Genomic DNA, 42,557 nt, shown 5'->3' with positions numbered 1-42,557 from the left:
TGTCTTCAAAGTAGCGCCGTCCGCCCGTAGGGCGAGGCCCGCGGCGGCTGGTGCGGTGCATCGCAAGGCGGAGGACCGGCCTCGTACCGGGCGTACTCGGCCGGGTCCGACAACGCGGCGAGGTGCCGTACCAGCCGCCGCGGGCCAGGCGGGACTTTGAAGACAGGCCCTAGGCCGGGTCCAACACACCTGTACCGCCCGGCAGTCGGGAGGAACCACCCCTCACGCCGCCCCGGTGGCAGGCCGATACGCAGCCGATACAACTCCGCGCGCAGGTCGACACCTTCCTTCGCCCTGACGAAGATCTTCGGCGCCGAGGATCACGCCATGCGTATGCGTATCCGTCGCCTCCTCACCTGGCGCAAGGCCCTGGCCGCCTGCGTCACCGTGTGCCTCCTGCTCATCGCGGCGTTCACCGTGATGTACCTGGTCATCGACATCCCGGGAGCCAATGAGCAGGCGAAGGCACAGAGCAATGTCTATCTGTTCGCGGACGGCACCAGACTCGCCCGGACCGGGGAGGTCAACCGCGAGTCCGTACCGCTCGACGCGGTCCCCGAGGATGTGCGGCGGGCCTTCGTCGCCGCCGAGAACAAGGACTTCTACAGCGACTCCGGTGTCTCGCTCTCCGGCACGGCGCGCGGCATCTTCAGCACGGTGACCGGCGGCGGCAAGCAGGGCGGCTCGACCATCACCCAGCAGTACGTGAAGAACTACTACCTCAGCCAGGAGCAGACGGTCACCCGCAAGGTGAAGGAGCTGTTCATCTCCCTCAAGGTCGACCGGCACAACTCGAAGGACGACATCCTGGCCGGATATCTCAACAGCAGCTACTACGGCCGGCTCGCGTACGGCGTCCAGGCGGCGGCCCGTTCGTACTACGACAAGGAGGTCGACGACCTCACGGTCGAGGAGGGCGCGTATCTCGCCGCGCTGCTCCAGGCGCCCAGCCGCTACGACTGGGCCGTCGCCTCCCCCGCCGACAAGAGGAACGCCAAGGCGCGCTGGGGCTATGTGCTGGACAACATGGTCGGCGAGGGGTGGCTCGACGAGGACGACCGGCGGGAGATGCGCTTCCCGGTGCCCCTGGACCCGAAGGCCTCGGCGGAGCTGGCCGGACAGGCCGGGTACCTGGTGGACACCGCCCGGCGTGAGCTGATCGCCGCGGGCGTCGGTGAGCAGGAACTGGCGGGCGGTGGCTGGCGGATCACGCTGAACATCGAGCCCAAGAGGCAGGAGGCGCTGCGCGAGGCGGTGTCCGCGGGGCTCGGCGCGTCGGTGCCCGTCCCGCGGTCGAAGGCACCGAAGGGACCGGACACGCCGAAGCCGGATCCGGACCGGCAGGTGGGCGCCGCGTCCGTCGATCCGAGGTCCGGGCGCATCGTGGCCCTGTACGGCGGCGACGACTACCTGCGGCACTACCTGAACAACGCGACACGCGCCGACTACCAGGCGGGGCCGACCTTCGCACCCGTGGTTCTCGCCGCGCGGATGGAGGCCGAGAAGGACCGTGGAGCGGTGGACACGCGTGCGATCAGGCGGACCGCGAAGCGGCTGGGGATGACCGCGGAACCGGCCGGCTTCGCCGCGCCGCAGGCGACGTCCCTCGGGCTGATGGGCGCGAGTCCGCTGGAGATGGCCGGGGTCCACGCCACCCTGGCGAACGACGGCAGGAAGGTCACCCCGTCGATCGTGAAGTCCGCGCGGCGCGGCGACCGGACCGTGGAGTTGCCCGACGCGACCGGCGACCGGGTGATCGGCAGCGTGGCGGCGCGGTTCGCTCACGCCTCTCTGTCGGGGAAGGGCCCGGCGGGCGCGACGCGTTGGCCTGACGGGTCCGTGCCGCCTCTGTCGGACGCGGCGGACGTCGGTGTCGGTACGGGGGCTTCGGGCCACACCGACGACAGGAAAGCGGAGTGGTTCGTCGGTTCCGCTCCGGACCTGGTGACGTCGATCGGGCTGTTCGGCGAGAGCGCGAAGACGGGGAAGCAGGTGGTGCTGGAGAACGGCGGGGACGACCCGGCGGCGCTGATCTGGAGCGCCTATCTGGTGACCTCGGCGGCCGAACCGGTTGCCCGGGGCGGTTCCTGACGATACGTCAGACAGACCGTGCGCCGTCCCGCCCCACCCCCGTCGGGGCGGGGCGGCGCACTCGATCCCCGGTGTCCCGGACGTCAGTCACCGGCTCCGGGCCGCTCGTCCAGTTCGTCGGGAAACTCCCGGTCGCCCGCCCGGGGGGTCTGCGGCCCGTGACTCGTCATGATGACCGTCTGCTCGACCCGTACCATCCGGAAGACGTCCTCCGCGATGATCACCTGGTCCTCACCACGTTCCACCGCGTCGGCCGCCCGGCCGAAGCGGCCGGCGAACTCCCCCGCGTGCGCGCCCCGTGCGCGCAGCACGGCGCCGAGATCGAGCCGCGCCTCCTCCTCGAAGGGCACGGCGGGGAACAACTGCCGCCAGCCGCCCTCCTCGTGGATCATCGCGGCGTAGGCCGTGTAGTGGGAGACGGACATCCGCTCCCACTCGGGGCCGTCCACCCGGAACTCCTCGCGGAGTTCCTCCTCACGCTTCCCGACCTCCAGCAGCCGCCGGGCCGCCGCGTCGTCGAATGCATCGTCTGAGCTCGCTTCCATACCCCCAGCGTGCCGCACCCCGCGCCACCCGGCGCGCGGAATCATCGATATGACGGGGTCAGGGCCGCCAGACGCCGGTGCGCGCGACGTCCGCGGCGAAGTCGGTGAAGTCCCTGGGCCTGCGGCCGAGGACCTCCTCGACGCCGTTCACGACATGGGCGTTGCGCCCGTCGTTGATCAGCTCGAACAGGTCGGCGAAGTCGGCGGGGGCGCCCACCGAGAGGAGAAAGTCGCGGTACTCCTCAAGCGTGACCGGTGCGTAGGTGATCTCCCGGCCGGTGGCCCTGGACAGTTCGCCGGCGATCTCCGCGAAGCCGATCAGCCGGGGTCCGGACAGTTCGTAGGTCCTGCCGATGTGCCGGTCGTCGGTGAGCGCCGCGACGGCGACGTCCGCGACGTCGTCGACGTCGACGAAGGGCTCGACCGCGTCTCCGGTCGGCAGGGCCAGCTCCCCCGCGAGAACGGGCTCGAGGAAGAAGCCCTCGTCGAAGTTCTGGTTGAACCAGCTCGCCCGGACGACGGTCACGTCGGCGCCGCTGCTTCGCACCTTCCCCTCGGAGATCAGGGCGCCCTCCTCACCTCGCCCGGAAAGCAGCACCAGGCGGTGTACGCCCTTGGCGACGGCGCGCTCGGCGAACGCTCCGACGGTCTCGGCCGCGCCGGGGAAGGCGAGGTCCGGGTAGTAGCTGAGGTAGACGGCTCCGACACCGTCCAGTGCGCCGTCCCAGGTGTCGGGCTCCTCCCACACGAAGGGGGTCCCGCCGCCGCGTGAGGCGATGCGAACCGGCAGTCCGCGCTCCGTGAGCCGGGCGGCCACGCGCCGTCCGGTCTTGCCCGTACCACCGGTGACCAGGGTCGTCCGCGCCTCGGCGGCCGGTGTGTTCGCTGTGCTGTGCGTGTGGTGCGTGCTCGGTGTCATGCGTTCAGTCAAGTACGGGGCGGCCCCGCCGGACATGGCCGTGACGCTCACTGGCATAAGCGTGCGTCTACGCCGGTGGTAGCACTCTCGTCCCCGCACTCCCCCGCTACTCCCCGCGCAGTAGTCGCGGGCCATCCGGCGAGCCGATGCGCCGTCAGCCGTACCGGTGGAGTCTGGGGCGACGACGGAGCACTCGTGGCGTGGCGGACGGGGAGAGAGCGGATGGACAGGGATCTGGCCGAGTTCGGCCGGCGGTGGGCGAAGGCCGAACTCAACGGCGACATCGACATGTTGGACCGGCTGCTCGCGGACGACTTCCGCGGGGTCGGTCCGCGCGGACTGATCCTCGACAAGGCCCGGTGGCTGGAGCGGTACGCCACGGGCGACCTCATCCATGACTCGTTCGACTGGACGGAGGTCGAGGTACGCCGGCACGGCGACGCGGCGGTGGCCATCGGTGTGCAGTGTCAGCAGAGCATCGTCGACGGCAGGGACGCCGACGGGCGCTTCCGCGCGACCCAGTTCCTGGCGAAGGGCGGGGACGGGAGCGGGAACGGAGACGGGGAAGAGGGAGACGGATACGGGTGGCGGCTCGTCGGCATCCATCTGAGCGCCATGGCCGAACCGCTGCCCTGATCCCCCGCCCGGCGGCCGGTTCGCCGTCGATCGCCGGACGGGCCGCGTTCACGGTCCGTCCGGCGATCGAGGAGAAGCCTCCGCGGCGGTCCGGTCTCAGACCTTCTCGCCCGCGCCCGCGCCACCCCCCGCCGCGACCTTGATGCCGCCGGTGATCTCGTCCATCACGGGCAGCTTGGGCGCCTTGTCGTTGATGTCGAATCCGGAGCGCACGATGATCAGCATGCCCTGTGCGCCGGGGGCGGGAGACGGGAAGGCGAGCGACTGCACGTACCCGTCGTCGCCCTTGCCGGTGACGACCTTCCACCGCACGAGGTAGCCCTTCTTGCCGGCGACGGTCACCGCCTCGGACTTCAGCTCCTCGTGGGAGGAGATCTCTCCGTAGCTCTCGCCGCCGTAGGACTCCTCGGCGTTCTTCTTGATGTCGGCCTCGGCCGCCGCCTTGGCGGTGGTGGCCTTGATCTCCAGGGCGATCGCCGGGACGGAGTTCACCCCGCCGCGTACGCAGGACTCGCCCGGGTCGCCCGGGCACGGGTGCTCCCCGGTGCTCACTCCGGCGCCGACCGGGCCCGACTGGCCGCTCCAGCCCTCCGGCACCGGAATGCTGATGCCGCTGGCCAGGTCGGTGGCGTAACCCTCCTCGGTCGGGACCTCCTGCTGGGGTCCGCCGTCCTCGCCGCCCCCGTCGGGCGCGTCGGGGCCGCCGGGCGGCTGCGAGTCGTCGGGTGCCGGTCGCTCCTGGCCCGGCTTGCTGGGCGCTGTCGACGGCGTCGAACTCGCGCTGTCCGCCGAGCTGTCGCCGTCGTCCCCGAGGAGGAGGAAGCCTCCCACGACGGCCAGCACCACCACGGCCGCGGTGACGGCGAGGGCGATCCGGCGGCCGCGCCCGCCGGCGCCCGGTGGCGGCGCCGCCGGGTAGGGCGGCATGCCTGGCGCGCCGGGGCCGGAGGGCGCGCCAGGACCGGAAGGCGCGCTCCAGGCCGTCGCCGAGTCGGAACGGACCATGTCGGTCCAGGCCGACCCGTCCCACCACCGTTCCTGAGGCGGGCCTTCACCGTCATGTCCTGGGTCCGGATACCAGCCGGGCGGAGTCGTCTGCGTCACCCACTCACCATAGGCATATGGTCCGACAAACCTGGTGAGAGGCCCATGAGAAATCGGCGGACTTCACTTCCCCGCGGCTGGGACGATCCCCCGGATCACCCCCAGCGACAGCAGGTCCTGGGGACGCAGCTTCAGTTCGCCGGCCGTCGCGCGGGCCTCCTCGGGAGGCCGCTTGAGGATGGCCGTCGCCAGTTCGGGCGCGATGACGGAGAAGTAACTGTCCGGTGTGGCCCAGGTGTTGCCCGGCGCCGCCAGTGCCAGGGCTCCGCCGGAACCGCCTTCGCCGATCAGCAGGGTGGTGACGGGTACGCGGGCGGTGGACACGGCGGCGAAGAGATCAGCGATCGCGCCTCCCGCTCCGGAGCGCTCGGCCTCGGCGTCGTTGGCGGCGCCGGGGGTGTCGACGAGCGTGAGGACGGGCAGTCCCAGCCGGTCCGCGAGCCTGATCAGCCTGGCCGCGGTGCGATAGCCGGCGGGGAGGGTCGCGGTGCCGCACTGGGCGGCGTACGCGACCGTACGGCCGTCGCGCACGCCGAACCCGCACAGCATTCCGGGGTCGGTGCCACCGCTCCGGTCCCCGTTGATGGACGCGCGGCCGGTGAAGTACGCGGCCAGGTACGCCTCGGCGCGGGGACGCCGGGGGTCGCGCGCCAGACTCACCGCCTCCCAGCCGGTGGCGGGCGGCGCCGCGTGGCCGAGTCCGGCGGGGGGCTCGGCGGCCGTCACGGGAGGGGCCCCCGGTCCGGTGGCACCGCCCGTCAGCAGCGCCAGCCAGCGGCCGACGGTGCCCCGCAGGTCCTCCTGCCGTACCACCGCGTCGATATGACCGGCCGTCAGCTGTGCTTCGGCGGTGTACGCGTACGGGTCCGCGTCCGGCGGCCGTACCCGCGAACCCGCGAACCCGATCTGGGCGCCCGGCAGGGCCAGGATCACATCGGCGCCGGCGCCGAGGGTGGCCCAGCCACCGCCCGCCGTCGGGTCGCGCACCACCGCGATCTGGGGCAGCCCCGCCGCCCGGGTCAGGGCCGACTGCCGTGCCACGCGCTGGAGTTGGAGCAGTGCGAGCATGCCCTCCTGCATACGGCTGCCGCCGGTGGCGATCAACGAGACGACGGGCAGCCGCCGTTCACGGGCGTGGGTGTACGCGGCCTCCAGCCGGTCTCCGGTGCGCTCCCCCAGCGATCCGCCGAGGAAGCCGAACTCGAAGGAGATCAGGACCGTTTCGGTGTCACCGACGCGCGCGGTGCCGCAGACGACCGACTCGTCCTCGCCGGTGCGTGCCGCCGCGCGGGCGCGGGACTCGTCGTAACCCCGCCAGGCGAGGGGACCGTCAGGGGCGGAGGTGTCCTTCGGCGTGGGCAGTTCGGTGAAGCCTGCGGGAGCGCCCCGCGAGGTCGCTCCGGTGAGGGAGGCGATCGCCTGCCGGGCGCTCATCCGCTCAGCCATGGAGGGCCCGCTTCATGATCTTGCCCATGTCGTTGCGGGGCAGCGCCTCCAGATACCGCACGGTGCGCGGCCTCTTGTGCGAGGCGAGCTGAGCCCCGACGTGCGCCGCCAGCTCCTCCGCCGACGGCGGGGCGTCGGCCTGCGCGGGGACGATCCAGGCGACGATCCGCTCCCCGAGGTCCTCGTCGGGCTCCCCGGTGACGGCCGCTTCCCTCACCCCCGGGTGCTCCAGGAGCACGTTCTCGATCTCACCGGCGCCGATCTTGTAGCCGCCGCTCTTGATCAGGTCGGTGGCCTTGCGCCCGACGATCCGTACATAGCCGTCGGGGTCCCGGATCGCCATGTCGCCCGTGCGGAACCAGCCGTCGTCGAAGGCGGCCTCGGTGGCGTCGGGGCGGTTCAGATACTCGGTGAAGAGGTTCGGGCCGCGTACCTGGATCTCGCCGACGGTGTCACCGTCGTACGCGGCGATCGCGGCGCCGCTCTCGTCGACCAGCCGCAACGCCACCCCGGCCAGCGGGACGCCGACGGTGCCGGCGCGCGGTTCGCCGTCCGCGCGCACGCTCGTGTTCATCAGGGTCTCGGTCATGCCGTACCGCTCGATGACGCGACGTCCGGTGGCCGCCGCGATGCGCTCGTGGTCATGGACGGGCAGCGCGGCCGATCCCGACACCAGCAGACGAGCGCCGGTGAGCGCCTTCGCGAGCGCGGGATCGTCGGCGAGCGCCTCGGCGATGCGGTGGTACATCGTCGGTACGCCGAAGAGCATCGTGGCTCCCGAGGACAGCTCGCGTGCGACACCGTCCGTACCGAATCTGCCGAGATGGCGCACCGAGCCGCCGCGCCCGGGTCACCGGTGGGGTGGGTGACCTCGGCAACCTCGGTGACGTCGGTGTCCAGGCGCGCCAACCCGGCCAGGATCGGGGGCAGTTCGACTCCTCGTTCGGCGAGCACGAGGGTGGGTGAACTGTCCGTCACGATGTGCGTCAGCTCCCGTTCGCCGGTCTTGGGGTTCACCGGCACGACGGGCACTCCCGCCAGCAGCGCGGCCACCACGCCCACGGCCGTACCGAGGGTGGGTGTGGCCCAGACGGCGACCCGTGGCGCACCGGCGATGCGGTCGGCCAGGGCGCCCGCCACCGTGGCCAGTTCGGCGTGGCTCAGGGCCTGGTCGCCGAATTGGAGTGCGGGCCGGGTGGAACCCGCCGCGAGGGCCGGGAAGAGAGGGGACACGCGTCGTTCTCCTTGCTGTCGACGAGTCTGACCGGTCGTCCGGGTGACCTGATCATCCGAAGCCTGGCACCACCAGTGCCAGCCATACGGCGGCGGGTACCACTGCCACCACGATGCCTCCGTACACCATCAACTGCCGGAAGAAACGCTCCCGGTCGACGTCGGGGGCGGCGGCCAGTACGAGAGCGCCGTTGGTGGAGAAGGGGCTGACGTCCACGACGGTCGCCGAGACGGCGAGGGCGGCGATCATGCCGACGGCGCCGATCTCGCCCTGGGCGAGGAAGGGCACGGCGAGCGGGATGAGCGCGCCCATGATGCCGACGGAGGAGGCGAACGCGGAGATGATGGCGGCGATGTAGCAGAGCAGGACGGCGGCGAGCAGGGGGACGCCGATGTCGCCGACCGCGTTGCCCGCGTAGTCGATGGTGCCCATCTCCTCCAGGACGCCGACGTAGGTGAGGACACCGCAGATGAGCAGCACGGTCGGCCAGGCGACCTCGCTGACGGCCCTGCGGCTCGCGTCCGGCCAGAAGGTGCTGAGGACGACGGCGAGGGTGATGGAGGAGAGTCCGGCGTCGAGGTCGAACACGAGGACGGCGACGACGAGTGCCGCGAGGGCGGTCAGGGTGGCGATACGGGCGGGGCTGAGCTGCGCCGAGTCGGCCGCCAGGGCTCCGTCTCCGTCCTTGGCCGCACCGTCCTTGCCTTCCGCCCTGGCCTCGGTCGCGAGGTCACGGCCTTTCAGTTTCAGACCGCCGAACAGGACGAACACGACACTCGCGATGATCAGGTTGACGACGAGCGAGGCGAAGAAGAGGACGAGTTCGTTGCCGGGCAGGTTCTCGCGCTCCACCACCCCGTTGACGATCGAGCCGTAGATGCTGATCGGTGAGAAGCCGCCGGCCTGGGCGCCGTGCACGACGAGCGCGCCCATCAGCAGGGGGCTGATCCCGTACCGCGCGGCGAAGCTCAGCGCGATGGGCGCGACGATCGCGACGGCCGCCGGGCTGACGGCGCCTATCGCGGTCAGTGCTCCGGTGATCGCGAACATCACCCAGGGGATCAGCACTATTCGGCCGCGTACGAGCCGGATCGCGGCGTGCACCAGCCAGTCCGTGGTGCCGTTGGCCCGTGCGATGGCGAAGAGGTACGTGACACCGACGAGCACGACGAACAGGTCACCGGGGAAACCGGCGAAGATGCCGTCCGCGTCCAGGTCGGCGACGAGTTCGCCGACCCCGAAGGCGGCGGCGAAGGCGAGCGCGCCCATGTTGATCGAGCGGGTCGTGGCGATCACGAAGACGACCACAAGTACAAGGATCGAGATCAGTTCGGCGGACATCGGGGCTCCCGTCCCTGGGGCCGTTGATTACTGGCCAAGCGGTATTGGCCAAGTGGCTGGACCACTTTGAACACCGGCCCACCGAGGCGTCAAGGGATTCGACAGGAATTGGCTCAGCCACTTGGCCGCCCGGTGTTAGGCTGCGAACGACCAGTTATGGGGGGTTCGTGTGTCCGACGCACTGCGGCCGATGACCCGGCCACGACTGTACGAACAGGTCCTCGACAGGCTCCGCCACCATGTGGCGGAAGGCGGTCTGGGGGCCGGGGACCGGCTGCCGCCCGAGCGCGAACTAGCGGGGCGCCTCGGCGTCAGCCGCGCGTCGGTGAAGCAGGCGATCGTCGTCCTCGAAGTGCAGGGACTCGTCGAGGTACGGCACGGCGGCGGCACGTATCTCGTCCGCGACAGCCTCGACGCCGAACCGGTCGAACGGCTCGTGGAACGCAAGCGCCGGCTGCCCGACGTCCTTGAGGCGCGCGAGGCGCTGGAGACCAAACTCGCCGAACTGGCCGCCGAGCGCCGCACCGAGGACGATCTGACCGCGATGCGGGACGCGCTCGATCACATGGCCGGCGAGATCGGGGCGGGCGGCCCCGGCGTGGAGGGTGACCGGCTCTTCCACGCCGCGGTGACGGCGGCGGCCCACAGCGGCCTGCTGGCCGAGTTCATGCGCTCCATCGCCGAGCAGATCACCGAGAGCCGCAACGAGTCGCTGCGCCAGCCGGGCCGCCCCCACCGCTCACTCACCCAGCACCGGGCGATCCTCGAAGCGATCGAGGCGCGGCACGGGAAGGCGGCGGCGACGGCGATGCGCCGTCATGTGCGCACGGTGGCGAAGGTGCGGCTGCTGGACTGGGATCCGGGCGACGACGTCTGAGCCCTTAAGGGCTGTCCCGTCGTGCGCCCGCCAGGGGTTACGGGACAGCCCTTAGGGTCCGTCCGGTCCCCGGCCGGGACAGGGAGAGCCCCGGCTGGTTCGGGGGATGGACCAGCCGGGGCTCGTTCGGGGTGGTCGCGGAGCCGTCACTTCTCCCCCGCGACCACGTATGGATGAACGCTCACCCACGGTGCGGTGTTCCCCTCCGCCCGGCGGGGGCGCCTGTGAGTCGCACCACGGGCACGCGCTCCCGCGCCGGGCGCGCCCCCGGGCGTACGGACCCCGGCGTGATGGGATCGTGGAGCCGGACCGGCCGGAGGGCGGCGTCGCCCCGCGCGGGCCCCGCACACCAGAGCTCCCAGTACGCCCCAGTACGAACGAACGGACAGCACCCATGGGCGAGTTGATCCTCATCAGACACGGCGAGACCGAGTGGTCGCTCTCCGGGCAGCACACCAGCCACACGGATCTGCCACTGACCGACCACGGCGAGAACCAGGCCCGCGCCCTGGTCCCCCTGCTGGCCGACCGGCGGATCGGCGTGACGCTGGTCAGCCCCCTCGCGCGGGCCCGTCGCACCGCCGAACTCGCCGGGCTGCGATCCACCCGCATCAATCCCGATCTGCACGAGTGGAACTACGGCGGGTACGAGGGCGTGACCACCGAGGAGATCCGCCGCACGCTCCCCGACTGGAACCTGTGGACGGACGGGACCACACCGGGCCCCGGCGACCAGCCGGGCGAGAGCCCGTCGGACGTCAGCGACCGGGCCGACCGGGTACTCGCCGACGTCCGCGCCGCCGCCGAGCGCGCGGGCGACGAGGACGTCGCGCTCGTGGCCCACTCCCACTTCCTGCGAGTGCTCACCGCCCGCTATCTGGGGCTCACCGCGACCGAGGGCGCGCTGTTCCAGCTGGAGACCGGAACGGTGTCCAGGCTCGGTACGGAACACGGCAACCCGGTCATCACCGCATGGAACCTGGCACTCCCCGAGACTCTGCTGCGCACCGTCCAGGACCTGCCCCACAGCGTCTGACAACGGGCCCCACCCCGGAACACTCGTTCACATACATAGCCCCGCCGGTCGCACATGACCGGCGGGGCACTGCCATATACCCCTTTCACGCCCATTGCCCTTTCATGGTCGTGAACCTCGTGAAGTTCCGCTGAATCTCTTGTTGCTTGACGTGGACACTTCTACTCTGATGCGACTCCAGCGCGATGCCCCCACCGAAACGGAGAGATGAGACGTGCCCAGACTCAGGCGCACCGTCACTGTTCTCATCGCCGCCGCGGCGATGCCGCTGACGGCGCCGAACGCGTACGCGGAAGTCGAACCCGGAGGGTGGACCTCGACGTCACCCTCCTTCACCGTCCAGGAGAGGGGCTGCGGCCAGGTCGACAACCTGACCTTCACGCTCACCTGCTCGACCGGCAGCGGCGACCAGCGCGCCGAGCGGCGGTACGCCACCTACACGGGAGGGACCCGGCAGTTCGAGGGCTACTTCCGGATCGCGAGCATGGGCGGCACCCGTATCAGCCTCAAGCAGACCTTCAACGAATCGGCCGCCGGTCCGTTCTTCATGCTGGCCGGCGAGCGCGGCGGACGGCTGTACGCGGTCCACGGCGGCGCCACACTGTCCAACGCGGGCACGGTCGGCGCCACCGTACGGGTGAACACCGTGCACCAGGTCGGCAGCGAGCACCGCACGTACATCAACGGCTCCCTGAAGCACAGTTACGCGAGCCCCGGCGGGAGCTTCTACGACAAGTTCGGCGCCTACCGCACCAACAGCGGCAGCGGGCCCGCCACCGTGGTGTGGAGCGGCGTCAAGTTCTGGCGCAAGTAGGGCGGTCGAGGCGCCTCCCGGTCCGGTGACCGCGCGACGCGCCGCGCCGCGAGCGCATGCCACGCGCGGTCACCGCGCACTCCCCCCCACGCCCCACAGCCCGGAAGGACGAACACCGTGCCGCTTCGACCGCGCGCCACCATCGCCGCGGCCCTCGCCGTTCTGACGCTGGCGGGCTGTTCCTCGTCACCGGAGGTGAGGAAGGCGCCGGCGGAGACCTCGGCGCGGCTCGCGGCGACGCTCGACTCCCCCATCGACATCACGCTGCGCTGGACGGGAGACGAGCCCGGCGTGGCGGGGCGGACGGTGGAGTTCGCGACGGAGAAGGCGGGCCCGTACACGGTGCTGGAGTTCATGCCGCCGGGCCGCACCACGTACCGGCATCCGGATCTGATGCCCGAGACGCCCTTCTACTACCGGCTGCGCCCCTACTTCGGCCCGGCGTCCCCGGCGGTCGAGGTCGCCCTGCCGCCCGGCGAGCCCTCGGAGCGGGAACTGACCGGCAACGAGAAGTGGCTGACGCCTCGTACCGTCAGAGGTCCGAAGGTGCGGACGGTGCCGCTGACGGCGCGGGGCGCGGGCGGCGCCGACACGGACGCGGCGGCCGCCCCGGCGGACTTCGAAGCGACCGTCAAGCACGCGACCGGCATCCATTTCACCTGGACGGACCGCGCCGCCGGCGAGGACGGTCACCTGCTGGAAGTACGACAGGCCGGCAGCGAGGGCTACCGGCCTGTGGCACTGCTGAATCCGGACATCAACTCGTTCGGACTGATCACCCTGCCCGAGGAGAAGCGGGCGTCGTACCGCGTACGCGCCTTCGTCTACGGCGAGCGGTCCAACGTCGTTCATCTCACGACGGGTTCGGACCCGGCGTCCTAGGCATCGACCTTGGCGTCGGTCTTCGTCCCCGGCTTGGTCCCGGATTCGGTGCCGGCCTCGGTGTCCGCCTTGGCCGCCACCGACTCCCTGATCGGGGCACCAGCGTGGTGCAGGCTCCGCAGGGCCTGGCTGTACGAGGTGATCAGGCTGGTCTCCAGATAGCTGATGCCCAGCTCCTCGCAGTGCTGCCGGACGATCGGCTGCGCCTCGCGCAGCTGCGGCGACGGCATGTTCGGGAACAGGTGGTGCTCGATCTGGTAGTTGAGCCCGCCGAGCGCGATGTCGGTGAACCAGCCGCCGCGCACGTTGCGGGAGGTGAGCACCTGTCGCCGCAGGAAGTCCGGCCGGTCGTTGCCGGACAGGGTGGGCATGCCCTTGTGGTTGGGCGCGAAGATCGAGCCCAGGTAGAGACCGAACAGGCACTGGTGGACGGCGAGGAAGGCGACGGCCTTGCCGGGCGGCAGCACCACGAACAGCGCGCCGAGGTAGAGCGCGAAGTGCGTGAAGAGCAGAACACCCTCCGAAGTCCGCTGCTTCAGCGAGCGGTTGGCCAGCGCGCGCACACCGGCGACATGCAGATTGAAGCCCTCGAGCGTGAGGAGCGGGAAGAACAGGAACGCCTGCGAGCGGCCGATCAGACGGGGAAGCCCCTTGGCGGCCCTGGCCTGACCCTGCGTCCAGACGAGGATGTCGGGGATGACGTCGGGGTCCAACTCCTCGTGGTTCGGGTTGGCGTGGTGCCTGGAGTGCTTGTCCTGCCACCATCCGTAGCCCATGCCGATGCCGAGGTTTCCGGCGATCTTCCCGGCGCGCACACTGGCCTTGCGCAGCCGGAACACCTGACGGTGACCCACATCGTGGGCGACGAGCGCGACTTGGCCGAAGACCACGGCGAGGAACGCGGCGACGGCGAGCGTCCACCAGCTGTCGCCGACGAGCGCGAAGGCGGTCCAACCGGCGGCGAAGAGAGCGGTGATGACGCCGATGCGCAGGGTGTAGTACCAGGGCCGGCGCCGCATCAGACCGGCGGCGACGATCTTCTTGGAGAGTCGCGCGAAATCGCTGCCCGTCTCCTTGCACGCCTGTTCCGCGGCCTCACCCGCGAGATCGGCGCCTGGTACCGGCGCCGCGGAATCCTCCACGGTACCGGCGGTGTTGACTGACATACGGCCACGCCTTTCGAAATGGGTCACGACCGTGTGCCGGTGTATGACGGCGCGGCAGGCAGGTTGGCAGGTGGGGACACAAGCCAGGGGGGACGGCGCTGCCGGTCGTGGACGGGTGGGCGACTGCATCACACAGCTCGGTTCGCTGCGTGCGGTTGGACGTGGACCACTCCGCCGACGCGACAACTGGGTATGGCCGCTGCGAATGCCGCTGACATCCTCACCGAGGACCAGTACTGCTGCCCACACTCATGGGGCAGCGGGAAGTCAGGGCCTGGGGGCCTCCTGATCTCCAGTGTAGCCTGCGCGGGAATTGTGATTCTTACACCGTGCGGACAATGCGCCGCAAACGGTTTCTGAGCAGCGTGAATACCATTCCGAGGGCCCTTCGGTACTACCGCGCCCCCAATTAATTTTGCAGAGACTGCACATTTGCATACCATGCAAAGTGTGACGACAAAGGGTGCCGGAGCGGGTCTCCGGGAGCGCAAGAAACAGGCCACGCGCGCGGCGCTGAGCGAGGCGGCCGTACGGCTCGCCGCCGAGCACGGCGCGGAGAACGTCACCGTCGAGGCCATCAGCAACGCCGCCGGTGTCTCCCCGCGGACGTTCTTCAACTACTTCGACAGCCACGACGACGCGTTCGTCATGATGGACACGCAGATCGGCGAACGGATCCGGCGCGCCGTACGGGACGCCCCCGCCGAGCTGTCCCCGCTCGAAGCGGTACGCGAGGCCATGGCCGCCGAACTGGCCGACGTCGAGCAGCGGCACGAGGTGTGGAGCCTGCGCGCCAAGGTCCTCCAGAAGTCCCCGCATCTGCTGGCCCGCGGTCTCGGCCTGCACATGGCCGAGGAACGCGACCTGGCACGGACCATCGCGCACCGGCTCGACCCCGGCGGCGGTTCGCGGAGCGGCCCCGGCGCCGTCGGCGACACCGCGGAGTCCGGCGACTCCTGCCCCGACGCCGACATCGGGCTGTACCCGCGGCTGCTCGCCGCCGTCGCCGGCACGGCCGTACGAGTCTCCGTCGAGCACTGGTACGCGCAGTCTCCGACGGCCGCGTTCCCCGACATCTTCCGGGACGTCTTCACGCACCTGTCCGCAGGGCTGCGTCGACCGTCCGCACAGACCGACGACGGTCCGTCCGACCGTCGTTCCACGGAATCATAAGAAGGCCACCTTGACCGCAATCGAGGCGCCCGACCAGGCGCCCACCTCCATGACCAACCGGCAGATACTCCAGGCCATGTCCGGGCTCATGGCCGGCATGTTCGTCGCCATCCTGGCGGGCACCGTGGTGGCGAACGCGCTGCCGCGGATCATCGCCGACCTGGGCGCCAGCCAGTCCGCGTACACCTGGGTCGTCACGTCCGAACTGCTCGCGATGACCGCGACGGTGCCCCTGTGGGGCAAGCTCTCCGACCTCTACAACAAGAAGCTGCTGCTCCAGCTCTCGCTCGGCATGTTCGTCGTCGGCTCCCTGCTGGCCGGGTTCTCCCAGGGCGTCGAACTGCTCATCTTCAGCCGCGTGATGCAGGGCATCGGTGCCGGCGGTCTGACCGCGCTCGCGCAGGTGGTGATGGCGGCCGTGATCCCGCCGCGCAGGCTGGGCAAGTACGCGGGCATGTTCGGCGCGGTGTTCGCCGTCGGCACCGTCGCGGGACCGCTGGTCGGTGGTGTCATGGTCGACACCTCGTGGCTGGGCTGGCGCTGGTGCTTCTTCATCGGTGTGCCCTTCGCGCTGATCGCGATCGCGCTGCTCCAGCGCACACTGCACCTGCCCACCGTCCGCAGGGACGTGAAGATCGACTACCTGGGCGCGTTCCTGATCGTCGCGGGTGTCTCCGCGATCCTCATCTGGACCTCCCTGGCGGGCAACCAGTTCGACTGGGCGTCCTGGCAGACCGCCGTGCTGACCGGCGGTGGTGTGCTGCTGCTCGTCGCCGCGGTCTACGTGGAAGCGCGGGTCCCGGAACCCGTCATCCCGCTCACCATCTTCCGCAACCGCACCGTCACGCTCACCACGATCGCGAGCCTGCTCGTCGGTGTCGCCATGTTCGGCGGCACGGTCTTCCTCTCGCAGTACTTCCAGATCGCGCTCGGCAAGTCTCCGACCGTGGCGGGGCTGATGGGCCTGCCGATGATCCTGGGTCTGCTCGTCTCGTCCACCGCCGCGGGCCACATCATCAGCGCCACCGGCAGGTGGAAGGTCTATCTGATCGCGGGTGGCGTCATCATGACCGCCGGTCTGGCCATGCTGTCGACGATCGACGCCGACACCGGCTTCGGACTGCTCAGCCTCTACATGGCCGTTCTCGGCGCCGGCGTCGGCCTGCTGATGCAGAACCTGGTCCTCGCCGCCCAGAACGACGTCCCCGCCTCCGAGTTGGGCGCCGCCACCTCCGTACTGTCGTTCTTCCGCAGCATGGGCGGCACGATCGGCACCAGCGTCCTCGGCGCGATCCTCGCCAACCGGGTCGCCTCGGAGCTGGCCAAGAGCCTGGGAACGGGCGACGGAGCGGCGGCCGGCGGATCGGGCGACGCCGTACCGGACATGACGAAACTCCCCGCGCCCATGCGGGAGATCGTGGAGAACGCGTACGGTCTGGCGACCGCGGACCTGTTCCTGGTGGCCGCCCCGTTCGCCGCGCTCGCGCTGGTGGCCGTGGTGTTCATCAAGGAGAAGCCGCTCAAGACGACCAGCGGCATGGAACGGCTCGCCGAGGAGGCCAAGCAGGCGGCGGCCGACGGCGACAAGCCGGTCTCGCGGACGCCGGTGGGCTGAGCCGGGGCCGGGCCGACCGGAGCCGAAGTACCGTTCCCCCCATCGCCGTTCGGCGGTGGGGGGACTTCCGTGTCCCGTCCTGATGCCCGCCCGGTCCGCCCGCCGAATTCGGACCGCGCTGGTGCGATCACGGGCCGAATGTCGTCTGGCGCACGGCGTGCGCGGCGGCTTTGCTGATGCCGTACGCAACCGTACGGAACACCGGTACGCCGCCTCCAGCGCCAAGGACCTCAGATGACCACGGGTACGTCCTCCCCCACCGGCCATGACACGCCCGGACCGGACCTCTCCGCCACGCCGGTGCCCGGCCCCCGGCAACTGCCGCTGATCGGCAACCTCCCGGCCTTCTCCCGTGACCCGCTCGGTTTCTTCGCCCGGCTGCGCGCACACGGCGATGTCGTCTCCTGGCGGCTCGGCCCGCAGCGGGCGCTGTTCCTCTCCCAGCCGGAGCACATCGGGGAACTGCTCAAGAAGGTCGAGACCGACTACCGCCACCCCGAACTCGGCTGGGCCTTCAAGCTGGTGCTCGGCGACGGCGTCGTCACTTCGGAGGGCGCCGCGTGGCGGCGCAAACGCGCGCTGGTGCAGCCGGTGGTCCGCCCCCGCCAGGTCCGCGGTTACGCCGACACCATGACCGACTGCGCGTCGGCGCTGGCCGACACCTGGCAGCCGGGTCAGCACATCGACGTACGACGGGAGATGCTGGGCCTCACGCAGCGCATCGCCGTACGGACCCTCTTCGGAACCGACACGGCGGGCCGCGAGGACACCATCGGCCCGGCCATGGACATCGCGCAGCAGGCCATCGGCGACGAGTTCCGGGGCCTCACGCTCTTCCTCCCGCCCTGGATCCCGACGCCGGGACGGCGACGGCTCAAGAAGGCCGTCGCCGTCATCGACAGCGAGGTGAACCGGGTGACCGAGGAGCGGCACCGCGGCGGCGCGGACCGCGACGACCTCCTCAGCAGGCTGCTCGCCGCCCGCGACGAGCAGGGCGACCGGCTGTCCGACAAGGAGATCAGGGACGAGGCCGTCACCCTCTACATCGGCGGCCACGAGACGACCGGAACGACGCTGACCTGGGCCTGGTATCTGCTCTCGCGCAATCCGGGGGCGCGCGAGCGGCTCGCCGAGGAGCTGGCCGGTGTGCTGGACGGCCGTACGCCGGGCTTCGACGACTTCAAGGACCTGCGCTGGACCGAGCAGATCATCAAGGAGACGCTGCGTCTCTACCCTCCGGTGTGGCTGATGACGGCGATCGCGAAGGACGGTTCCACGCTGGGCGGGCGACCTGTTCCGGAGGGGACGGTGCTGTGGGCGAGTCAGTGGAGCGCGCAGCGCGACGAGCGGTGGTTCCCCGAGCCCGACGAGTTCCGCCCCGAGCGGTGGGACGAGGAGGCGCGGCCCGTGCCCGACCACGCCTGGTTCCCGTTCGGTGGTGGCGCCAGGGCCTGTCTCGGCGCGCGCTTCGCGACGGTCGAGGCGGTTCTGGTCCTGGCCACGCTCGCGCAGCGGTTCCGTCTCGACCTGGGCCCCGGTGAGATCACACCGAAGACGGGCCTCACGCTCCAGCCGGCGCTCCCGGTCCGCGCGACGCTGCGCGGCGCCTGACCGGGAGGCCTGACCGTCGCCGGCCGGCGACGGTCATCGCACTATCGCGCGCAGGAGCTCCACCCCTATCCGCATCACTGTGTCGGCGTCGACCCGGTGGTAGACGTATCTGCCGCTTCTCCGAGAGGTGAGTACGCCCGCCGCACGGAGCTTGGCGAGATGTCGCGAGACCTGCGGCCGGGTCATGCTCATTCTGCGGGCGAGATCGGAGGTGGTGATCGCCTCGTTCACGAGATGACGGCACAGGGCCAGGCGCGCCGGATCCGACAGGATGGTCAGCCGTCGCTGCATCTCGTCGATGGACTCGGGCCGGCTGTGCCGGGCCACCGGGTAATGCACCACCACGGGGAAACCCTCCTCACCGCGGATGACGAGGTGAGGGCGCCCGTGAACGGTCGGGACGAGAAGGGTGCGGTTTCCCCGAAGGGAAACCGTCAAATTCTGCAGCTTGTCGAAACGCACCGCCCTGCCGCCCTGCACCGGCTGGGCGGCCGTGCTCACCGACGAGATGAGTTCCGCGAGCGGTAGTCCGCGCAGCCGCGAACGAATCTGTTCGGCTTCGTCGCGCAGCCGGTCGTGGAGTCGTTCCCACTCCGCCGCGAAGAACTCCTCGACGCAGTCCGCGAGCGTGCGGACCAGTGCGGTCCGGAATTCAAGGCGGTCGGGCGCTCCCCCATGCTGGGCATGATCGTCGGCTTCCTGTCGATCAACGCGGCCGGTGACGCCAACCCGTTCATCGCTCCGAGTGATGTCGTCTTCGCCAAGATCGCCACCGAGGCCGCGCACATCGTCGATCCCGACGCGATCGTCCGGGCGACCGACAACACCTACTTCACCACCGTCTCCGCGGTCGTGCTCGCGATCGTGCTGACGGTGGTCACGGAGAAGGTCCTGTCCAAGCGTGAGCACGAACTCGTGCCGGACGACGACGCCACCGGCCCGACCGCGGGCACCGGGTCCGGGTCCGTCCCCGAGGAGGTCGAACTGCGCGCGCTGCGCCGTACCGGCGTCGTCGCCGCGGTCTTCGTGGGGCTGCTGGTCGTCGGGATGATCCCGGCGGGCTCCCGCTGCGCGGAGAGAACGGGGCCATCCTCGACTCCACGCTGTTCACCGGAATCGCGCTGGTGCTGAGTCTGTTCTTCCTGCTCGTCGGTGCCACCTACGCCCGTCTGACCGGAAAACTCACCAGCTCGTCCGACCTGCCCGAATTCATGGCGGACGGGATCAGGTCGATCTCACCGCTTCTCGTGCTCTTCTTCGCCGTCTCGCAGTTCCTCGCGCTGTTCCAGTGGACCGGTATCAGCACCGTCGTCGCCGCTGGAGGTGCGGACGGCCTGGAGAGACTCGACGCGCCGGTCTTCGCCGTACTCATGCTGCTCATCGCCGGAATCGCCCTGCTGAACCTGCTGATCACCAGCGGGACCGCCCTGTGGGCACTCATCGCTCCGGTGATCATTCCCATGACCATGCTCATCGGGGCCAACCCGGCCACCGTCATGGCCGTCTACCGGATCGTGGACTCCTGTACCAACTCCATCACCCCGATGAGTGCGACGTTCGTCCTCACCGTCGGCTATCTGCAGACGTACCAGAAGAAGGCGGGCATCGGCACTCTGGTGTCGTTCACGCTTCCGGCCGCGATGGCGATGATGGTCGTCTGGATCGCCTTGTTCGCCCTCTGGTACGCGCTGGGTCTGCCACTGGGCCCGGGCTCGCCGATCACCTGACCGCACGGCCGGGTCCGGTGACCGCCGCGAAGGACCCGCACCCGTCACCGGGTGCGGGCCCTCGTCATCGCGTACGGCCGGGCGCGGGCCGGCTCATCCGGCGGCCGTGATCCGGATCTCCGCGCGTTCCGTGACGCCGTTCACCGTCACCGCGAGGGTGAGGGACCCGCGCCGCAGCGCCGTGAGCGTCCCCGTGGCCGGGTCGAAGGCCGCCAGATCGCGGCGGCTCGCCCGGTCCGGGTCACCGACGTACAGGTTCGGCGACCCCGTCCAGTCCGCGCTCATCGGGAAGCCGACCGGTACCTCCCTGGTCCCCTGGACGACGGTCGCGTCGACCGCCGCCCGGTCTCCGGGCGTCAGGGTCCCGGGCGCGTCGAGCTTCAGCGCGTCGGTGTGCGCACGCGTCTGTACGGAGACCCAGTCGGGCCCGCCTTCCCACGGCTCGCGCCGGGCCTCGGCCTGTTCGCTCCCGGAGACCTTGTCGACGCCGACGAGCGACCAGCCGGTGAACCCGCCCTCGCCGGCCGGGGCCGCCGGGTTCTTCCCGGAGTTGCCGTTGATCAGATACGGGACGCCGTCGACCCGCGAGGCGTCGAAGACCCCGACGTGGCTGCCGATGAAGCCGGCGCCCTTGCCGGTCGTACGGCGGAACCCGGCGAGCCAGTCCTCCAGCAGCGCCGCCTCCTTGCGGTCCCCGAGCTGGCTCCCCTTCTGCACGGTCGGGTCGCGCGGCGGCACATGCTCGATGACCATCACCGAGCTGATACTTGAGTCGCCGGCCGCCGCGTCCAACTGGGCGCGCAGGGCCTTGATCTGGGCGAAGCCGCCGCCGCGCAGGGAGAGGCTGGAGGTGTCGAGTGTGACGAATCGCGTCCCGCCGTGGTCGAACACCCGCTGTGCGGGGCCGAATTCGGCGACGAAGTTGTCGATCTTCCCGCCCATCACCTCGTGGTTGCCCGGCACGTAGTACCAGGGCACCTCGTCCCCCAGCTCCTCGGTCAGGACACTTCGCGCGAACGCGAGGTCCGCGGGCGAGCCCTCGTCCACCAGGTCTCCGTTGACGACGAGGAAGTCGGGCTTCGCCGCCTTGATCTCGCGCAGTGTGCGGCGGGCCTGCCGCACGATCGCGCTGTCCGGCTCGCGGGCCACGAACTGCGCGTCGGACATCACGGCGAACTGCCAGTCCCGGCCCTCGGTCTCGGCGGCCGGGTCGATCAACGGGTCGGCGGCGGAGCGCTGTCGGGGCAGGTCGACGGTGGGCGGCACCTGCGCCGTCAGTCCGTCGATCACGATCTCCCCGGTGTACTGCTTGTCGGCGGCGGTCTCCGCGAGATAGAAGCGGAACACGGACAGCGGAGTCGCGGCCCCCGGCGGCACCGCGAACGTCACCTGCCGCCAGCCGGTCCAGGTGACGTAGGGCCCCCGGAGCAACTGGTCCGATCCGGCTGCGTCCTTGAGATGCAGGGTCGGCCAGGCCCCCTTCCCGTCTCCCTTGATCCACATCGTGAAGGACTGCGGCTGTCCAGGGACGGTGATCTGCTGCGGCGGGCTCGCGTACGCGGCGCGCGTAGCCGTGGAGAGTGAGAAGTCGTAGCTGAGTCTCAGGCCGGTGCCGGTCTGTCCCTCCGGTGTCGCCGCCACCGAGCCGGCGGCGCGGGCGTGGCTGAACTTCCAGGCCCCGGCGTCGTCGAAGGCCGAGACCGGCTGTTCCTCGAGTCCGACGCTCACCGCGAGGGCGGTGGTGACGCCGTCGACGGTGGCCGTGATCCGTCCCGCGCCGCCGCCGGTCCTCGAGGTGACGGTGAAAGCGCCCTTCCCGTCGTCGGCGACGGCGAACAGGTCGCGGTCGTAGGCCAGTTCCACATCGCGCGGCTCCACGGGCGCGGAGGCGCCGTGCGCGTCGAGACCGACGATGCCGAACGTGCCGGTGGCCTCGCCGTCGGCGAGACCGACCCGGGTCGTGGTCGGCCGGATGCGCGCGAGGTCGTCGAGGACCGTCAACTCGATGGATCCGCCGGCGCGTCCGCGCTCCGCGCGGACCTCGGTGGTGCCGCTGCGGCGGGCGGTGAACAGGCCGTCGTCGCTCACCCGGCCGACCGACGACCGTTCGGTCCGCCAGCGCGGGGCGCCCTGCGCGGGGCCGTACGTCTCGTCGTATCCGGCCGCGGTGAGGGCGCGCGTGAGTCCGGGGAAGACGCGTTCGGGGCGGCCGCCCCTGACGGGGTCGTCGCCGGGCGCGGCCGCGGCGGGCGTACGGGTCTCGACCCAGAAGCCGTCGAGCCGTCCGCTGCCGTCGGGCACGGTGAGGGCGAGGCCGTTGGGCACGGTGCGCTCGCTGCCGTCGGACGGGGCGTTCTCCACCAGGAGGGTGTCGCTGCCGGGTTCGCGGGCGACGAGTGTCGAGGAGCCTCCGCCGTCGAGGTTGAGCGCGCTGTACGCGCCGGCCCGCTTCATCATCACGCCCAGCTCGGTGAGGGTGACACCGCCGCTGTCGGCCTGCCGGCCGTCGACGGTGATCACCCGCATCTCGCTGCCGTCCTTGGTGAATCCGACGGCGGTGCGGGGCGCGGTGGTGTTGTTGCCCTGGCCCTCGTGGTTCTGCGCCACCCCGTCGACGACGAGGAGTTCGCGTCCGCCCACCGCGGTGCGCGGCAGGGGCCCGTCGCCGGTGCGCGGGCTGTACTCCATGGCCACCGGGTCGCCGGGGCGCAGCGCCTTGAGCCGTACGGCGCCGGCCTCCCGGCCGACCAGCACGGTGGTGCCGGGCTCGATCGGACCTGTGCCGGGTCTGTCGGTGACGGAGACGACCTCGCCGTCCCGTACGGCCACCTCTGCGACGGGCGCCGCCGTGTCCACGGTGAGCGCGCGGTTGGCCTGGCCCCAGGCGGCGGTGTACGCGCCGATACCGCCGGCCGGCACGTTCGCGGCGTTGTACGCGGCGAGGGGGTGGGGCCCGGCGGGCAGTGTCAGGGTGCCCTCGAAGTACAGCTCCAGGACGCGCCCGGCGTTCTCGGGGCCGATACCGACGGCCCGGTGGGCACCGGCGGCGGGCGACTGGGTGAGGGCGCCGTCCTTGATGCCGGCTCCCTGCGGGGCGCCGGTCTCGTTGATGTCGAAGAAGTCGGCGTTGATGGCGGCGACGGTGCGGCGGCCCTTGCCGGGGTCGTGCCCGGCGGCGAGTTCGGAGACGCTGCGACGGTCGGCGACCTTGCCCGACGAGAGGTAGTCCGCCCGTACACCGCCGTCGAGGTCGACCGACAGCGCGTCGACGCGCAGCCATTTGTCGGATTCGAGGCGGTCGTACGAGGTGAGGCTGACGCCCGGCGCGACGGGGCGGGTGGCGCGCGCGGTCTCGATGCCGTCGCCGTCCACGACGGATCTGGGGGCTCCGGCCGGTCTGCCTGCCGGGGGTGGCGCGACGGGGCGCAGCACCTCGGCGGCGTCGCGCGGACGGGGGTCGGGGGTGGAGTCGGCGACGGACGGGGTGATGGCTCCCGTTGTCAGTGCGGTGACCGCCGCGAGCAGCACGACGGACCGGCGGGCGATGCCTGGGCCCACAAGTTCTCCTGTAGTACGGGGGGTTGGCGCGGATAGTAAGCGCTGTCAGCCGCCCAGCATCGCCGTATGTGCCCCGGTTCGCCAGAGGTTCACGGACACGTCGGGGAGAACAGGGGGCACCGCGGAAGTGACGTGGGGTGCCTGCATAGATGCCCGCGCACCCGCGCCGCGCCCCTCTGATGACACGTCAGAGGTAAGTGAGGGGTGGTCAGATGCCCGGCGGGTGCTCGCGCGGCGCGGGGTTCCTGCGCATGAGCAGCAGGGCCATGTCGTCGCCGCCCCCTCCGTGCTCCCCCACCATCTCGGCGAGACGGTCCGCGAGTTCCTGGATGTCACCGGGACCGTTCCGTACGGCACGCTCCAGCCGTTCGAGTCCTTCGTCGAGTGTGGCTCCCGGCCGCTCCACCAGTCCGTCGGTGTAGATGAGCAGCGTCTCGCCGGGAGCGAGGGTCGTCAGGGTGACCGGGTAGTCGGCGCCGCCCCGTCTGCGGGAGGTGTTCGTGATCCCGAGCGGCAGTCCGCCCTCGGTGTCGATGGTGACGCATCCGCCGTCGCGGTCGCGCACCATCGGTTCGAGGTGTCCGGCCCGGACGATCTGGAGCGCGCCTGTCGACAGATCGGCTTCCACGTAGGTGCAGGTGGCGAAGCGGTCGGTGTCCAGCTCGTGGAGGAAGGTGGAGGCGCGGGCCATCGCCGTCGCGGGCGAGTGCCCCTCGGAGACGTACGCCCACAGGACGATCCGCAGCTGCCCCATCACGGCGGCGGCGTCGGTGTCGTGGCCCTGGACGTCGCCGATCATCAGTCCGACCCGGCCGCCGGTCAGGGGAATCACGTCGTACCAGTCGCCGCCGATGTCACGTCCGGCCCTGGCGGCGCGGTAGCGGACGGCGATACGGGCTCCGGGGACCTCGGGGATGTGGTGCGGCAGCATGGCCCGCTGCAGGCTGTCGGCGAGATCGTGCTCCTGCTCGAAGAGCATCGCGCGCTGGAGGCTCTGGGCGATGCTGCTGCTGAGTGTGATCAGCAGGTTGCGTTCCTCTCCGGAGAAGCCGCCGTGCCGGGAGTACAGCATCCCGAGCGCGCCGATCGTCCTGCCCTGCACGATCAGCGGCAGATAGGCGCCCGAGGCCACCGGGAGATGCTGGATGTGGTGCCAGAGCGGGGGGAAGGAGCGGCGGAATTCCTCGCGTGAGGTGATGTAGCGGGGCCGCAGCGTGCGGACGACCTCGCTCATCGGGAATCGCGCGTCGATCCGTGTGTACTGGAGTTCCGGGACGTACAGGCCCAGCCGCCCCTCGGTGACCGTGTGCACGTGTCCGTTCTCGACGATGCCGAGCATCACGCTCACCGCGCCGAGGTTGCTGAGCGCCTCGGCGTCCTTGAGCGCGTCGGTGACGTCCCGCACGGTGGTCGCGCGGGCCAGCAGGGCGGTGACGCGGCGGACCATGCCGGTGAGCCGGCGGCGGGTCTCGACGAGCTCGGTGCGCATCGCCGCGTCGTCCAGTTCCCGGGTGGCGTCCCGCACGATGCCGATGGCCCGGCAGGTGTTGCCCTTGGTGTCCCGCAGGACATGGCCCTGGGTGTGGAGCCATCGGCGTGATCCGTCGCGGCAGCGGATCCAGAAGTAAGCGCCGTAGACGCTGCTGCCCTTGTCCAGCGTCCGCCGGATCAGGGTGTCCAGGCGCTCCAGTTCCTCGGGCGGCAACCGGTTGGGGACCTCCATGCTGCCGTCGTACTCGTCGGGGCGGAGGTCGAACACCTCCAGGGCCGCGGGGTCGAGGTGCATGTACTCGCGGACGAAATCGATGTCGAAGCTGCCCATGCGGTTGTACGCGAGGGTGAGGTCGGGACCGGCGGGCCAGTCCGGCTCGGCCCCGTCGGGGAGCGGAAGGCCGGGTGGCGGTTCGACACTCACGGGCCCCTCTTCCCAGTCGCGGGCACGGCGGGTCGGTTCGTTCTGTGCCTTCTGATGTCAATTGTGTGCGCGGCACCGGCACGGACCGCAAGCGGACGTGTGCCGGCGCCGCGGCGACGCTCAGTGACCGGCTCGGCCGGGCTCCTGGTCGGGGAGGCCGGCCGGCCCGGTGATCAGCCGCTGGAGCGCGGGGGCGTAGAGGTCCGCGATCAGCTCGGGGGTGGCCTCCTCGCCCGCGCCGGGGCGGTGGAGGCTGAGGGTGGCGCCCAGCCCGAGGAGCTGGCCGGTGATCAGCTCCGCCCGCAGCTCGCTGCGCTCACCGCCGATGAGACCGGCCAGCCGGGCGGTGACCTGCTCGCGGAAGCGCTCGCGCAGCAGGGTTCGCTCGTCCATGTTGCCGAGGGAGAAGACGACGCGCAGCAGGGGGTCGGAGTGGTTCTCGCGCCGGAGCCGGACCATGGTCAGCACCAGATGCCTGCCGAGTACGGCGGGCGGCGCGGCGAACAGCTTGTCGGCGGCGGGGCCGAAGTCGGCGACGGTGTTGAACAGGCGTTCCTTCGTACCGAAGCGTTTGACGATGAGCGAGGCGCTGACGCCTGCGTCGGCGGCGATGCCGCGCATGGTCACCTCGGCATAGGGCCGCTGGGTGAACGCGCGGCGAGCGGCGCGCAGGATCGCGAGACGGCCGGTGCCGGGGTCCGGGCCGGTGCCGGAATCCGCGTCGGTGCCGGGGCCCGTGCGGGGAGCGGTCGCGGGTTCGGCGTCCGCGTCCGTGCCGGGGTCCACCGTCCCGTCGGCCGCCTGTCCGGTCGTCACGCGCCCTCCTCGGCGAACGTACGGCTCGCTGTCTGCTCCTTGCCGACGGTACCCGCCCCGGCCGCCGCCGCGCGGCCCGGCAGACACAGGGTGACCGCCAGGGCGAGCAGCGCCGCTCCGGCCGCGATGAGGAAGACCAGCAGATAGGCGTGGAGTGTCGGTGCGGTACGGCCACCGGCCTGGAAGGTGATGTTGGCCAGTACGGCGGCGACCACCGCGCTGCAGAACGCCTGTCCCACGGAGCGCATCAGGGTGTTGAGGCCGTTGGCCGCGCCGGTCTCGCCCGCCGGTACCGCGCGCATGACGAGCGCGGGCAGGGCCGAATAGGCGATCGCGGTGCCCGCCGCGACGACGGTCGCGCCGCCGATGATCGGCCACAGACTGTGACTGGTGAAGAAGCGCACCACGTACCCGACGGCCATCACCGCGGCGGCGAGCGCCAGCGCCGTCCGGGGGCCGTACTTCGCGGAGATCCGCGCCGACACCGGTGACAGCGCCACCATCGCGAGACCACCGGGCAGCAGACAGAGTCCGCCCACGACGATCGATGCCCCGATCCCGTAACCGGTGCTTGTGGGTTCCTGCACCATCTGCGCCGTGACCAGGGAGTTCGCGTAGAAGGCGAAGCCGATGAGGAGAGCGGCGATGTTCGTGAGCAGCACGGCGGGGCGCGCGGAGACCCGCAGGTCGACCATGGGGGACGTGGTGCGCAGCTCGTACGCGCCCCAGAGGAGACCGATGGTCAGTGCGGCCACGAGCAGACCGATGGTACGCACGGAGGTCCAGCCCCAGTCCGCGCCCTGGGTGACGGCGAGGAGCAGGCTGACGAGGGTGGCGGACAGGCCGAGGGTGCCGATGACGTCGAACCGGCCCCGGGAGCGCAGGGGTGACTCGGGGACGCAGCACAGGACGAGCACGATGTCGACGATCCCCAGCACGGCGGAGGCCCAGAACATGGTGTGCCAGTCGAAGTTCTGGACGACGAGGGCGGCGACGGGCAGGCCGACGGCGGCGCCGATCCCGAGGGTCGAGCTCATGAGGGCGACGGAGGACAGCAGCCGCGCGGGCGGCAGCTCGTCGCGCATGATGCTGATGCCGAGCGGTACGACGGCGAGCGCGGCACCCTGGAGTGCCCGGCCGGCGATCAGCACACCGATATGGGAACTGACGGCGCACAGGACCGAACCGGCGACGAGCACGCCCAGTGAGGCGACGAGGACCCTGCGCTTGCCGTACATGTCGCCGACGCGGCCCAGTACGGGAGTGAAGACCGCGCCCGTCAGGAGCGTGATCGTGACGAGCCAGCTCGCGGCGGCGGGTGTGCTGCCCGTGAGGGCGGGGACGTGCGGCAGCAGCGGGACGACCAGGGTCTGCATCACGGCGACCACGACGCCGCAGAAGGCGAGCACCGCGACGAGGAAGCGGCGCCGCCGCCCCTGAACGGGTTCGGGCCCCGGCGCTGGTGCCGGCGCCGAGGACGAGGCCGAGCCCGGCTCCGGTATCGCTGCTGCGGACATCTTCTCTCCGGATCCTTCCGCGGTGGCGGCGTCCCGGACCGCGTGGCGGGGAGGGACGGCGAGGGGTGCACAAGCGTTCACCCCGAGGGTAAACGCGCGTGCACCCCTTTGTCACATGGCGTTTCCTCACCGATTGGCTCAATTTCGTGACCGAGGGTGCGTTTGCGCGTTGAACGTGCGTGAAGGCCGCACATCGTGCGGCTGTGCTCGAAACGTTCAAGGAGAAACTTGATGTCGCGTATTGCGAAGGCAGCTGCTGTTCTCGCCGGCACGGGCGCCGTGCTGGCCGGCGGTGCCGGTATGGCCGCTGCCGACGCCGGCGCCGAGGCCGCGGCCGTCGGTTCGCCCGGAGTCCTTTCCGGCAACGTGGTCCAGGTGCCCGTGCACGTCCCGGTGAACCTCTGCGGCAACACCGTCGACGTGATCGGCCTGCTGAACCCGGCGTTCGGCAACCAGTGCGTCAACGTCGACGGCAAGCACCACAAGGGCGGCTACGGCCGCTGAGCCTCCGGCGCCCGGGGACATACGTCCCCGTCGGTGACTGAGGCATGAGGTATGAGGCAACGGCCTCCCGCATTCCGATGCGGGAGGCCGTTGCGCGTGCGGGGGCGGAGGTGCGCGAGGCGCCGGGAGGCGCGCCCGCGCGAGCCCGCTCAGGCGTCGTAGCGGTACAGACTCCGATGGCTGAGCATCTCCGACGGCTTCGTCCGCCACGGCGGCATCGGTTCGTCCAGGCTGATCGCCTGTCCTCGCTGCGGATCGTCCCGGCCCAGCTTCCGCCGCGGAAGATAGGTCGCCTTCGGGTGCCTCTTCTGCCAGCGGTCCCAGAGGAGGTCGACGAAGGCGTGATGGAGCCAGAAAACGGGATCGTGCGGCGCTGTCGCGCCCAGCATCTGGCCGCCCACCCACCGGTGGACACGGTTGTGATTACGCCATCGCGTCTTGTCGCTGCCCACCGTCCAGCCTTCGAGGCGATTGCGGAAGCCGCGTGGGGCCGTCGAGTCCCAGGGCGCAGCGTCGTAGACCGACTCGTCCATCGCCCAGGCCAGTTCGTCCTTGGTGGGCAGCGCGATCGGAGAGGTGGGCCGGCCGAAGGCACGGACGAGGAACTTGCGCTCCAGCACACCGTCATCGATGGTCCAGTTGCCCGCCGCGTAAGCGAACGCACCGGTCGTGACCTGCCCGTCGGAGGAACGGCCGTCCCCGCCGAGGAAGTCCTCGGCCCACAGGGACGCGGCCGGTGTGTTGTCCGTCGTCCAGTCCCAGTACGGCACGGTCACCTTGGGGTCGATGCGCTGAAGCGCCCGCTCGAACTCCAGCAGGTACTTGCGGTGCCACGGCAGGAACGACGGTGCCATGTGGGCCGCCCGCAGCCCGTCGTCGCCGTCGGCGCGGTAGTACTGGACATGCTGGCGGACGAACTCGTCATAGCCGCCCCGGCGTTTGAGTTCCAGGACCGTGGCGACGAAGCGCTTCTTCTCCGCACCGGTGAGATTGCGCTGATTCTTTCTGATATGCACCGTGGAAGACCCTCCCTGCGGTCAGTGGGATGCCGGTCCGGCGAGCGAGAGCTGGGCACCGCCGAGGTCGTCGACCGCCGCGCGGGCGGTGGCGAGGGCGGTCGGGAACGACTCGTAGTGGTTGACGACACTGAGGTAGCCGCCGTCGGCGCGCCGCATGAGGTGCAGCGGCCGGCCGTCGATAAGGACACCGGCGTCCGTCCCCTGGATGTGCCGGCCGCCGTACATCTCGTCGAACTGCCCGGCCGGCCGGGGGGGTTCCGCCGGGGGGCCCGCGGCCTCGACGGGTGAGGGGCCGGCCTTGCGGCCATCGGCCCGGAGGACGGGCAGCAGGGCAGTGGCCGTACCGCCGATCACTCCGAGGGCGAACGCCGCGCGCAGAAACAGGCGCCGGGAGCGGCTGGGCGGGGGCGCCGGGGCGGGCGCGCGCGATACGGGCGGCTCATGGCTCCGACGCGGCCGGGGTGGCGCGAGGGCAACAGGCTCCGCAGGGCGCCGGGCCTCCACGGGCCGCGTTCGCAACTGGGTACCGCCTGGCATGGCGAACCTCCACTCGTCCGCCGTGTCCCACCGCTCGTAAGAGGTGGGACACGGACACTGATCCGGTTCGGGGCAGACGGGTCTCTGCCCCGAACCGGTCAACGAGGAGGTCGCAGAACAGTTCTCTGAACTACGTCCGACTGTCGTAGTGACGCTCCGGGCTCAGCAGCCGAGGTTGCCACCGGGGGTGGTGCCGAGGATCTGGGTGAAGCTCTGGTACTTGGCGATCCGGCTCTGGACCTGAGCGGGGTTGCCTCCGTTGCACTCGATACTGCCGTTGATGCTGCGGATGGTCTCGCCGAATCCGCGGCTGTTGACCATCGCGTTGTGCGGGGTCATGGTGCCGGGACCGTTCTGGGTGTTCCAGTACCAGAGACCGGTCTTCCAGGCGATGGCCGAGTCGTTCTGGACGAGCCAGGGGTTGCCCAGCAGGTCGATGCCGAGGGCGTCGCCCGCGGCCTTGTAGTTGAAGTTCCAGCTGAGCTGGATGGGACCGCGCCCGTAGTAGGCCGCTTGACCCGCCGGGCAGCCGTACCACTGCGAACTGTCACAGTAGTGCGGGTAGTTGGCCGTGTTCTGCTCCACGATGTGGACCAGCCCGCCGGTCTCGTGGCTGACGTTGGCGAGGAAGGCGGCGGCCTCCTGGCGCTTGATGGTGTCGCTGCCGGTGTTCGCGAAGGCCGGGTAGGCGCTCAGCGCGGCTTTGAGACCGTTGTAGGTGTAGAACGAATTGCGGCTCGGGAACATCTGGTTGAACTGCGCCTCGCTGACCACGAAGCCACCGGTGGGCGGCGGGTCGGTCGGGCCACCGCCACAGGCGCCGTTGTCGGCCCAGACGTCGACCGTGCCGGGTCTCTCGTTCTGGGTCCACCACTTCGCCGTCCAATTGCGGCCGTTGTACGAGGCGGTGTCGCCGCCCCAGTAGACGGTGGAGGCGTTCCAACCGGTCGTGCACGCGGCGGCCGACGTGGCCGCCGCCGAGGTCGAGGCGGGCAGGAATACCGCGAGGGCCATGGCCGAGACCAGCGCGGTGAACAGTGCAAGAACTCGCTGTCGCAAGCGACTCACTCCTTCGCGCGGCCGTCGTTGAGGGACGGCCGCCATGGGGGTGAGGGAACCAAACCGGAACTCACCGTACCTGTCAAGGTCTAGACCAACTGTCGAGTTTCGGCCGGTGACTCGGCGGACCCACCGTCACCTTCCGCCCCTGACGGTGGGGATGAGCAGGACTTGTGGGACGCGCGGTTCGCGGCGGAGCCGTCCCACCCCGCACAACTCACCGCGGTTGTCGGCGGCGTCGACCCCGCCGGAGCGCGGATGCGACGCGATTTCGCCCCTGGCCGACGGAAACAGGGCGACGACCCCTTCGGTTCGATGCCGCGACCGCCGAACCGCCGCTCGGCATCCCCCGCATCTTGCGCGTCGTCCCGCAGCGGCCGGTCGCCGTCGCGGCGCGGTCGTCGCACGCACGCAGGCGGTCAGAGGGCCGCCGGATCAGGCTCCTTGGCGGGACCGGGGATGCCACCGGTGCCCGGCTCGGGGTACCAGCTGTAGCGCACGTCCGGTTCGTTCTCCTCGTTGCCCCGGCCGTCGGTCTTCTCCACCGGGACGAAGCCGTGGCGCTCGTAGAAACGCCGCGCGGGCCCGTTCACCTGGAACGTCCACAGCGAGAGTCCGCCCGGCCGGCGCCGCTTCGCCAGGTCGAGCAGGTGGTCGCCGATCCCGCAGCCCCGATGGTCCGGATCGAGGTACAGCTGGTCGATGTCGCCGCCCTCGATCACCATCATGCCGACCACCGCCTCGTCGACGGTGGCCACCCAGGTCTCCTGGGTGGGCAGGACGATGTCACGTATCCAGGCGTGCACCCGCTCCTCGCTGTGGGGGCGGGTGACACTCGGGAGGGCGGCCGCGAACGATCTCAGCCACAGTCCGGAGATGTCGGACGCGTCGGCGGGCGCCGCGCGGCGGACGACAAGCGTGTTGGTCTGCACAGCGACCCATCCTGTCATCAATGAGCGATCACGGAACGATCGAGTCGATGTATCCACCGTCCACCCGCACCGCGGCCCCGGTGGTCGCCGACGCGAGGGGCGAGCTGAGGTAGACGACCATGTTCGCGATCTCCTCGGGTTCGATGAGCCGCTGGAGGAGCGACTGCGGCCGGTGCTCGCGCATGAACTCGCGCTGGGCCTCCTCCCAGGGAAGGGACTTGTCGACAAGTTCATAGACGAAGTCCTCGACTCCGCCCGTGTGCGTGGGTCCCGCGAGGACGGAGTTCACGGTGACGCCGCTGCCCGCCGCCGCCTTCGCGAAGCCGCGGGAGACCCCCAGCAGCGCGGTCTTGGAGACGCCGTAGTGGATCATCTCGGCGGGGACGACGATCGCCGAGTCGCTGGCGATGTACTGGACCCGGCCCCAGCCACGTTCGGTCATCCCGCCGAGACAGGCGCGTGTGAGCCGGACCGCGGCCAGGACATTGACCTCGAAGTAGCGCCGCCACTCCTCGTCGCCGATCTCCAGCGCGGGCCGGGGCCCGAAGATGCCCAGGTTGTTGACGAGGATGTCCACCCGTGGCACCGCTCCGAGTACCCGCTCGGTGCCGCTCTCGGTCGACACGTCACCCGGCGCGGCCAGGAACTCGGCGTCGGGGCACTCGGCGCGCCGGCTGTCGAGGGCGGCGGCCACGGACTCCTCGGAGCGACCGTTCACCGCGACGCGGGCTCCCGCGCGGGCGAGTCCGGCCGCGATGGCCGCCCCGATGCCCTGCGTGGAGCCGGTGACCAGGGCGGTCTTGCCTGCGAGGTCGATCTGCACGTTCAGTTCCTTCCAGCTGTCCGGTGGACCGAGGTCATTGTGCGTGGGGGCCCGCGCGCGGAACGGTCCTGCCCGCCTGGCGGAGTGTCGGCTTCCCTCGATTTCGCATTCCACCTGGCACCAGCTCTTGAAGTGAACCCGACACTGTGTCATATATGTCTAGACCATTGCCCCTCGCCTTGGACGGAGGAGACGATCGTGCGACGGACCCCCACCCAGGTCGCGCTCGTTACCGCTACCGCTCTCACGCTCGTCGCCTGCGGTGGCGGCGGTGACGACAAGGACTCACAGCCGCCATCCGCGCCCAAGGGCCTCACCGTTCAGGCCGGCAGCGCGGTGTCCGCGCACGTCATGTGGGAAGCGGCCAAGGACGATGTCGCGATCAGCGGCTATGTGGTCTACCAAGGGGACACCAAGGTCAAGGATGTCGCCCCCGAGAAGCTGATGATCGACATCACCGGTCTGAAGCCGTCCACCGCCTACTCGTTCTCCGTGCGGGCCAAGGACGCGGCCGGGAACCTCTCGCCGCACAGCGAGAAGAAGCCGGTCACCACACCCGAAGTGGTCGCCGAGGACAAGGAAGCGCCGGCGAAGCCCGCGAAACTGCGTGGCAAGCACGATGGTTCACGCGGCGCCGAACTTACCTGGAGCGCACCGGGCAAGGGCCAGGGCATCACCTCCTACGACATCCTCCAGGGCGGCTCGAAGATCCACAGCGTGAGCGGCGACGTGACCACGGCCAAGGTCACGGGGCTGCGCCCCGGCACCGACTACTCGTTCACCCTCCAGGCCAGGGACGCCGCCGACAACACCTCACCGGCCAGCGCCCCGGTGAAGATCAGCACCCCGAAGGGCCCCGGCGAGGACCCCGACACGGCACCCCTCGGCTTCAAGGTCGACCGGCACAAGAGCGCCGAAGACGGTGCCTACTACCTCGATCTGTCCTGGCTGCCTCCGAAGGTCGACGGCGAGGTGCCCTCGTACGAGATCCATCTCAACGGGAAACTGACCACCACGCTGGTCTGGGGCAACAAGGCGCCGGTGGGCAAGACCACCGAGAGCGTCTTCGCGGGCAAGAAGCCCGGCGTCAGCTACAAGGTGAAGATCCGCGCGAAGCTGCCGGACGGGGAGTGGGGCAGCTTCTCCCCCGAGATCACCATGGTCACCGGCGAAGCCAAGTCCTGACCGGCCGGCCGGTCACGCCGGTACAGCCCGCGAGACCGGTCGGGCAGGGCCCGAACTCACCGGTCGGCGCTGCCGCCGAGAGGCACGGCGGCCTCCCGGCCCCGCACTCTCCTGCCCCTCAGCCGGGTCAGCAGCGGACGCCCGTGCCGGCCGCCGTACGGGACCGGTTCGCACGTCCCGGCCGGACCGGTCGCCCGTACCGGTCCGGCCGGCGGCGCCGGCTCCGTCGCGGAAGCCGATTCCGGTGTGTGCGCCAACGCGGGAGCCGTACCGCTCGGGCGCGGCGCCTGCCGGTCCCGGCGCGCGTCGGCAAGCAGCGCGGTGAGGCTGGAGCGGTGCCAGCTGATCTCGTCCGGATCGTCGGCGGTCAGCAACCGCCCCATGACCTCGCGCCCCGCCTCCGACGCGGGACGACCCGGTGCGAGATCCGGCCGGAACCGGTTCAGACACGCGCGCTCGTACGGATCCGGTACGAGCTCGGCCAGTTGGACGGGATCGAGCACGGAACCGACGATCGCCGCGCGCTCCCACCGGTCGTCGCTCTCGTGCAGCAGAAGCCCGATACGGCGGCCACGCCAGTTGCGCGGACGGCAGTCCTCCTCCCCCGCCGTCCTTTCCCCGGCCGCCTCCGCCGCCTCGGCGTCGAGCGCCGCTTCCGCGCGTGCGCCTGCGCAGGATCCGGCGCCGACGCGGGCGGTGCGGTTCCGTGGCTCCGTACGCGTCCGCGTTCGCGGCAACCGGCCCGTGAGCAAGCCCGGTTCACTGCTCGCGAACGCCCGTAGCTCCTCGGCGAGATAGAGCCAGACGACCGCTCGATAGCGATTCAGATAGAAGCGCACCGGCACCAGATACCCCGCACGCGCGAGCCGGGTGAAGCGGCCGGGGCTGATGTCCATCAGCTCCGCCCCCTCGGCCGTGCCCACCGTGCGCACCCGCTCGCGCAGCGCGCCGGGAAAGCCCGCCGCCCTCCGCAGCCGCTCGACCTCGCCGCGCGCGACCCGGCGACGGCCACTCAGGGCACCGCCGACGGTGCGGACATGGCCCATCTGCGTCGCCAGCTCGAACTCGCCCCGCTTCAGCCGCAGTTCCTGAGCAGCTCGGCCGGCCGCGAGTGTCTCCGGGATTTCCATGACAGACATCTGCGTTCTCCCCCGTGAGTTGATTACTACTCTCGGTGACGAACCTAGCCGAGTGTCAAAATCCTCGCTCTGCCCTGTGGATAACTTTCGGAGGCCCTCAGACGTCGGTGACCGCCGTGTGGCCCGACTGCCGCACCGCGATGCCGAGATGCTCGCCGACCCGGTTGACCATGAGCGTCATCTCGTAGGCGATCTGCCCCACGTCGGCCTCCGCCTCGCTCAGCACGCAGAGACAACTGCCGTCCCCCGCCGCCGTGACGAACAGCAGCGCGTCATCGAACTCGATCATGGTCTGGCGCGCCTTGCCCGCGTTGAAGTGCCGACCGGACCCCCGGGCGAGACTGTGCAGACCGGACGAGACCGCCGCCAGATGCTCCGCGTCCTCGCGCGCCAGACCGGAACTCGCACCGGTCACCAGCCCGTCGTTGGACAGCACGAGCGCGTGCCGTATGGGCTCGACCCGACCGGTCAGATCCTCCAGAAGCCAGTCAAGTCCGTCTTCCAGCGCCATTGGTGACCACTCTCCCCGTTCAGACAGGTACCGCGCCCTGTGCCCCGTATCTCCCCCGTCCCTCGCAAGCCTCGCGCACCGACCTGCCCACGGGCAAGCGATCCAGCGCCCCGGGAAGTTCACACGGAACCAACCGTTCCCATCAGTGAAACGATCAAAATCGGACCCCGCCGTATGCCTTCGCAACGCCTCACGGCATCGCAGGCGGCAGACCGCTCCCCCCGCGCAGCCTCCGGCACCGAGCTGCCACTTCCGTCAATTCACCACCGCAACGCGATCCCTCGATCGTGTCACCTGTCACGCCGGAGTGAAACGAACACAGGGTTACGGTCACTTTCCGGACGTCTGCCCACGTCTGCCGTCAACTCCGGTCATCCATCGAGAATTCGCGTCATGCTCCCCGTTACGGCCACTTGATCAGCGGAGTTCATCAAAGACCGTGCACATCGACGTCGCTCACGGGAGGAACCATGAAGCCCCTCGCCCCGCCCTTGGACGTTCACCGCGCGTTCGAGAGACCGCCGGTCACCGACCGGTCCCCGATCGGGCCCCCGATGCACCGAGTTGACGCAGGGGGTGGCGCCGCATGAGGTTACTCAGGCGTCCCAGGCCCGCCGAGAACGCGGTGTCGGACAGCGAGCGCGAGTTGTTCGGCGGGCCACTGCGGTACGACACCGGCTGGTCCGACCACGAGTGGGCACCGCTCGAACTCGGTCTGCTCTCCTCGGTGCGCACGATGCCGAGAATGGTCGCGGGCACCCTGCGGCTCGCCTGGCGGACCGACCGGCCGGCGCTGGTGACCGTCGGTATCGCCGAGGCGGGCCAGGGACTGACGGCGGCGCTGAGCCTGCTGGTGGTCAACTCCGTGCTCGGCTCGCTCCTCGGTGGCGGGAGCGCCGCCGACCGGGTCTCCGACGCGCTGCCCGCCCTCGTCGTGGGCGCGGTCGTCGCGGTGGCGGGCGCGCTCCTGGCCTCATGGTCCACCTCGGCGGCCGGACGGCTGGAGCCGAAGGTCGAACGGGCCGCGAACGAGGAGTACTTGCGTGCCGCGGTCCGGGTGGAGCTGGAGGCGATCGAGGACGGCGAGTTCCGTCGGCTGATCGACACCGCCCAGTACGGCCCGCCGTCGGCACGGAACATGATCGGCGCCTGCGTCGCCACCATGAACGGGGTCATCTCGCTGCTCGCCGTCGGCGGCGTACTGACCGTGCTGCACCCGCTGCTGCTGCCGATGCTCCTGCTGATCGCGGCGCCGCGCGGCTGGGGCGCGATGCGCGTCTCCCAGCGGCGGTACCTGTCGGTGATGGCGTGGGTGGAACATCTGCGCGCCAGCCGTCTGATCGCCGGGCTCCTCACCTCCCGCTCCGCCGCGCACGAGGTACGTGTGCACGGCGTGGGCCGCTTCCTCCTGCGTCACTACCGCAACATGGCCGAGAGCGCGGAGTCGGAGGCGACGCGGCTGGCCAAGGACAAGGCGGGCACCGAACTGCTCGCCGCCGCGCTGTCCGGGGTGGCCGCGCTGATCACCTACGGAACGATGGCCGCGCTCATCATGTCCGGGCGGATGGACCTGGCGGTGGCGGGCACGGCCGTGGTCGCGGTCAGGTCGGGCTCGGCCAGCCTGGGCGCGCTCGTGGTGACCACGAACTCGCTGCACGAGGAGTCCCTCTACGTACGTGACATGGAGAGGTTCCTCGCGGAGGCGGGAGACAGGTCGATTCCGTACGGAGGCCGCCCGATCCCCGAGCCCACGAAGGTGATCACCCTGGAGGACGTCTCCTTCAGCTATCCGGACCGTGAGACGCCCGCGCTCACCGGGTTGTCCCTGACTGTTCCCATGGGCTCGGTGGTCGCCCTGGTCGGCGAGAACGGCTCCGGCAAGAGCACCCTCGTGAAGCTGCTCGCCGGACTCCATCTGCCGGACAGCGGGCGGCTGGCCTGGGACGGCGTCGACATCGCGGAGGCGGACCGCGACCAGATCTTCGACCGGGTGTCCCTGCTCACCCAGGATTTCGAGCGCTGGCCGGTCACCGCCCGGACGAACATCGAGATCGGCCGGCCCGACAGCGCCGAGGGCGATCTGGACGCGGCGGCCGGCTACTCGGGCGCGGACCGGGTCGCCGAGGCGCTGCCGAAGGGGTTCCAGACCCTGCTGGCCCGCGTGTTCCGCGGGGCCTCCGAGCTGTCCGGCGGCCAGTGGCAGAAGTTCGGCCTGGCACGCGCCCACTACCGGGACGCGCAGGTGATCGTCGTGGACGAGCCCACGTCGGCCCTGGACCCCGAGTCGGAGATCGAGGCCTTCGACCGGACCCGGGGGCTGGCCGGCGAACGGAGAGCGGTCGTCCTGGTCACGCACCGCATGTCAGGGGTGCGGCACGCGGACCTCATCTACGTGCTGCACGAGGGCAGACTGGTCGAACAGGGCGACCACGAGAGCCTGTTGGCCGCCGAGGGCAGATACGCCTCGATGTTCCACATGCAGGCACGGCAGTACGGGCACGGGACGGGGGCGGGGAACGGTGCCGTGCCGCGTCAGGCGGGCGCGGCGGGGCCGGCCCGGCCCTCCGGCACGACCGCCGAGGAGGCCGTGTGACACCGCCCTGACCGACAGACTTCCTCCCAGGTGCCGTACGTGCTCGGAGCCCGTACGGCATCCGGGGCACGGCCTACGCGGCGTCGCGCATCACATCCCTGCGGATGCGCGCGCAGGAGTCGTTGATCAGCCGCGAGACGTGCATCTGTGAGATGCCGAGGTCCTCGGCGATGCTGCTCTGCGTCATCCCGCGGAAGAACCTCATGTAGAGGATCCGCTTCTCCCGGTCGGGCAGCCGGCGCAGCCGCGGCTTGACCGACTCACGGTCGATCACGGCGTCGAGCGCCTCGTCCCAGGCACCCAGGGAGTCGCCGAGTGTGAGGCCCTCGTCCGGGGAGGCCGGGCTCGCGTCGAGCGACAGCACGTTGAAGCAGTCCATGGCCTCGACTCCCAGGACCGCTTCGTTCGGCGTCATTCCCGCGTGGAAGGCGATCTGCTCCACCGTCGGCGCCAGGATGCCGTGCCGCTGTGCCAGTTCGTCGCGGGCGTCGCGCACGCGGGCCCGGAGTTCCTGCACCCGCCGTGGCACATGGACGGACCACAGCCGGTCGCGGAAGTGCCGCTTGAGCTCCCCGGTGATCGTGGGCACGGCGAAGCTCTCGAACGCGGTGCCCCGGTGCGGGTCGTAACGCTCGACCGCCTTCACCAGTCCGATCGCCGCGACCTGCCGCAGATCCTCCAGCGCCTCGCCCCGGTGCCGGAACCGCCCGGCCAGCCTGTCGGCCATCGGGAGCCAGGCGCAGACGATCTCCCCGCGAGTCCGTCCCTTCTCGGGGCCGTCCGGCAGCCCTGCGGCCCGCTCGAAGGCCGCGGAGGTGTCCGGGACGTCCTCGTGCCTCACCCGGTAGGCCATCACCCGAGGGGTCATGATGTTCTTCAGCTCCTCGCTCGACGCGGCCGTCGTCACCGGAGGAGCACACAGCGGCCGCCGGGCGACGCCCGGAGCGGTACGCCGCTCCACGGACGTGCCTCCTGTCCGAAGCACGACCCTCTTGTGCCCCTGAACACCCGTGGCAAACGGGGGTGTTCAGGGGCGGAGATCTGTCCTGGGGGGGGCGGAGATCCGGGCTTCGAGGAGCGCGGGCGCTCGCTTCTCAGGCGTCGCCGTCCGGTTCGGCGCCGTGCCAGACGGTCGTGATGTTGCAGAATGCGCGGATCCCGTGGTCCGACAGCTCGCGTCCGTACCCGGAGCGCTTGACGCCGCCGAAGGGGAGCGCGGGATGGGACGCGGTCATGCCGTTGAAGAAGACGCCGCCGGCCCGGAGGTCGCGTACGCAGCGCCGCACGTCCTCGTCGTCGCGCGTCCACACGTTGGAACTCAGGCCGAACGGGGTGTCGTTGGCGACGCTCACCGCCTCGTCGAGATCGGTCACCCGGTACAGGGTGGCGACCGGGCCGAAGGCCTCTTCGTGGTGGATGCGCATGTCGGAGGAGACATCCGTGAGGACGGTGGGTTCGTAGTACCAGCCGCGGTCCAGCCCGTCCGGGCGGCGCCCGCCGCAGCGGGCGGTGGCACCGCGGTTGACCGCGTCGTCGACCAGCTCTTCCAGGTCGGCGCGGCCCTGTTCGCTCGCGAGCGGGCCGATGTCGGTCGACTCGTCCATCGGATCGCCGACGGACAGCTTCCGCATCCCGGCGACGAAACGTTCACCGAAGGCGTCGTAGACGTCGGCGTGCACGATGAAGCGTTTGGCCGCGATACACGACTGGCCGTTGTTCTGCACCCGGGCGGTCACCGCGGTCCGCGCGGCGCGGTCGATGTCGGCCGACGGCATCACGATGTACGGGTCGCTGCCGCCGAGTTCGAGCACGGTCGGCTTCACCTCGTCACCGGCGATCGCGGCGACGGAGCGACCGGCCGGCTCGCTGCCCGTCAGTGTCGCCGCGGCCACGCGGCGGTCGCGCAGGATCCCCTCGATCGCCCCGGACCCGACGAGCAGTGTCTGGAAGCAGCCCTCGGGAAAACCCGCCCTCCTGAAGAGGTCGCCCAGATACAGGGCCGTCTGGGGGACGTTCGACGCGTGCTTGAGCAGACCGACGTTGCCCGCCATGAGGGCGGGGGCGGCGAATCGTACGACCTGCCAGAGCGGGAAGTTCCACGGCATGACGGCCAGCACCACGCCCAGCGGGCGGTAGCGGACGTACGCGCGTGCGGCTCCCGAGTCCTGGACGTCGGCCGCCGAGGGGTGCTCGTCGGCCAGCAGCTCCGGGGCGTGCCGCGCGTACCAGCGCATCGACTTGGCGCACTTCGCCGCCTCGGCGCGTGCCGCGCCGATCGGCTTGCCCATCTCGGTGGTCATGGTGCGGGCGATCTCGTCCCGGTCCTCTTCGAGGAGGTCGGCGGCGCGGTTCAGCAGCCTCGCGCGGTGGCCGAAGTCCGTGGTGCGGTGCTGTTCGAACGCGGCGGCGGCCACGGCCAGCCGTCGCTCGATCTCGTCGGACCCCAGGGCGTCGAACGTCTTCAGGGTCTCGCCGGTGGCGGGATCGACCGTGGCGATGGGCATGGGACAGTCCTCCTCCGATTCGGTTCCTCGACATTCGCCCGGCGGGCGCGGGCCCGCAACGCGGGCGGGACACGGGGACACCCGGCGGGGGATCATGTCCCCATGGCCCATGACCACACGCACGTGCGGGAATTCTTCGGTGTCCGGGCGGCGGACTGGGACGCGCGCTTCCCCGACGACGGCCCGGCCTATGCCGCCGCGGTGGCCGAGATGGGGCTGCGTCCGGGCGACCGTGTCCTGGACGCGGGGTGCGGCACCGGCCGCGCCCTGAGCGCCCTGCGGGCCGCTGTGGGGACGCGGGGCACGGTACTCGGCGTCGATCTAACTCCCGAGATGCTCGCGGCGGCCGTACGGAGCGGTCGCGACGCGGCCGGCGTCCTGCTGCTCGCCGATGTGGCACGTCTGCCGCTGCGCCGGCACTCCCTGGACGCGGTCTTCGCCGCCGGGCTGATCGCCCATCTGCCGGACCCCGCCACGAATCTGCGGCAGCTGGCCGGGGTCGTACGGCCCGGTGGGCGGCTGGCACTCTTCCACCCCGTCGGGCGGGCCGCGCTGGCCGCCCGGCAGGGCCGGCGGATCTCACCGGACGACCTCCGTGCCGAGGGCATGCTCCGTCCGCTGCTGGCGGGGGCGGGCTGGCGGCTGCTGTCGTACGTGGACGAGGACGACCGTTTTCTCGCGCTTGCCGTGCGCGAGGGCTGAGCCACCGGTGCGGCCCGTGCCGAGTGCGGCGCCGCGTCAACGGGTATCGAACTTCTGTAGGAGGCGGGGGCCCGAGGGATGTGCGGAAGGTGGACGGACGATGTTCGACAAGCTGCGCGGACTCTTCGTATCGAACCGGACCGCTCCGCCGGTCGCCGAGCCGGCCGCGTCGTCCCAGAGCCGGACACGACAGCACAACCTGTTCGATGCCGCTGCCACGTATGTCGCGGCGACCGCCGAGGACGACCAGGACCGGATGGACGAGGCGTCCGGCTGGGTCTCGCCCGAGGCGCTGTCCTTCGGGGTCAGCGAGCTGGCCTGCCGGGCGGTGATAGCGCTGGCGCGCGAGCGGGACGAGTCGCCCCAGACGGTGGCGCGCAGCCTTCTCGGGCTGCCCGCGGCCTGACTGGCGCGCCCCGAGCGGTACGGGCGGCCGTCGACCTCTCGACGGCCGGGTGGCCGACTGGCTAAGGTGCGCCGACGACCGATCGGACACGACCGATCGGATGGGGAGGTGCCGTGTCAGGTACGGACGAATCCGCCGATGACGACGCGCTTTTCGTGCTGTCGGCCGTACTGCTGACACCCGCGCAGTTTCCCAGCGTGCTCGGGGACGATTTTCCCGAGGCGTGCGCGGCTCTGGGGCTGGAGCCGTACGAGCGCGGGTACGGACTGGTGCTCGGCCAGGACGGCACCGGCGCACGCTGGACGGTGGCCGTCGACGACGTGTCGCTGGTCGCGGTCGCCATCGCCGCGTGGGACTGCGGCATGGAGTACGACCTGTCTCCCGGCGAACGTACGGTGGTCGCCGCGATCCCCGGCTGGCCGCTGGCCCTGGCGGTGGCGGCGCCGGGGATTCCCGCGCCGCACGATCCAGATCCGGAGCCGGGAGAGGAGGCCGACGGGGCGAGACCGTCGCTCGCGCCGCCCGACACGACGAGCTGGGGGCCCGCGCAGCGGCGTCTCGGCGCGGACGAGATCGCGCTTCAGTGGGAGGCGTGGCGGGATCAGTTCGACCACGAGGAC

The 42,557-nt window shown here is 70.8% G+C and carries 34 protein-coding genes and 4 pseudogenes; 16 read left to right on the top strand and 22 right to left on the bottom strand.

What is annotated here, in order from left to right; genetic code table 11:
• The first annotated feature begins 327 nt into the window (after positions 1-327).
• Positions 328-2,091, top strand: a complete 1,764-nt coding sequence (locus tag GXP76_RS12100) for a transglycosylase domain-containing protein (RefSeq protein ID WP_242571490.1) — start codon at positions 328-330, stop codon at positions 2,089-2,091.
• An 83-nt stretch (positions 2,092-2,174) separates the two neighbouring features.
• Here GXP76_RS12100 and GXP76_RS12095 read toward each other — a convergent pair whose 3' ends face one another.
• Positions 2,175-2,636 (bottom strand): DUF5954 family protein, encoded by a 462-nt coding sequence (locus GXP76_RS12095; RefSeq protein WP_242571489.1) that lies wholly within the window; start codon positions 2,634-2,636, stop codon positions 2,175-2,177.
• Positions 2,637-2,694: 58 nt separating this feature from the next.
• Positions 2,695-3,555, bottom strand: coding sequence for an NmrA family transcriptional regulator (locus GXP76_RS12090; protein ID WP_242571488.1), 861 nt, complete (start codon positions 3,553-3,555; stop codon positions 2,695-2,697).
• Between the two features lie 222 nt (positions 3,556-3,777).
• Here GXP76_RS12090 and GXP76_RS12085 point away from each other — a divergent pair, with 222 nt between their 5' ends.
• Positions 3,778-4,191 (top strand): nuclear transport factor 2 family protein, encoded by a 414-nt coding sequence (locus GXP76_RS12085; RefSeq protein WP_242571487.1) that lies wholly within the window; start codon positions 3,778-3,780, stop codon positions 4,189-4,191.
• 96 nt (positions 4,192-4,287) lie between these two features.
• On the opposite strand, the gene GXP76_RS12080 is transcribed toward GXP76_RS12085, so the two are convergent.
• The 4 genes and pseudogenes from GXP76_RS12080 to GXP76_RS12065 all read right to left on the bottom strand — a co-directional run bounded on the left by GXP76_RS12080 (position 4,288) and on the right by GXP76_RS12065 (position 9,316).
• Positions 4,288-5,295: a DUF2510 domain-containing protein gene (locus GXP76_RS12080; RefSeq protein WP_242571486.1), complete on the bottom strand. Its 1,008-nt coding sequence runs from the start codon at positions 5,293-5,295 to the stop codon at positions 4,288-4,290.
• A gap of 63 nt (positions 5,296-5,358) precedes the next feature.
• On the bottom strand, positions 5,359-6,741 hold the full coding sequence (locus GXP76_RS12075; RefSeq protein ID WP_242571485.1) for a carboxyl transferase domain-containing protein: 1,383 nt from the start codon (positions 6,739-6,741) through the stop codon (positions 5,359-5,361).
• A pseudogene (locus tag GXP76_RS12070) lies at positions 6,734-7,974 on the bottom strand (AMP-binding protein). Before GXP76_RS12070 ends, GXP76_RS12075 begins: the two are co-directional and overlap by 8 nt.
• 52 nt (positions 7,975-8,026) lie before the next feature.
• Complete coding sequence (locus GXP76_RS12065) at positions 8,027-9,316, bottom strand: SLC13 family permease (RefSeq protein ID WP_242571484.1); 1,290 nt, start codon at positions 9,314-9,316, stop codon at positions 8,027-8,029.
• 169 nt (positions 9,317-9,485) lie between these two features.
• Here GXP76_RS12065 and GXP76_RS12060 point away from each other — a divergent pair, with 169 nt between their 5' ends.
• The 4 genes from GXP76_RS12060 (at position 9,486) to GXP76_RS12045 (ending at position 12,925) form a co-directional block, all read left to right on the top strand.
• Positions 9,486-10,193 (top strand): FadR/GntR family transcriptional regulator, encoded by a 708-nt coding sequence (locus tag GXP76_RS12060; protein WP_242571483.1) that lies wholly within the window; start codon positions 9,486-9,488, stop codon positions 10,191-10,193.
• A gap of 394 nt (positions 10,194-10,587) precedes the next feature.
• A complete protein-coding gene (locus tag GXP76_RS12055; protein ID WP_242571482.1) occupies positions 10,588-11,229 on the top strand; it encodes a histidine phosphatase family protein in 642 nt (213 codons plus the stop codon).
• A gap of 214 nt (positions 11,230-11,443) precedes the next feature.
• The gene (locus GXP76_RS12050) at positions 11,444-12,043 is read left to right on the top strand and encodes a hypothetical protein (protein ID WP_242571481.1); all 600 of its coding nucleotides are present in this window, start codon (positions 11,444-11,446) and stop codon (positions 12,041-12,043) included.
• A gap of 117 nt (positions 12,044-12,160) precedes the next feature.
• Entirely contained in the window at positions 12,161-12,925 is a 765-nt protein-coding gene (locus tag GXP76_RS12045) for a fibronectin type III domain-containing protein (RefSeq protein WP_242571480.1), read from the top strand.
• Here the strand turns inward: GXP76_RS12045 and GXP76_RS12040 are convergent.
• The gene (locus GXP76_RS12040; RefSeq protein ID WP_242571479.1) at positions 12,922-14,091 is read right to left on the bottom strand and encodes an acyl-CoA desaturase; all 1,170 of its coding nucleotides are present in this window, start codon (positions 14,089-14,091) and stop codon (positions 12,922-12,924) included. The two genes, GXP76_RS12045 and GXP76_RS12040, sit on opposite strands and share 4 nt — an antisense overlap.
• Before the next feature lie 441 nt (positions 14,092-14,532).
• On the opposite strand from GXP76_RS12040, the gene GXP76_RS12035 reads away from it, so the two are divergent.
• The 3 genes from GXP76_RS12035 to GXP76_RS12025 all read left to right on the top strand — a co-directional run bounded on the left by GXP76_RS12035 (position 14,533) and on the right by GXP76_RS12025 (position 18,490).
• Positions 14,533-15,264 carry a TetR/AcrR family transcriptional regulator gene (locus GXP76_RS12035; protein WP_242571478.1) on the top strand — a complete coding sequence of 244 codons (732 nt, stop codon included), beginning with the start codon at positions 14,533-14,535 and terminating at the stop codon, positions 15,262-15,264.
• Positions 15,265-15,313: 49 nt separating this feature from the next.
• On the top strand, positions 15,314-16,879 hold the full coding sequence (locus tag GXP76_RS12030) for an MDR family MFS transporter (RefSeq protein WP_374360709.1): 1,566 nt from the start codon (positions 15,314-15,316) through the stop codon (positions 16,877-16,879).
• A gap of 234 nt (positions 16,880-17,113) precedes the next feature.
• A complete protein-coding gene (locus GXP76_RS12025; protein ID WP_242571476.1) occupies positions 17,114-18,490 on the top strand; it encodes a cytochrome P450 in 1,377 nt (458 codons plus the stop codon).
• A 33-nt stretch (positions 18,491-18,523) separates the two neighbouring features.
• On the opposite strand, the gene GXP76_RS12020 is transcribed toward GXP76_RS12025, so the two are convergent.
• Both GXP76_RS12020 and GXP76_RS36020 read right to left on the bottom strand, forming a co-directional pair.
• Positions 18,524-18,835, bottom strand: a complete 312-nt coding sequence (locus tag GXP76_RS12020) for a helix-turn-helix transcriptional regulator (protein WP_242571475.1) — start codon at positions 18,833-18,835, stop codon at positions 18,524-18,526.
• A 33-nt stretch (positions 18,836-18,868) separates the two neighbouring features.
• Positions 18,869-19,276: pseudogene (locus tag GXP76_RS36020) on the bottom strand (DUF5937 family protein); the annotation flags it as partial.
• Between GXP76_RS36020 and GXP76_RS36015 the strand changes: the two are divergent.
• Positions 19,166-20,217, top strand: a pseudogene (locus GXP76_RS36015) (AbgT family transporter). The pseudogenes GXP76_RS36020 and GXP76_RS36015 sit on opposite strands and share 111 nt — an antisense overlap.
• 93 nt (positions 20,218-20,310) lie before the next feature.
• Here the strand turns inward: GXP76_RS36015 and GXP76_RS12005 are convergent.
• From GXP76_RS12005 to GXP76_RS11990, 4 genes are all read right to left on the bottom strand, one after another.
• Positions 20,311-23,775: a phosphodiester glycosidase family protein gene (locus GXP76_RS12005; protein WP_242571472.1), complete on the bottom strand. Its 3,465-nt coding sequence runs from the start codon at positions 23,773-23,775 to the stop codon at positions 20,311-20,313.
• A gap of 208 nt (positions 23,776-23,983) precedes the next feature.
• Entirely contained in the window at positions 23,984-25,690 is a 1,707-nt protein-coding gene (locus tag GXP76_RS12000; RefSeq protein WP_374360694.1) for a SpoIIE family protein phosphatase, read from the bottom strand.
• Between the two features lie 120 nt (positions 25,691-25,810).
• A complete protein-coding gene (locus GXP76_RS11995) occupies positions 25,811-26,506 on the bottom strand; it encodes a TetR family transcriptional regulator (RefSeq protein WP_242571471.1) in 696 nt (231 codons plus the stop codon).
• Positions 26,503-28,023 carry an MFS transporter gene (locus GXP76_RS11990; protein ID WP_242571470.1) on the bottom strand — a complete coding sequence of 507 codons (1,521 nt, stop codon included), beginning with the start codon at positions 28,021-28,023 and terminating at the stop codon, positions 26,503-26,505. Before GXP76_RS11990 ends, GXP76_RS11995 begins: the two co-directional genes overlap by 4 nt.
• Positions 28,024-28,254: 231 nt before the next feature.
• Here GXP76_RS11990 and GXP76_RS11985 point away from each other — a divergent pair, with 231 nt between their 5' ends.
• Positions 28,255-28,527, top strand: coding sequence for a chaplin (locus GXP76_RS11985; RefSeq protein ID WP_242571469.1), 273 nt, complete (start codon positions 28,255-28,257; stop codon positions 28,525-28,527).
• Between the two features lie 149 nt (positions 28,528-28,676).
• Here the strand turns inward: GXP76_RS11985 and GXP76_RS11980 are convergent, their stop codons facing one another.
• The 5 genes from GXP76_RS11980 to GXP76_RS11960 form a co-directional block, all read right to left on the bottom strand.
• Entirely contained in the window at positions 28,677-29,543 is an 867-nt protein-coding gene (locus tag GXP76_RS11980) for a tyrosinase family protein (protein WP_242571468.1), read from the bottom strand.
• 21 nt (positions 29,544-29,564) lie between these two features.
• Positions 29,565-29,900, bottom strand: coding sequence for a tyrosinase family oxidase copper chaperone (locus GXP76_RS11975; protein ID WP_374360689.1), 336 nt, complete (start codon positions 29,898-29,900; stop codon positions 29,565-29,567).
• A gap of 345 nt (positions 29,901-30,245) precedes the next feature.
• Positions 30,246-31,097, bottom strand: a complete 852-nt coding sequence (locus GXP76_RS11970; protein ID WP_374360706.1) for a glycoside hydrolase family 19 protein — start codon at positions 31,095-31,097, stop codon at positions 30,246-30,248.
• A 464-nt stretch (positions 31,098-31,561) separates the two neighbouring features.
• Positions 31,562-32,074, bottom strand: coding sequence for a GNAT family N-acetyltransferase (locus GXP76_RS11965; protein ID WP_242571466.1), 513 nt, complete (start codon positions 32,072-32,074; stop codon positions 31,562-31,564).
• Between the two features lie 28 nt (positions 32,075-32,102).
• Complete coding sequence (locus GXP76_RS11960; protein WP_242571465.1) at positions 32,103-32,897, bottom strand: SDR family NAD(P)-dependent oxidoreductase; 795 nt, start codon at positions 32,895-32,897, stop codon at positions 32,103-32,105.
• A gap of 198 nt (positions 32,898-33,095) precedes the next feature.
• On the opposite strand from GXP76_RS11960, the gene GXP76_RS11955 reads away from it, so the two are divergent.
• On the top strand, positions 33,096-34,082 hold the full coding sequence (locus GXP76_RS11955) for a fibronectin type III domain-containing protein (protein WP_242571464.1): 987 nt from the start codon (positions 33,096-33,098) through the stop codon (positions 34,080-34,082).
• 56 nt (positions 34,083-34,138) lie between these two features.
• Here GXP76_RS11955 and GXP76_RS11950 read toward each other — a convergent pair whose 3' ends face one another.
• Positions 34,139-35,221, bottom strand: a complete 1,083-nt coding sequence (locus GXP76_RS11950; protein ID WP_242571463.1) for a DUF6397 family protein — start codon at positions 35,219-35,221, stop codon at positions 34,139-34,141.
• Between the two features lie 97 nt (positions 35,222-35,318).
• On the bottom strand, positions 35,319-35,732 hold the full coding sequence (locus tag GXP76_RS11945; RefSeq protein ID WP_242571462.1) for a roadblock/LC7 domain-containing protein: 414 nt from the start codon (positions 35,730-35,732) through the stop codon (positions 35,319-35,321).
• A 586-nt stretch (positions 35,733-36,318) separates the two neighbouring features.
• Here GXP76_RS11945 and GXP76_RS11940 point away from each other — a divergent pair.
• Positions 36,319-38,325, top strand: coding sequence for an ABC transporter ATP-binding protein (locus GXP76_RS11940; RefSeq protein ID WP_242571461.1), 2,007 nt, complete (start codon positions 36,319-36,321; stop codon positions 38,323-38,325).
• Between the two features lie 73 nt (positions 38,326-38,398).
• Here GXP76_RS11940 and GXP76_RS11935 read toward each other — a convergent pair whose 3' ends face one another.
• Positions 38,399-39,193, bottom strand: coding sequence for a SigB/SigF/SigG family RNA polymerase sigma factor (locus GXP76_RS11935; RefSeq protein ID WP_242571491.1), 795 nt, complete (start codon positions 39,191-39,193; stop codon positions 38,399-38,401).
• A 226-nt stretch (positions 39,194-39,419) separates the two neighbouring features.
• Positions 39,420-40,829, bottom strand: a complete 1,410-nt coding sequence (locus tag GXP76_RS11930; RefSeq protein ID WP_242571460.1) for an NADP-dependent succinic semialdehyde dehydrogenase — start codon at positions 40,827-40,829, stop codon at positions 39,420-39,422.
• A gap of 102 nt (positions 40,830-40,931) precedes the next feature.
• Between GXP76_RS11930 and GXP76_RS11925 the strand changes: the two genes are divergently transcribed.
• The 3 genes and pseudogenes from GXP76_RS11925 to GXP76_RS11915 form a co-directional block, all read left to right on the top strand.
• Entirely contained in the window at positions 40,932-41,531 is a 600-nt protein-coding gene (locus GXP76_RS11925) for a class I SAM-dependent methyltransferase (protein WP_242571459.1), read from the top strand.
• 100 nt (positions 41,532-41,631) lie between these two features.
• On the top strand, positions 41,632-41,937 hold the full coding sequence (locus tag GXP76_RS11920; RefSeq protein WP_242571458.1) for a hypothetical protein: 306 nt from the start codon (positions 41,632-41,634) through the stop codon (positions 41,935-41,937).
• 113 nt (positions 41,938-42,050) lie between these two features.
• A pseudogene (locus tag GXP76_RS11915) lies at positions 42,051-42,557 on the top strand (hypothetical protein); the annotation flags it as partial.

The sequence above is a fragment of the Streptomyces sp. NP-1717 genome, from assembly GCF_022695985.1.
Taxonomy (GTDB): domain Bacteria; phylum Actinomycetota; class Actinomycetes; order Streptomycetales; family Streptomycetaceae; genus Streptomyces.
This window is presented reverse-complemented; position numbering and strand designations above follow the sequence as displayed.

Bases quoted from the DNA above. Each gene is read 5' to 3' on its own strand.
- GXP76_RS12100 (WP_242571490.1), top strand. From the start codon at position 328: ATGCGTATGCGTATCCGTCGCCTCCTCACCTGGCGCAAGGCCCTGGCC.
- GXP76_RS12095 (WP_242571489.1), bottom strand. From the start codon at position 2,636: ATGGAAGCGAGCTCAGACGATGCATTCGACGACGCGGCGGCCCGGCGG.
- GXP76_RS12090 (WP_242571488.1), bottom strand. From the start codon at position 3,555: ATGACACCGAGCACGCACCACACGCACAGCACAGCGAACACACCGGCC.
- GXP76_RS12085 (WP_242571487.1), top strand. From the start codon at position 3,778: ATGGACAGGGATCTGGCCGAGTTCGGCCGGCGGTGGGCGAAGGCCGAA.
- GXP76_RS12075 (WP_242571485.1), bottom strand. From the start codon at position 6,741: ATGGCTGAGCGGATGAGCGCCCGGCAGGCGATCGCCTCCCTCACCGGA.
- GXP76_RS12065 (WP_242571484.1), bottom strand. From the start codon at position 9,316: ATGTCCGCCGAACTGATCTCGATCCTTGTACTTGTGGTCGTCTTCGTG.
- GXP76_RS12055 (WP_242571482.1), top strand. From the start codon at position 10,588: ATGGGCGAGTTGATCCTCATCAGACACGGCGAGACCGAGTGGTCGCTC.
- GXP76_RS12040 (WP_242571479.1), bottom strand. From the start codon at position 14,091: ATGTCAGTCAACACCGCCGGTACCGTGGAGGATTCCGCGGCGCCGGTA.
- GXP76_RS12035 (WP_242571478.1), top strand. From the start codon at position 14,533: ATGCAAAGTGTGACGACAAAGGGTGCCGGAGCGGGTCTCCGGGAGCGC.
- GXP76_RS12030 (WP_374360709.1), top strand. From the start codon at position 15,314: ATGACCAACCGGCAGATACTCCAGGCCATGTCCGGGCTCATGGCCGGC.
- GXP76_RS12025 (WP_242571476.1), top strand. From the start codon at position 17,114: ATGACCACGGGTACGTCCTCCCCCACCGGCCATGACACGCCCGGACCG.
- GXP76_RS11990 (WP_242571470.1), bottom strand. From the start codon at position 28,023: ATGTCCGCAGCAGCGATACCGGAGCCGGGCTCGGCCTCGTCCTCGGCG.
- GXP76_RS11985 (WP_242571469.1), top strand. From the start codon at position 28,255: ATGTCGCGTATTGCGAAGGCAGCTGCTGTTCTCGCCGGCACGGGCGCC.
- GXP76_RS11970 (WP_374360706.1), bottom strand. From the start codon at position 31,097: ATGGCCCTCGCGGTATTCCTGCCCGCCTCGACCTCGGCGGCGGCCACG.
- GXP76_RS11950 (WP_242571463.1), bottom strand. From the start codon at position 35,221: ATGTCTGTCATGGAAATCCCGGAGACACTCGCGGCCGGCCGAGCTGCT.
- GXP76_RS11945 (WP_242571462.1), bottom strand. From the start codon at position 35,732: ATGGCGCTGGAAGACGGACTTGACTGGCTTCTGGAGGATCTGACCGGT.
- GXP76_RS11940 (WP_242571461.1), top strand. From the start codon at position 36,319: ATGAGGTTACTCAGGCGTCCCAGGCCCGCCGAGAACGCGGTGTCGGAC.
- GXP76_RS11935 (WP_242571491.1), bottom strand. From the start codon at position 39,193: ATGACCCCTCGGGTGATGGCCTACCGGGTGAGGCACGAGGACGTCCCG.
- GXP76_RS11930 (WP_242571460.1), bottom strand. From the start codon at position 40,829: ATGCCCATCGCCACGGTCGATCCCGCCACCGGCGAGACCCTGAAGACG.
- GXP76_RS11925 (WP_242571459.1), top strand. From the start codon at position 40,932: ATGGCCCATGACCACACGCACGTGCGGGAATTCTTCGGTGTCCGGGCG.
- GXP76_RS11920 (WP_242571458.1), top strand. From the start codon at position 41,632: ATGTTCGACAAGCTGCGCGGACTCTTCGTATCGAACCGGACCGCTCCG.